This window comes from Arthrobacter sp. Soil_C_49, from assembly GCF_057656635.1.
This window is the reverse complement of sequence record NZ_JBDGJZ010000001.1, coordinates 498,888-554,467: the sequence shown is the minus strand read 5'-3', so window position 1 is coordinate 554,467 and position 55,580 is coordinate 498,888. Positions and strand designations below refer to the sequence as shown.

The 55,580-nt window shown below is 66.0% G+C and carries 54 protein-coding genes and 1 tRNA gene (1 of these 55 only partly in view); 20 read left to right on the top strand and 35 right to left on the bottom strand.

Annotation, left to right across the window (positions count from 1 at the left end; all coding sequences use genetic code 11):
• Positions 1-269: the end of an SPFH domain-containing protein gene (locus AC3A4Z_RS02570; protein ID WP_498709831.1), read on the top strand. It extends 676 nt beyond the left edge of the window; only the last 269 of its 945 coding nucleotides appear in the window; its start codon lies beyond the left edge, outside the window; the stop codon is at positions 267-269.
• A gap of 243 nt (positions 270-512) precedes the next feature.
• The gene (locus tag AC3A4Z_RS02565) at positions 513-860 is read left to right on the top strand and encodes an RNA polymerase-binding protein RbpA (RefSeq protein WP_013600997.1); all 348 of its coding nucleotides are present in this window, start codon (positions 513-515) and stop codon (positions 858-860) included.
• A gap of 73 nt (positions 861-933) precedes the next feature.
• Here the strand turns inward: AC3A4Z_RS02565 and AC3A4Z_RS02560 are convergent, their stop codons facing one another.
• The 18 genes from AC3A4Z_RS02560 to AC3A4Z_RS02475 all read right to left on the bottom strand — a co-directional run bounded on the left by AC3A4Z_RS02560 (position 934) and on the right by AC3A4Z_RS02475 (position 21,462).
• A complete protein-coding gene (locus tag AC3A4Z_RS02560; protein ID WP_498709828.1) occupies positions 934-1,674 on the bottom strand; it encodes a polyprenol monophosphomannose synthase in 741 nt (246 codons plus the stop codon).
• A 96-nt stretch (positions 1,675-1,770) separates the two neighbouring features.
• A complete protein-coding gene (locus AC3A4Z_RS02555; RefSeq protein ID WP_498709827.1) occupies positions 1,771-3,420 on the bottom strand; it encodes an amidohydrolase in 1,650 nt (549 codons plus the stop codon).
• A gap of 51 nt (positions 3,421-3,471) precedes the next feature.
• Entirely contained in the window at positions 3,472-6,411 is a 2,940-nt protein-coding gene (locus tag AC3A4Z_RS02550) for a DEAD/DEAH box helicase (RefSeq protein WP_498709826.1), read from the bottom strand.
• Positions 6,412-6,431: 20 nt separating this feature from the next.
• A complete protein-coding gene (gene tatC, locus AC3A4Z_RS02545; protein WP_493969039.1) occupies positions 6,432-7,226 on the bottom strand; it encodes a twin-arginine translocase subunit TatC in 795 nt (264 codons plus the stop codon).
• 47 nt (positions 7,227-7,273) lie between these two features.
• Positions 7,274-7,546 carry a Sec-independent protein translocase subunit TatA gene (tatA, locus tag AC3A4Z_RS02540; RefSeq protein WP_091420002.1) on the bottom strand — a complete coding sequence of 91 codons (273 nt, stop codon included), beginning with the start codon at positions 7,544-7,546 and terminating at the stop codon, positions 7,274-7,276.
• Between the two features lie 32 nt (positions 7,547-7,578).
• Positions 7,579-7,926, bottom strand: a complete 348-nt coding sequence (locus AC3A4Z_RS02535) for a hypothetical protein (RefSeq protein WP_498709824.1) — start codon at positions 7,924-7,926, stop codon at positions 7,579-7,581.
• A gap of 10 nt (positions 7,927-7,936) precedes the next feature.
• Entirely contained in the window at positions 7,937-9,961 is a 2,025-nt protein-coding gene (locus AC3A4Z_RS02530) for a helix-turn-helix transcriptional regulator (protein ID WP_498709823.1), read from the bottom strand.
• Between the two features lie 104 nt (positions 9,962-10,065).
• The gene (locus tag AC3A4Z_RS02525) at positions 10,066-10,461 is read right to left on the bottom strand and encodes an FKBP-type peptidyl-prolyl cis-trans isomerase (protein WP_493969042.1); all 396 of its coding nucleotides are present in this window, start codon (positions 10,459-10,461) and stop codon (positions 10,066-10,068) included.
• Positions 10,462-10,537: 76 nt separating this feature from the next.
• Positions 10,538-11,500, bottom strand: coding sequence for an FKBP-type peptidyl-prolyl cis-trans isomerase (locus tag AC3A4Z_RS02520; protein ID WP_498709821.1), 963 nt, complete (start codon positions 11,498-11,500; stop codon positions 10,538-10,540).
• Positions 11,501-11,613: 113 nt separating this feature from the next.
• Positions 11,614-12,978 (bottom strand): Pup--protein ligase, encoded by a 1,365-nt coding sequence (pafA, locus tag AC3A4Z_RS02515; protein WP_493969044.1) that lies wholly within the window; start codon positions 12,976-12,978, stop codon positions 11,614-11,616.
• An 8-nt stretch (positions 12,979-12,986) separates the two neighbouring features.
• Entirely contained in the window at positions 12,987-13,697 is a 711-nt protein-coding gene (gene prcA / locus AC3A4Z_RS02510; RefSeq protein WP_493969045.1) for a proteasome subunit alpha, read from the bottom strand.
• Between the two features lie 2 nt (positions 13,698-13,699).
• Positions 13,700-14,521 carry a proteasome subunit beta gene (gene prcB, locus AC3A4Z_RS02505; RefSeq protein WP_498709819.1) on the bottom strand — a complete coding sequence of 274 codons (822 nt, stop codon included), beginning with the start codon at positions 14,519-14,521 and terminating at the stop codon, positions 13,700-13,702.
• Between the two features lie 79 nt (positions 14,522-14,600).
• On the bottom strand, positions 14,601-14,804 hold the full coding sequence (locus AC3A4Z_RS02500; protein ID WP_050055252.1) for a ubiquitin-like protein Pup: 204 nt from the start codon (positions 14,802-14,804) through the stop codon (positions 14,601-14,603).
• 84 nt (positions 14,805-14,888) lie between these two features.
• Complete coding sequence (gene dop, locus AC3A4Z_RS02495) at positions 14,889-16,562, bottom strand: depupylase/deamidase Dop (RefSeq protein ID WP_498709816.1); 1,674 nt, start codon at positions 16,560-16,562, stop codon at positions 14,889-14,891.
• Complete coding sequence (gene arc, locus AC3A4Z_RS02490) at positions 16,559-18,310, bottom strand: proteasome ATPase (protein ID WP_050055254.1); 1,752 nt, start codon at positions 18,308-18,310, stop codon at positions 16,559-16,561. Before arc ends, dop begins: the two co-directional genes overlap by 4 nt.
• Before the next feature lie 94 nt (positions 18,311-18,404).
• Positions 18,405-19,457, bottom strand: coding sequence for a tRNA (adenine-N1)-methyltransferase (locus AC3A4Z_RS02485; protein WP_498709815.1), 1,053 nt, complete (start codon positions 19,455-19,457; stop codon positions 18,405-18,407).
• A 93-nt stretch (positions 19,458-19,550) separates the two neighbouring features.
• A complete protein-coding gene (locus AC3A4Z_RS02480; RefSeq protein ID WP_498709813.1) occupies positions 19,551-20,717 on the bottom strand; it encodes a site-2 protease family protein in 1,167 nt (388 codons plus the stop codon).
• Positions 20,710-21,462, bottom strand: coding sequence for an HAD family hydrolase (locus AC3A4Z_RS02475; protein WP_498709812.1), 753 nt, complete (start codon positions 21,460-21,462; stop codon positions 20,710-20,712). Before AC3A4Z_RS02475 ends, AC3A4Z_RS02480 begins: the two co-directional genes overlap by 8 nt.
• Before the next feature lie 150 nt (positions 21,463-21,612).
• Between AC3A4Z_RS02475 and AC3A4Z_RS02470 the strand changes: the two genes are divergently transcribed.
• A complete protein-coding gene (locus tag AC3A4Z_RS02470; RefSeq protein WP_142036748.1) occupies positions 21,613-22,518 on the top strand; it encodes a PAC2 family protein in 906 nt (301 codons plus the stop codon).
• A gap of 76 nt (positions 22,519-22,594) precedes the next feature.
• Here the strand turns inward: AC3A4Z_RS02470 and mshC are convergent, their stop codons facing one another.
• Together mshC and AC3A4Z_RS02460 are read right to left on the bottom strand one after the other, a co-directional pair.
• Positions 22,595-23,872 (bottom strand): cysteine--1-D-myo-inosityl 2-amino-2-deoxy-alpha-D-glucopyranoside ligase, encoded by a 1,278-nt coding sequence (gene mshC / locus AC3A4Z_RS02465; protein WP_498709810.1) that lies wholly within the window; start codon positions 23,870-23,872, stop codon positions 22,595-22,597.
• A gap of 15 nt (positions 23,873-23,887) precedes the next feature.
• A complete protein-coding gene (locus tag AC3A4Z_RS02460) occupies positions 23,888-24,721 on the bottom strand; it encodes an undecaprenyl-diphosphate phosphatase (protein ID WP_498709808.1) in 834 nt (277 codons plus the stop codon).
• Between the two features lie 51 nt (positions 24,722-24,772).
• On the opposite strand from AC3A4Z_RS02460, the gene AC3A4Z_RS02455 reads away from it, so the two are divergent.
• Positions 24,773-25,708 carry an aldo/keto reductase gene (locus tag AC3A4Z_RS02455; RefSeq protein ID WP_498709807.1) on the top strand — a complete coding sequence of 312 codons (936 nt, stop codon included), beginning with the start codon at positions 24,773-24,775 and terminating at the stop codon, positions 25,706-25,708.
• A gap of 31 nt (positions 25,709-25,739) precedes the next feature.
• On the opposite strand, the gene AC3A4Z_RS02450 is transcribed toward AC3A4Z_RS02455, so the two are convergent.
• A complete protein-coding gene (locus tag AC3A4Z_RS02450; protein ID WP_050055261.1) occupies positions 25,740-26,012 on the bottom strand; it encodes a hypothetical protein in 273 nt (90 codons plus the stop codon).
• A gap of 40 nt (positions 26,013-26,052) precedes the next feature.
• Between AC3A4Z_RS02450 and AC3A4Z_RS02445 the strand changes: the two genes are divergently transcribed.
• On the top strand, positions 26,053-26,286 hold the full coding sequence (locus AC3A4Z_RS02445; RefSeq protein ID WP_256247833.1) for a DUF5703 family protein: 234 nt from the start codon (positions 26,053-26,055) through the stop codon (positions 26,284-26,286).
• Positions 26,287-26,308: 22 nt separating this feature from the next.
• Here the strand turns inward: AC3A4Z_RS02445 and AC3A4Z_RS02440 are convergent, their stop codons facing one another.
• Both AC3A4Z_RS02440 and AC3A4Z_RS02435 read right to left on the bottom strand, forming a co-directional pair.
• Positions 26,309-27,469 (bottom strand): acyl-CoA dehydrogenase family protein, encoded by a 1,161-nt coding sequence (locus AC3A4Z_RS02440; RefSeq protein ID WP_498709805.1) that lies wholly within the window; start codon positions 27,467-27,469, stop codon positions 26,309-26,311.
• A 10-nt stretch (positions 27,470-27,479) separates the two neighbouring features.
• Positions 27,480-28,784 (bottom strand): M20/M25/M40 family metallo-hydrolase, encoded by a 1,305-nt coding sequence (locus AC3A4Z_RS02435; protein WP_498709804.1) that lies wholly within the window; start codon positions 28,782-28,784, stop codon positions 27,480-27,482.
• A 172-nt stretch (positions 28,785-28,956) separates the two neighbouring features.
• Between AC3A4Z_RS02435 and AC3A4Z_RS02430 the strand changes: the two genes are divergently transcribed.
• From AC3A4Z_RS02430 to AC3A4Z_RS02420, 3 genes are all read left to right on the top strand, one after another.
• Positions 28,957-29,039 (top strand) — tRNA-Leu (locus AC3A4Z_RS02430).
• Between the two features lie 138 nt (positions 29,040-29,177).
• Positions 29,178-29,627, top strand: coding sequence for a hypothetical protein (locus AC3A4Z_RS02425; RefSeq protein ID WP_498709803.1), 450 nt, complete (start codon positions 29,178-29,180; stop codon positions 29,625-29,627).
• Positions 29,624-29,794, top strand: coding sequence for a hypothetical protein (locus AC3A4Z_RS02420; RefSeq protein WP_161799570.1), 171 nt, complete (start codon positions 29,624-29,626; stop codon positions 29,792-29,794). The genes AC3A4Z_RS02425 and AC3A4Z_RS02420 overlap by 4 nt, the downstream gene beginning before the upstream one ends.
• Before the next feature lie 59 nt (positions 29,795-29,853).
• On the opposite strand, the gene AC3A4Z_RS02415 is transcribed toward AC3A4Z_RS02420, so the two are convergent.
• Positions 29,854-30,126, bottom strand: coding sequence for a hypothetical protein (locus tag AC3A4Z_RS02415; protein ID WP_498709802.1), 273 nt, complete (start codon positions 30,124-30,126; stop codon positions 29,854-29,856).
• A gap of 152 nt (positions 30,127-30,278) precedes the next feature.
• Positions 30,279-30,440 carry a hypothetical protein gene (locus AC3A4Z_RS02410; protein WP_493969058.1) on the bottom strand — a complete coding sequence of 54 codons (162 nt, stop codon included), beginning with the start codon at positions 30,438-30,440 and terminating at the stop codon, positions 30,279-30,281.
• A gap of 115 nt (positions 30,441-30,555) precedes the next feature.
• On the opposite strand from AC3A4Z_RS02410, the gene AC3A4Z_RS02405 reads away from it, so the two are divergent.
• A complete protein-coding gene (locus AC3A4Z_RS02405; RefSeq protein ID WP_498709801.1) occupies positions 30,556-32,358 on the top strand; it encodes an AfsR/SARP family transcriptional regulator in 1,803 nt (600 codons plus the stop codon).
• Positions 32,359-32,412: 54 nt separating this feature from the next.
• Positions 32,413-33,069, top strand: a complete 657-nt coding sequence (locus AC3A4Z_RS02400; protein WP_498709800.1) for an SGNH/GDSL hydrolase family protein — start codon at positions 32,413-32,415, stop codon at positions 33,067-33,069.
• A gap of 99 nt (positions 33,070-33,168) precedes the next feature.
• Here the strand turns inward: AC3A4Z_RS02400 and AC3A4Z_RS02395 are convergent, their stop codons facing one another.
• Entirely contained in the window at positions 33,169-34,140 is a 972-nt protein-coding gene (locus tag AC3A4Z_RS02395) for a glycosyltransferase family 9 protein (RefSeq protein WP_498709799.1), read from the bottom strand.
• Positions 34,137-35,279: a glycosyltransferase family 9 protein gene (locus tag AC3A4Z_RS02390; protein WP_498709798.1), complete on the bottom strand. Its 1,143-nt coding sequence runs from the start codon at positions 35,277-35,279 to the stop codon at positions 34,137-34,139. Before AC3A4Z_RS02390 ends, AC3A4Z_RS02395 begins: the two co-directional genes overlap by 4 nt.
• Before the next feature lie 210 nt (positions 35,280-35,489).
• Here AC3A4Z_RS02390 and AC3A4Z_RS02385 point away from each other — a divergent pair, with 210 nt between their 5' ends.
• The gene (locus AC3A4Z_RS02385; protein WP_066275770.1) at positions 35,490-35,792 is read left to right on the top strand and encodes a DUF4193 domain-containing protein; all 303 of its coding nucleotides are present in this window, start codon (positions 35,490-35,492) and stop codon (positions 35,790-35,792) included.
• 82 nt (positions 35,793-35,874) lie between these two features.
• Here AC3A4Z_RS02385 and AC3A4Z_RS02380 read toward each other — a convergent pair whose 3' ends face one another.
• Positions 35,875-36,339 (bottom strand): GatB/YqeY domain-containing protein, encoded by a 465-nt coding sequence (locus tag AC3A4Z_RS02380; protein ID WP_498709796.1) that lies wholly within the window; start codon positions 36,337-36,339, stop codon positions 35,875-35,877.
• Between the two features lie 133 nt (positions 36,340-36,472).
• Between AC3A4Z_RS02380 and AC3A4Z_RS02375 the strand changes: the two genes are divergently transcribed.
• The 4 genes from AC3A4Z_RS02375 (at position 36,473) to AC3A4Z_RS02360 (ending at position 40,668) form a co-directional block, all read left to right on the top strand.
• The gene (locus tag AC3A4Z_RS02375) at positions 36,473-37,213 is read left to right on the top strand and encodes a M50 family metallopeptidase (protein WP_498709795.1); all 741 of its coding nucleotides are present in this window, start codon (positions 36,473-36,475) and stop codon (positions 37,211-37,213) included.
• 9 nt (positions 37,214-37,222) lie between these two features.
• Positions 37,223-38,314, top strand: coding sequence for a glutathione S-transferase family protein (locus tag AC3A4Z_RS02370; protein WP_498709794.1), 1,092 nt, complete (start codon positions 37,223-37,225; stop codon positions 38,312-38,314).
• Positions 38,315-38,345: 31 nt separating this feature from the next.
• The gene (locus AC3A4Z_RS02365; protein WP_498709792.1) at positions 38,346-39,455 is read left to right on the top strand and encodes a serine hydrolase domain-containing protein; all 1,110 of its coding nucleotides are present in this window, start codon (positions 38,346-38,348) and stop codon (positions 39,453-39,455) included.
• Positions 39,456-39,534: 79 nt separating this feature from the next.
• On the top strand, positions 39,535-40,668 hold the full coding sequence (locus AC3A4Z_RS02360) for an FUSC family protein (protein WP_493969067.1): 1,134 nt from the start codon (positions 39,535-39,537) through the stop codon (positions 40,666-40,668).
• Here AC3A4Z_RS02360 and AC3A4Z_RS02355 read toward each other — a convergent pair.
• The 3 genes from AC3A4Z_RS02355 to AC3A4Z_RS02345 are packed head-to-tail and all read right to left on the bottom strand — an operon-like array spanning position 40,600 to position 44,294.
• Entirely contained in the window at positions 40,600-41,589 is a 990-nt protein-coding gene (locus AC3A4Z_RS02355) for a MaoC/PaaZ C-terminal domain-containing protein (RefSeq protein WP_493969068.1), read from the bottom strand. The two genes, AC3A4Z_RS02360 and AC3A4Z_RS02355, sit on opposite strands and share 69 nt — an antisense overlap.
• Positions 41,586-42,926: a 3-oxoacyl-ACP reductase gene (locus tag AC3A4Z_RS02350; protein WP_498709790.1), complete on the bottom strand. Its 1,341-nt coding sequence runs from the start codon at positions 42,924-42,926 to the stop codon at positions 41,586-41,588. Before AC3A4Z_RS02350 ends, AC3A4Z_RS02355 begins: the two co-directional genes overlap by 4 nt.
• A gap of 9 nt (positions 42,927-42,935) precedes the next feature.
• On the bottom strand, positions 42,936-44,294 hold the full coding sequence (locus AC3A4Z_RS02345) for an acetyl-CoA C-acetyltransferase (RefSeq protein WP_498709787.1): 1,359 nt from the start codon (positions 44,292-44,294) through the stop codon (positions 42,936-42,938).
• On the opposite strand from AC3A4Z_RS02345, the gene AC3A4Z_RS02340 reads away from it, so the two are divergent.
• Entirely contained in the window at positions 44,293-45,045 is a 753-nt protein-coding gene (locus tag AC3A4Z_RS02340) for a TetR/AcrR family transcriptional regulator (RefSeq protein ID WP_498709786.1), read from the top strand. The genes AC3A4Z_RS02345 and AC3A4Z_RS02340 overlap by 2 nt on opposite strands.
• Positions 45,046-45,146: 101 nt before the next feature.
• A complete protein-coding gene (locus AC3A4Z_RS02335) occupies positions 45,147-47,258 on the top strand; it encodes an acyl-CoA dehydrogenase family protein (protein ID WP_498709785.1) in 2,112 nt (703 codons plus the stop codon).
• 85 nt (positions 47,259-47,343) lie between these two features.
• Here the strand turns inward: AC3A4Z_RS02335 and glgA are convergent, their stop codons facing one another.
• A complete protein-coding gene (glgA, locus tag AC3A4Z_RS02330) occupies positions 47,344-48,549 on the bottom strand; it encodes a glycogen synthase (protein ID WP_498709783.1) in 1,206 nt (401 codons plus the stop codon).
• Between the two features lie 102 nt (positions 48,550-48,651).
• Between glgA and glgC the strand changes: the two genes are divergently transcribed.
• The 3 genes from glgC to AC3A4Z_RS02315 all read left to right on the top strand — a co-directional run bounded on the left by glgC (position 48,652) and on the right by AC3A4Z_RS02315 (position 52,076).
• Positions 48,652-50,061 carry a glucose-1-phosphate adenylyltransferase gene (gene glgC, locus AC3A4Z_RS02325; RefSeq protein WP_498709781.1) on the top strand — a complete coding sequence of 470 codons (1,410 nt, stop codon included), beginning with the start codon at positions 48,652-48,654 and terminating at the stop codon, positions 50,059-50,061.
• A 79-nt stretch (positions 50,062-50,140) separates the two neighbouring features.
• A complete protein-coding gene (locus AC3A4Z_RS02320) occupies positions 50,141-51,592 on the top strand; it encodes an SDR family NAD(P)-dependent oxidoreductase (RefSeq protein ID WP_498709779.1) in 1,452 nt (483 codons plus the stop codon).
• 16 nt (positions 51,593-51,608) lie between these two features.
• On the top strand, positions 51,609-52,076 hold the full coding sequence (locus AC3A4Z_RS02315) for a pyridoxamine 5'-phosphate oxidase family protein (RefSeq protein WP_498709778.1): 468 nt from the start codon (positions 51,609-51,611) through the stop codon (positions 52,074-52,076).
• A gap of 20 nt (positions 52,077-52,096) precedes the next feature.
• On the opposite strand, the gene AC3A4Z_RS02310 is transcribed toward AC3A4Z_RS02315, so the two are convergent.
• Genes AC3A4Z_RS02310 through AC3A4Z_RS02300 form a run of 3 tightly spaced genes read right to left on the bottom strand, consistent with a single transcriptional unit; the run spans position 52,097 to position 55,488 of the window.
• Complete coding sequence (locus tag AC3A4Z_RS02310; protein WP_498709777.1) at positions 52,097-52,948, bottom strand: transglutaminase family protein; 852 nt, start codon at positions 52,946-52,948, stop codon at positions 52,097-52,099.
• Entirely contained in the window at positions 52,945-53,871 is a 927-nt protein-coding gene (locus AC3A4Z_RS02305) for an alpha-E domain-containing protein (RefSeq protein WP_013600945.1), read from the bottom strand. Before AC3A4Z_RS02305 ends, AC3A4Z_RS02310 begins: the two co-directional genes overlap by 4 nt.
• 60 nt (positions 53,872-53,931) lie before the next feature.
• Positions 53,932-55,488 carry a circularly permuted type 2 ATP-grasp protein gene (locus AC3A4Z_RS02300; protein ID WP_498709775.1) on the bottom strand — a complete coding sequence of 519 codons (1,557 nt, stop codon included), beginning with the start codon at positions 55,486-55,488 and terminating at the stop codon, positions 53,932-53,934.
• Positions 55,489-55,580: the final 92 nt, after the last annotated feature.

The following is a 55,580-nucleotide window of genomic DNA, read 5'->3' as shown; positions in this document are numbered from 1 at the left end:
CCATCCTCCGTGCAGACGGTGAGGCGCAGGCCATCCAGAAGGTCTTTGACGCCATCCACAAAGGCAACCCTGACCAGAAGCTGCTGGCCTACCAATACCTGCAGACCCTGCCCAAGCTGGCGGAAGGCTCCTCCAACAAGCTCTGGATCATCCCCAGCGAGGTCGGCGAAGCGCTCAAGGGCATTGGCAATGCCCTGGGCGGAACCACTCCTGAAACCGGTGTTGCCGGGCTGTTCGATGAGGTGGGGGCCAAGCCTTCCGAGCCCTAAGCCGTGCTCTGCCAGGCCAGGGAAGGGATCCGCAGGTTGCTGCGGATCCTTTCATTTTGGCTGGCACGGCATGGCACGCGTATAATTGGGTATTTGTCTGGCAGGAGTAGATCCGCTGGAACAACCAAGCTTCGCAATGCGTTGAATCTAAGGATGCAGCACAATGCACAAAGTAGTCCGGAGGCGCTCGGCGCCGCCGGCTAGCGCGGGTTCTACACCGCGAACCGACCAGAGGGAGAAATCATGAGCGATCGCAGCCTGCGGGGCATGCGCCTAGGTGCGCAGAGCATGGAGACCGAGTCCGGAGTCGAGCCGGCTCCGCGCCAGCGCGTCGAATACCGGTGCGAAGACGGCGAGCAGGTCTTTGTCACCTTCTCCTCCGAAGCGGAGATTCCTCCGGTATGGGTTTCCAAGACCGGCAAGGAAGCGCTCCTGGTTGACGGAGAACGCCCGGACACCAGCAACGACAAGGCTGTCCGAACGCACTGGGACATGCTGTTGGAACGCCGCTCCCTGCCGGAACTGGAGCAGATCCTCGAGGACCGCCTCACCATCCTGCGCGAACGCCGCGGCGAACGCCGGTCCGCGTAAGACCACTGAATTCAACAAAATGGGCCGTCCCGCGCACTGTGCGGGACGGCCCATTTGTTGTAGTGCTGCAGTGTTACTGCCGTGCCTGCGTCTTGCGGGTGAGGGTGTTCCAGCGTGCCTGGAGTCCCCACTTGGTGACGTTGATCATTGCTTCCACCACGATGTTGCCGCTCATCTTGGAGGCGCCGAGTTCGCGCTCCACGAAGGTGATGGGACGTTCCTCGATCCGCAGCCCCATCCGGGCCACCCGCCAGGCGAGATCCACCTGGAAGCCGTAGCCCACGGAGTCCACCTGGTCCAGGTTCAGCTTTTCCAGTGTGGTCCTGCGGAAGGCGCGGTAGCCGCCGGTGACGTCCTTGATCTTCAGGCCCAGCATCAGCCGCGCATAGGTGCTGCCCACCCGGGAGATGGCCTGGCGGTAGAGCGGCCAGTTCACTACGCTGCCGCCGGGGACCCAGCGCGAGCCCATGGCAAGATCGGCGCCCTGGTCGATGGCCTCGAGGAGCTGGGGAAGCTGTTCGGGCTGGTGGGAACCGTCGGCGTCCATTTCCACCAGGACGTCGTATCCGGCGTCCAGGCCCCACTTGAAGCCGGCGATGTAGGCTGCGCCCAGGCCTTCCTTGCCCTTGCGGTGCAGGACGTGGACCTGGGAGTCCTCTGCGGCGATCCCGTCGGCGAGCTGGCCGGTGCCGTCCGGGCTGTTGTCATCCACTACCAGCACGTCCGAGGCCGGGACTGCTGCGCGGAGCCGCTGCAGCGTGATGGGCAGCGATTCCAGCTCGTTGTAGGTAGGGATGATCGTAAGGACGCGCACAGAGAGCCTTCCTGGTGGGAGCAGTCGGTGCACCCGCTGGCCAGGTGAAACCGCTGGCGGGCGCAGCTACCCATTATAGGGCGCCGGGCATTGGGGTCAGGAACGCAGCGCAGGGCTTGCGAACAACTCCAGGCCATCGCGCACCGTCTGCAGGCATACGGGGTCCGAGCCTGTGTCCAGCGCGGGCAGCAGGGGTGTGCGGGCTCTGGGGTCGGTGCTCCAGGACTGGACCCGGCCATCAGCCACCTGGACCATCAGTTCCTCAACCTCCCAGACGGCGAAGCTGGCAGGAGCCCCGGGAACCAGTTGCCCGGCCATGGGATTGGAATACTTTGCTGCCCGCCACCCGGCCCGGGTGTGGCCCAGGAACGCCGCCCGCGCCGAGATCCGTTGTTCCTCGTTGTGGTGTTCCAGGCAGGCCCGGACGCTGGACCATGGGCGCAACGGCGTCACCGGGCTGTCACTGCCGAAGCAGACAGGAACACCTGCGGAGTACAGGCTCGCAAAGGGGTTCATGGATGTACTCCGCTCCCCCAGCCGCTTTTCGTAGAGGCCGCCCCTGCCACCCCAGGCAGCATCAAAGGCGGGCTGGGCGCTGACGGTGACAGAGTAGCGGGCCAGGGCTTCCACCGCCGCCGCGTCCGCCATTTCCACATGTTCGAACCGGTGGCCCGCAGCCCTGATCCGCTGCTCCCCCACCTCGGCGGCCGCAAGCTCCAAAGCCTGCAGGGCGGCATCCAGCCCGGCATCACCAATGATGTGGAAGCCGCCCTGGATGCCCGCGAGGGAGCAGGCGGCCAGATGGGCTGCGGCTTCCTCCGCGCTGAGGTACAGGCTGCCGGTTTCACCGGCGGCATCGGCGTAGCCGGACCTGAGCGCCGCCGTCCGCGACCCGATGGAGCCGTCGATGTTCAGGTCCCCTGCCAGGCCGCGCACGCCGGGTCCCAGCTGGCCAAGAATGCTGCGGGCGTGTTCTTCCGAGGACGCCAGTTCGCCCCAGTACGGCAGTACTTCGGGCGTTGGCGTGCCTTCACCCGTGCCGTTGTTCCAGGTCAGGGCCAGACGCAGGTCCTCAGCGCCGCCAATGTGCGGAGCGCCCATCTCCACCAGCGCCACGTAGCCGTGGGACGCGGCCTCGGCCAGGGCACGCTGCTGGTGGCGGCGGAGCACGTCGTCGGGGAGCCGGCGCGTTGCCTGCCGGGCAGCTGCGTGGGCTGCGCGAGTGACCCTTGCGCCGCCGTCGTACCCGTCCAGGCCGCGGAGGGCGGCAGCGCCGGCCAGCGACGGCGAAACCAGCGCGGAGTGCACGTCAACGCGGGAGAGGTAGACAGGCCGGCCGCCCGATGCCCGTTCCAGTTCCTCCGCTGTGGGCAGGGCCGCGTCAGCCCAGGTGGCGTCGTCCCAGCCATGGCCGAGGACCGGGCCGGCGCCCGGGGCCGCGGCCACCGCATCCAGGAGCTCCCTGGCCGAGGAAACAGCCTGCAGCGCCAGGGAATCCAGGGCGATGCCGGTTTCCGTCAGATGGGCGTGCGAGTCGACGAAGCCCGGCGCAACGAGGGCGCCGCGGAGGTCAATGATTTCCATGGAGCTGTCCGCGATGGAGGATGCCGCCTGCTCCGACCCCACCCATGCCACCGTGTCACCGTCCACGAGCATGGCTGTTGCAAAGGGGTCGGCTGCCGTGTAGACGGACCCGTTGCGGTACAGCACGGGGCGGGACGTGGATGATGGTTCAGCGCTCGGCATGGGAAGGCAAACTCCTGGGGTTGGGCGGCCGGCCGCAGCCGGCAGGGAAGGTCAGAGGACGGAGGAATACGCCACGACGCCGCGGCGGATCAGGGCGATGGCGTCCGAGCACAGGCGTGCCAGGCGGGGATCGAGGCCGGGAATTTTCGCCAGCTGGTCCAACAGGTCAACCACCTGCTTCACCCACCGGACAAAGTCCCCTGCGGCGAGATCGGTCCCGCTCAGGACGTCCTGCAGGTGCCGGCCGCGGGCCCACTTGTAGATCGGCCACACGAGGCCCAGCTCGGGCTCGCCGGTCAGCGGCAGCTTGTTTTCCTCTTCAACGTCCTCCAGCGCGGACCATTCCCTGACCACGACGTCCACGGACGTCTCCAGCGAGATGCTGGGCATCCGCGGCCGGAGTCCCCGGTCCTCGCGCTTGGCCTGGTAGACCAGCACGCTGGCAAGTGCCGCCACTTCCGCGGCTTCGAGGTCATCAAAGGCGCCAAGCCGCAGGGACTGTGAGATCAGCAGGTCCTTTTCGCCGTAGATCCGGCGCAGCCGCTGCCCGTCGGGGCTGATCAGCAGCCTGCCGTCACCGGCCGGTTCAAGGTAACCGTAAGACGAGAGCACATCGCAGACGCGGTCAAACGTCTTGGCGATGGTGTTGGTGCGGCCCTGGATCTGCCGCACCAGCCCGTCGGTTTCGCGCCGGAGCTTCCACCAGCGTTCGGACCAGCGGGCGTGGTCCTCCCGTTCGCTGCAGCCGTGGCACGGGTGCGCCCGGAGGGCACGCCGGAGGTCTGCGATGCGCTTCTCCTGGTTGGGCAGCGACGTGGCGAGGCCAAAATCGTTGTTCCGGTTGTTCCCCGGGGCGGGCGGACGGTTCTCCCGCAGCGCGTTCCGGGCCGAGGACGCCAGGTCCCGCCGCGACTTGGGGACCTTGGCGTTGAACGATTTGGGAATGCGGATCCGCGTGACCGGGGAGATGGGTCCTTCCAGGTCGTCGTTGCCGATCCGGCGCAGCTGGTTGTCCAGCGTCAGCACGGCGGGCCGCGGCTCCCGGCTGCTGTGGTCCGAGCTGAGCACAACCGCCGGCCCGGGCGCCCTTCCGCCGGGGACATTAACGACGTCGCCCGGAAGCAAACGGGCCAGCGAATCATCGTTGAGCGACTTACGCGCCCGTGACTTGGTCCGTGAGGTTACATTTTCGGCGTCGGACAATTCCCGGCGCAACCGTGCGTACTCCGTGAAGTCGCCGAGGTGGCAGGTCATCGACTTGGCGTACCCGGCCAGCGATTCTTCACGGCTGCGGACCTGCTTTGCCAGGCCCACCACGGAACGGTCTGCCTGGAACTGGGCAAAGGAGGATTCCAGGATTTCGCGGGCCCTGGCCCGGCCGAACTGGGCCAGGAGATTGATGCTCATGTTGTAGGTGGGCCGGAAACTGGAGTTCAGCGGGTAGGTACGCCGGGACGCGAGGCCGGCTACCGCCGTCGGGTCCGTACCCGGCTGCCACAGCACCACGGCGTGGCCCTCGACGTCGATGCCGCGCCGGCCGGCGCGGCCGGTCAGCTGGGTGTACTCGCCCGCCGTGATGTCCACGTGGGCTTCGCCGTTGAACTTGTCCAGCTTTTCCAGCACCACCGACCGGGCCGGCATGTTTACGCCGAGGGCCAGGGTTTCGGTGGCGAAGACCGCCTTGACGAGCCCGTCCGCGAAAAGCTTCTCCACCACCTCCTTGAACGTGGGCAGCATGCCGGCGTGGTGCGCGGCGAAACCCCGGAGCAGACCGTCACGCCAGGTCCAGAACCCCAGCACGTCCAGGTCATCCGGCGGGATGTCATGGCCGGCCTCGTCAACCCGCTGGGCGATGATCCGCTGCTCCTTCTCGGTGGTCAGCCACAGGCCGGAGCCCACGCACTGCGCCACGGCGGCATCACATCCGGCCCGGGAAAAAATGAAGGTGATGGCGGGCAGAAGGTCCATCCTGTCCAGGCTTGCGATCACCTGGGGCCGGCTGGCAGGGCGAACGCCCCGCTCGTCGCCACCGCGTCCGGGCCGGTCATTGCCGCGCCTGCCACGCTGTCCCCGGCCGGCGGGGCCGGACCTGGCGCGGAAACTCTGCATGCTTTCGCTTCTGGCCACGGTCAGGAGGTCCGGGTTCACATCGAAGCCCCGGCCCCTGGGGTTGTCTTTCCGGCTGTCCCTGGATGGCTCTTCCCCGGGCTCGGCGTCCACGGGCGGGGCGATCTCGTCGAAAGTGGTTTCGCCGGCGAAGAGGTCCATGATCTGCCGGCCCACCATGACGTGCTGCCACAGCGGCACCGGGCGGTGTTCAGAAACAATGATGTCCGTGTCGCCACGGACGGTATCAAGCCAGGCACCGAACTCTTCGGCGTTGGAAACGGTGGCACTGAGCGAGGCCACCTGCACCTCGCTGGGAAGGTGGATGATGACTTCTTCCCAGACGGCGCCGCGGAACCGGTCTGCAAGGTAGTGCACCTCGTCCATCACCACGTAGCCGAGGTCATCCAGGGTGGCCGAATCGGCGTAGAGCATGTTGCGCAGGACCTCGGTGGTCATCACCACCACCGGAGCATCGCCGTTGATGCTGGTGTCCCCGGTCAGCAGGCCCACGTTTTGGGCGCCGTACTTTTCGGTGAGCTCCGTGAACTTCTGGTTGCTCAGAGCCTTGATGGGTGTGGTGTAGAAGGCTTTGAGGCCGCGCTGCAAGGCGAGGTAGATGGCGAACTCGCCCACGATAGTTTTGCCGGCACCGGTGGGCGCCGCCACCAGGACTCCCCTGCCCTCCTGCAGTGATTTGCACGCCTGGCGCTGGAAATCATCCAGTTCGAAGTCCAGGGTCCGAATGAAGGAGCCCAGATAGGTGGCTGCTTCTGCCCTTCGTTCAGCGCTGGCGCGGTATCTTTCGGCCGGAGAAAGCTCCTCTGGATCGCTGGGCCCGGCGGAGAGTGGGCCAGTGGAGAACGGCCCGGTATTGGAGGACATATACCAAGCCTAACGGGCGCCTAGAGGTTCTTCAGTTCACTGCCCGGGGTGGCGATGTCCGCTGTTGCCTCGGTTTCGGCCATGCGCTTCGCCTGGCGGCGTTCGCGGCGCTTGTCATTCATCAGGCAGATGCCGATGGCGGCAAAAAACAGCACCAGCAGGGGCCCGGCCAACATAAACATCGAAATGGCATCCGCACCCGGTGCTGCGATGGCAGCGAGGACAAACACCAGGAATACAGTGATGCGCCAGGCCTTAAGGATGGTGCTGCCGGAGATGATGCCGGCCATGTTGACGCCCACCAGCACCACGGGCACCAGGAAGGCGACACCCAGCACCAGCACCATCCGGGTCACGAACTCGATATACGTCCGGGCATCGATGACGCTGGAGGAGCCCTCCGGGGTGAACTGGGTCAAGGCGTGGACCACCTGGGGCACCACAAGCCAGCCGGCCCAGATGCCGGCCAGGAACAACGGGACCGCGGCTGCCATGTAGCCCAGCGTGTAGCGGCGCTCCTTGGATGTCAGGCCCGGCGTGATAAAAGCCCAGAGCTGGTAGATCCAGATCGGGCTGGAAATGACCACGCCGATGAGCAGCGACATTTGGAGCTTGAAATCAAACGGGGACGCAATGCTCCCGAAGTTGATGGCAGCAAGCCCGCCGGTCTGCTCCGAGATGCGGTTGACCGGCTCAGCCAGTGCCTTCAGCAGCGGATCGTAAAGTATCCAGCCTCCGATGCCGCCTATGACGACGCCGATAGCCGACTTGATCAGCCGGTTCTTCAGCTCTTTGAGGTGGTCCCAAAGAGCCATCCGCCCTTCGGGGTTGGCTTTACGGGACCGCGACAGTGCCACTGGGGTCAGGCGCGGTTCGACGGCGGAACGTCAGTGCCGTCTGTCGGCTCACCGGGCTTCGCCTTGGGGTGGTTGACGATGGTGCCTTCCACCGGTCCGGAAGCGTCGGTGGTGTCCGTCTTGCCGTCGTTCTTCATTTCCTTGACCTCGGATTTGATGATCCGCATGGACTGGCCGAGGCTGCGTGCCATCGCCGGAAGCTTGGGTGCGGCAAAGAGAAGCAAAGCGACGATGATGATAATAACGATGGGCCAGGGGCCATCAAAGAGTCTTCCCACGGGAAATCCTTTCCTCTAAATACATCCTACTTCTATGTGAAGTCGAGATCGCCGAGCGCCTGCGGCTGGCCCCGGTCCGCCTTGCGCTGTACCCGCCGGAGGCGGCGTTGTTCCCGGCGGGACGACTTGGATGCCTCGTAATCATGTCGCATGACGGCGGGCGAGGCAAAAACGGCGGACCCCGGCCGCGGCCCTGCCGCATCCGGACTGGCGGCAGCCTGTTCAGCGGGGGCGATGTGCCCTAATTTTTCGCCTGCCGCACTGAGGTCCTTGACCGTCGCCATGAACTGGCGGAACAGCCGGATGCCCAGCAGGACATAAAAAAGCAGCGACAGCGCAACGAGCGCCACCCATATCAGGATCCAGGACCACCAAGGCATGCTGAGAAGTCTAGCCGCCGTACCTTGCCAGGGATGCCGCGAGCCAGTTACGGGCGGCGTCAGCCAGCCCAGCCGGGGCCAGGATGCGGGCTGAACCGCCATGCTGGGCCACAAACATGGGCAGCCAGTCGGTGTTGCCGAAACGGATTTCGGCCACCAGCCCGCCGTCGTGGAGTTCCGCTGTGCGCTCGGCGTAGTAATCGTCCGCGAGCCCCCTCCCCTGCCGGGTGAGCTGGACGGTGACTACCGTATCGTCGTCCTTGGGTGTGAAGAGCTTCGCCGGGACGCCCTGTGCGGGTGTGGTTCCCGCCGCTGCCGGCAGGCCGTTGGGGTGGACATCCTGGGCCCGGTCCAGCCGGAAATTCCGCAAGCCTTCCACCGAGTGGCAGTAGGCCTCGAAGTACCAGATGTTGTCCAGTGAATAGAGGCGCAGCGGATCAACGTCACGCTCCGACACAGTGTCCCGCTGCGCTGACAGGTAGGTCAGGCGCAGCTGGGACCGGGACTCGATGGCCTGCCGGACGGTGGCGTGCGTCGCGGCGTCCCCGGGTGCCACTTCCGGTCCCGCGAGGGACGCGGCCCGGAGTCCTTCCTCGCCGGCGGCTGCCAGCAGCTTGAGGGTCACCGATTCCAGGGCGCCGCCTTCGGCCACGCCGGGCAGCCCGTTTAGGGATTCCAGCCCCGTCAGGAGGGCGCAGGCTTCCTCCACCGTGAACCTGACCGGCCTCTTCAGGTCCAGGTCCTGGGTGATGTAGACATGGTCGTTCTCCCATTGGATGTCCAGCAGATCGTCCGGGTATCCCTCCGGGAGCCCGGAACAGATGAGGATCTGCAGGTCGTCCTCCAGTTCCTTCCTGCTGATGCCGAAATGCTCAGCCACGTCCTGGATATGCAAACCCTGGTTATGCACCAGGAAGGGCACCAGTTCAAGCATGCGCCTGAGCTGGTCCTCCGAGGTGCGCGGGCGGACAGGCCGGGCAGGCGCGGCGGCAAATTCGAAGGCGGGAACAGGGCTGTTGCTGAAGTCTGCCGCGGCACGGAGCCTGCGCCGCACGGCGTCGGCGAGTTCGGCCGGCGCCACCGCCAGGGCGTCCGGGCCGTAGGAGGCAAGCTCTTCGGCCAGTACCTCCGGATCCCGGTACTGCAGGCTGAACCGCTCGTAGCCGGGCTCCGGCAGGGGCCTGGGGCCGCTTTCCTGCGCCGCGTCCTGGCCCGCCTCCTTCGGCGCCCGGTCGTCGTGTGGTGCGCCGCGGCGCCGCAAAGCCAGGAGCCGCCCAGCACGGACGTCCACGACGGCGGTGCGCAGCGGCAGTTCGGGCAGGCGTGCGAGTTCAGCACGGACGTTGAAGTCCTTCGGAGGAACAAACTGCTCGCGGTCCAGGGTTGCCACTGCGCCCGTAAAGCGGGAGAGGCGGAAATGGCGGGGTGCTTTCCGGGCACGGTCGTAGCCCACCAGGTACCAGTGGCCGAAGCGGCTGCCGAGGCCCCAGGGCTCCACGGTCCGGAGTTCCTCGGCACTTGTGCTGCCTGCCAGGTAGGTGAACGTGACCGGGTGCCTGGCATGCATCGCCGCAACGAGGTCGTCGAAGGCCTGGCCTGCGGGCTTGATCCGGGGCTGGACGCCAGGCGGCAGGTGGACGTCGGCGACCATGCCGGACGCCTGCAGTTTCCGCAGCGCGCTTTGGGCGGCGCTGCCGAGCGCTGCCCGCTCCCAGAGCTGGGAGGCCAAGAGCAGGACGGTCCATTCCTCCGGGTCCAGCTCCACATCCGGCAGGCGGTTGGATTCCTTGCCGATCCGGTACCTGGTGGTCGCGGGGTCATCCTCGCTCCAGCCGAGGTCCGTCAGGGTCTCCACGTCAAAGCCGAACTTGCGAAGGTCCGCCTTGTCCCGCTCAAACATCCGGCCGAAGGACGTCTCGTTGCCGGGAACACCCCGGTAGACCGTTTCCCGCAGTTCGCTGCGGCGCAGGCCGTACTTGGTGTTGAGCAGGGCGATCAGCAGGTTGAGGAGGCGTTCAGTACGGGATGCGGACACTCTGGTTACGTTACTAAACTCCGCGCCGGAACGCAGGAAGCGCGGCAGCAACAGGACTTTGGATCCTGTGCTGCCGCGCTTCCGGACGCTTGGGGAGCCGCGGGTCAGCGAACGCCCACGAGGTCGACCACGAAGATCAGGGCTTCATTGGGCTTGATGGCTCCACCTGCGCCCCGCGAGCCGTAGGCAAGCTCGGAGGGAATTTCCAGGCGGCGGCGGCCGCCTACCTTCATGCCCAGGAGGCCCTGGTCCCAGCCCTGGATAACCTGGCCAACGCCTACGCGGAAGTCCAGCGGTGCGCCGCGGCCCCAGGAGGCGTCGAACTCTTCGCCGGTGGACCAGGCGACGCCCACGTAGTGCGTGGATACGGTGTCGCCAGCTTTGGCTTCGCGGCCGTCGCCCTCAATGAGGTCGGTGATGACGAGTTCCGTGGGGACGTCGCCCTCGGGGAAATCGATCTCGGGCTTCTGGCGGTCAAATTCCCGCTGTCCAAAAGACATGGTTGCTCCTAAGTGTCTGGCAGATGGTGTGCTGCGTTGGATGCCGCGGCGAAGGCCGGGCCTGTTGCCATTGTTGCTACTTGGCTCCGAGGATGTCCACTACGAAGACAAGGTCGCCCTTGGCTTCGCCCTGGCCGGCGTCGCCGTACGCCAGGTCCTTGGGGATGACCAGCAGGACGCGGGAGCCGACGGTTTTGCCGGCCAGGCCCTGGGTCCAGCCCTTGATCACGCCGGTGAGCGGGAAGGTTGCCGGCTCACCACGGTCGAAGCTGGAGTCGAACTTGGTTCCGCCGGACAGGGTGACGCCTACGTAGTTTACGGTCAGCGTATCGGTTTCCTTAACCGTGGCTCCGGTGCCCTTGATCAGGTCCTGGGACACGAGTGCAGTGGCGGCGGCCACACCTTCGACGGAGATCTCGGGGATGCCGTCTTTCTCAGTGACGGTGGGCAGGCCGGCGGGCGGGGTCACCGTTTCACCTTCGGGCTTCTCCAGTGCGGGGGTCACATCGGAGGCGGAGAGGATTTTGATGATCAGCAGCTGGGTGGGCTGTGCCGGGGCGGACGGGGCGGGGCTGGCACCGTCCGAGGGGCTGGGTGCGGCTGCACCCGGCTGGCCGGGTACGGCGAGTGCAAGGCTGGAACCTACCTTGGCGCCCACGAACGCGTTGTAGATCACCTCGCTGCCGGTCTTCAGTTCCTCGTTGAGTTCGAGGGGTTCAGGCTCACTGGGGAATGTATCCTCCAGCGTGGACCCGTCGGTGCCGTTGAGGGCGAGGATGGAGATGTTGGCGATCTGGTTCGCCTTCACGGGATCGCCGCTGCCCTCGGTGACCACTTTGATGGTGGGGTCAGCCACTTCCAGCGGTTTGTCGAACTCCACGCCAGGGGCCTTTTTGTCCCCGTTGTCAGTCAGTTTGAGGGAGTCGAACTTCGCAGTCTCACCAGCAGATTTGCTGGTGGGTTCCGGCTCTGCCGAAGAACCGCCGCAGGCGGTCAACAGCAGCAGAGCGGGAAGAAGGATTGCTAGTAGTCGGCGCACGTAAGAGAACTTTCGTCGGGGCAGGATGGAGGCGGCGATCCGCACGTGGGCGGGCAGCGCCGCGGGAGGGCCCGATTAAAGGCCTCATCCAGAATAGCCCCTGAACCTGAGAGTCAGCCCATAGAGTCCAGAAGGGCGTCCACCCGGTCATCGACGCTGCGGAAGGGATCCTTGCACAGGATGGTCTGGTGGGCCCGGTCATTCAGTTTCAGGTGCACCCAGTCCACGGTGTAGTCCCGGCCCAGCTCCTGTGCCCGCCGGACGAAGTCGCCACGCAGTTTCGCCCGAGTTGTCTGGGGCGGTGCGTCCACGGCGTCCTTGATGACGGTGTCGTCCACGATCCGGCGCACAGCCCCGCGGGACTGCAGGAGGTAATACAGTCCGCGGCTGCGGGAAATATCGTGGTAGGTCAGGTCCAGCTGGGCTATCCGCGGGGCGTCTAGCCCCAGCCCGTGGCGTTCGCGGTAGTTGTCCATCAGCTTCTTCTTGATGGCCCAATCGATCTCCGTGTCGATGCTGCGGGTGTCGCCGCTTTCGATCGCCTTCAGGGTCCGCTCCCACAGATCGAGGATCACGGGAACGTGGGGGTTGTGGGCGCCGTGCTCCTTGACGAACGCGGTGACTTTGGTGAGGTACTCCTGCTGGATCTCCAGTGCTGTCAGCTGGCGCCCGTTGGCCAGCCGGACCAGTGCACGGCCGCTGAGGTCGTGGGAGATTTCACGGATGCTCCGGATGGGGTTTTCCATCCGCATGTCCCGCATAATCACCCCGGCCTCAATCATGCGCAGGACCAGGTCCACTGTGCCCACCTTCATCAGGGCCGTGGCTTCGGACATGTTCGAGTCGCCCACGATCACGTGCAGCCGGCGGTAGAACTCGGCATCGGCATGCGGCTCGTCCCGGGTGTTGATGATGGGCCTGGACCGGGTGGTGGCGGAGGAAACCCCTTCCCAGATGTGGTCTGCACGCTGGGAAAAGGCGAAGGTGGCCCCATGCGGGGTCTTGAGGATCTTCCCGGCGCCGGCGATCAGCTGCCGGGTGACCAGGAACGGAATCAGGATCTCGGCGAGCCGGGAGAATTCCCCGCGGCGCGGAATCAGGTAGTTCTCGTGGCTGCCGTAAGAGTTCCCGGCGGAGTCCGTGTTGTTCTTGAACAGGTATACCGTGCCGTTGAAGCCCTCCGCCGCGAGCCGGGCCTGGGCTTCGTCCACCAGGTCATCGAGAATCAGTTCACCGGCCCGGTCGTGGGCGATCAACTGGGCGAGGTCGTCGCACTCCGCCGTTGCATATTCGGGATGGGATCCTACATCCAGGTAGAGCCGCGAGCCGTTGGTCAGGAAGACGTTGGATGACCGGCCCCAGCTGACCACCTTGCGGAAGAGGTACCGGGCCACCTCCTCCGGGGCAAGAGGCCTCGAGTCGGGGCTGGAATAGGAAATCCCGAACTCCGTTTCGATACCGAAGATTCTCTTGTCCATGTGTCCTCCTAGGCCAGCAGTGCAGTGATATCCGCGTCGTCAAGCCGGCGGAAGGCGCGCCGTGAGCCCCGTGAGCTCTCGGACTGTCTGTCCAGGACGGCCACTTCCACCGCCGTGGCGGGCAAGGTCTTCGGCTGGGCGTCAGATTCCGTGGCAGGAACCAGGGCGGCCATGGCGAGCCGGAGGGCGTCGGCAAAGCTGAGTGAACTGCGCCAGCCCTCATCGATGGCTGACGAGACCTTGTCCGCCTGTCCGCCCATCACCACGAACTGGTGTTCGTCGGCGATGGACCCATCAAAGGTCAGCCGGTAGAGATGGTCCTCAGCCTGGGTGGGACCTACCTCCGCCACGGCCAGTTCCACCTCAAAGGGTTTCTGTTCTGCAGTGAAAACGGCGCCCAGGCTTTGGGCATAAACGCTGGCGAGGCCGCGGGCGGTGACGTCCTCACGGTCGTAGGAATAGCCGCGGACGTCGGCGTAGCGCACACCGGCCTGGCGGAGGCTTTCGAATTCGTTGTATTTCCCGACGGCGGCGAACGCGATCTTGTCGTAGATTTCGCCGATCTTATGCAAGGACGGGGATGGATTCTCGGCCACCAGCGCGATGCCGTCGGCGCAGCTGATCACGGCGACCGAGCGGCCACGGGCGATGCCCTTCCGTGCGAAATCCGCACGGTCCTTCATCAGCTGTTCAGGGGACACATAGAACTGTTGTGTCATTGTCAGGCCTCCCGTCCGGCGTTGGTGCGGGCTTCAATGACGTTTTCGGCCGCGGCGGCGAGTTCGTTCTCAGCCACCCGCCTGGCGCCTGTCCTGTCAACGGTGTAGATCACGGGCCACAATTTTCTGACGGTGTCCGGGCCGCCGGTGGCGGAATCGTCGTCGGCCGCATCGTAGAGGGCCTCGACGGCGACGGCGACGGCCTCGGCCGCGCTCAGGTTGGGCCGCCACAGTTTTTTCAGCGCACCCCGGGCGAAGACTGAACCGGAGCCCACTGTGTGGTGCTCGTGTTCCTCGTACCTGCCGCCGGTGACGTCGTAGGAGAAAAGCCTCCCGACGCCGGCGCTGGTGTCGAAGCCTGCGAAGAGCGGTACGACGGCGAGTCCCTGCAGGGCGAGGGGAAGGTTGCCGCGGATCATTGCCCCCAGCCGGTTGGCCTTGCCTTCGAGGCTGAGGAGGGTGCCTTCAATTTTCTCGTAGTGTTCGAGTTCAACCTGGAACAGGCGGGTGAGGTCGATGGCGATGCCGGCGGTGCCGGCGATGCCCAGGACGGAGTAACGGTCCGCCGGGAAGACTTTTTCAATGTGCCGGCTGGCAATCACGTTGCCCATGGTGGCCCGCCGGTCCCCTGCCATCAGCACACCGCCGGCGTAGCTCAACGCAACGATGGTTGTAGCATGCGGCACCTGCAGCGGAGCGGCGCCGGGCGCACCGGCCTGAACGCCCCTGTTATAAGGCAGGAGTTCGGGCCGGTCCCGCTGCAGATGTTCGGTGAAGGACGAGGTGGCGTTGGCGGCTACCTGGTTGGCGGTTGATTCCTGCACTCATGCACTCCTTGAACGTAGTTCTTCAACGTCTGTACAGATCCGGCCGGCCGCGGCTTCCGCCACCCTCCGGTCCGGGTTACTGGCCGCCTTTTTGGACGAAGGCGCGCACGAACTCCTCGGCGTTGGATTCGAGCACTCCGTCGATTTCATCGAGGAGGTCATCAACGCCTTCGGTGGCTGCTGATGCCTGTGCTTCGGGCGGCGCCGGGGGTGCCTCGGGAATGTCCTCGTCGACCTGGGTGTCGCGCGATTGCGGCTGCTGCTGCTCCTGGCCTGCCATTGTTACCTCTCCCTTTCCTGTCGTCGGATCCGGCGGATCCTCCGATATGCCCATCCTGCCACGAAGCGGGTCTTCCGGCGCGGTTTACGCCGCAGGCGGAGCGGTGCTGTGTCCCAGCAATTCTCCGAGGAATGGGCCTGCTTCCCGGTAGCGTTCGAACAACGCTCCTGTCAACGCTTTGGTTCCCCGCAACGGTTCCCTGGTTGGTACACGCTGGAGCCTGCCGTACCCGGGAACGTCGAAGATGACCGAGTCCCAGCTGGCGCCCACCACGTCCTTGCCGAAGCTGCTGATGCATCTGCCGCGGAAGAACGCGCGGGTGTCCGACGGCGGCTCTGCCACCGCCGCCGCTATGGCGGCGTCCTCGACGATCCTGTCCATGCGGTTCCTCGCCAGGAGGCGGTAGTACAGGCCTTTCTCAGGCCTGATGTCCGCCCACTGGAGGTCGATCAGCCCCAGCCGGGCGTCGTTCCACTCCAGTCCGTCGCGGTCGCGGTAACCCTCCAGGAGCGAAAGCTTGGCCACCCATTCCACGGAGCTGGCTGCTGCCGCCCTGTTGTTGTCCAGCTGGGTGAGGACGGTGGCCCAGCGGTCCAGGACATCGTGGGTGTGGCCGTCGCCGTCCACGGCATCACCCACTCCGGTGTCCTGTGCCAGCTTGGCCGCTGCCTCGTGGTACATCCACTGCAGGTCCAGGGCTGTTACCCGCCGGCCGTCCAGGAGCCGGACGGTGGCGGTAAGGGATGTGTCGTGGCTGACCGTCTGCAGGGCGGGAACCGGCTCATGGACCTCGATCTTGGGTGCGAGCCCGGCCTCGATAAGGCTGAGGACCATGGCGGTGGTTCCGAATTTCAGGTAGTTGGAAACCTGGCTCAGGTTCGCGTCGCCAATGATGACGTGCAGGCGCCGGTACTTGTCCGCCGTCGCGTGGGGTTCGTCCCTGGTGTTGATGATGGGGCGGCGGATGGTGGTTTCCAGGCCCACTTCGGCTTCGAAGAAGTCGGCGCGCTGGCTGATCTGGTAGCCCGGGGTGGACGCATCCTGGCCGATCCCCACGCGTCCGGACCCGCAAAGAATCTGGCGGCTGACGAAAAAGGGCGTCAGGCCCCGCACAATATCCCCGAACGGTACGGACCGCGGCATCAGGTAGTTCTCGTGGGAGCCGTAGGACACGGACTTGTTGTCAGTGTTGTTCTTGTACAGGTTCACCGGCGGCAGATCGGGGTCCGCCGCCAGCCGCCGCACTGTGGCAAGCGCAACGAGGTCTCCCGCGGCGTCCCAGGTGACGGCGTCCCGGGGGTTGGTGACCTCAGGGCTCGAGTACTCGGGGTGTGCGTGGTCCACGTACAGCCGGGCCCCGTTCCCGAGGACCATGTTCATCAGCAGGGTGCCGGATTCGTCCTGGCCGTCGAGCTCCAGTTCTTCCCGGCCGTAGGCGAGGGCCACCGCTTCCGCATCGAGCACGGGCGGCTGGTCAGTCAGCTGGCTGGGATGCGCCGAGCCCCGGTCAACGGTCCAGCCGCGGGCGTCGTGCAGGGGCTCCTCGTCTGTATAGTCCCAGCGGGTTTCCGCCCCGCCGGCTGCGCGCTGGCGGGTTACCTGGGCATAGGCCTGCACCACACGGGCGCTCATCATGGTGGCGTTCGCGGACGGGGCGGACGGGGCATGGATGCCGTATTCGGTTTCTGCTCCCATGACACGCATGGCCCCGCCCACGGGGAGGGCGCCCCCGGCGGCGGGTACCTGCGCTGCCGTCATAGATACTGCCCTGTGGTCGGCATTGTTTCGATCGATTTTCCTGGCTCCTGGCCGGCCTTGCCCTGGACGATAGTACGGATGTACGTGATCCGTTCGCCCTTCTTGCCGGAGATGCGTGCCCAGTCGTCCGGATTGGTGGTGTTCGGCATGTCCTCGTGCTCGCGGAATTCGTCCACGACAGCCCTGAGCAGGTGCTCGATCCGGAGCCCCTTCTGGTGGGTGATGAGGAGATCCTTGATGGCGTACTTCTTGGCCCGGTCCACCACGTTCTGGACGACGGCGCCGGAGTTGAAATCCTTGAAGTACAGCATTTCGGTATCACCGTTGGCGTAGGTGACTTCCAGGAACTCGTTGGACTTGTCCGTGGAGTACATGGCTTCCACGGTCCGCTGGATCATGGCGTCCACCGTGGCCTGGACGTCGCCGTTGTGCTCCGCGAGGTCGGACTCGTGGAACGGCAGGTCCGTGGTGATGTACTTGTTGAAGATGTCCGCCGCAGCCTCGGCGTCCGGGCGGTGGATCTTGACCTTCACGTCCAGGCGGCCGGGCCGCAGGATGGCGGGGTCGATCATATCCTCGCGGTTGGATGCACCAATGACGATGACGTTGTCCAGCCGCTCGACGCCGTCGATCTCGCTCAGCAGCTGGGGCACGATGGTGGTTTCGACGTCGGAGGAAATCCCGGTGCCGCGCGTGCGGAACAGTGAATCCATTTCGTCGAAGAACACCACCACGGGGCTGCCGTCTGACGCCTTCTCCCGCGCACGGGAGAAGATGAGGCGGATGTGCCGCTCAGTCTCGCCCACATACTTGTCCAGGAGCTCCGGGCCCTTGATGTTCAGGAAGTAGCTCTTCAGGTCCACGTTTCCGGAACGCTCTGCGGCGCGGGCAGCCAGCGAATTGGCCACAGCCTTGGCGATCAGGGTCTTGCCGCAGCCCGGAGGACCGTAAAGCAGGATGCCCTTGGGCGCCTTGAGGCCGTGTTCCCGGTAAAGGTCGGGGTGCAGGAACGGCAGCTCCACGGCGTCGCGGATCTGTTCGATCTGCGGCCCCAGCCCGCCGATATCCTCGTAAGTGATATCCGGGACCTCTTCGAGGACCAGGTTCTCCACCTCGGACCGGGGTACTTTCTCGAGTGCGTAGCCGGTCCGCGAATCAATCGAGAGGGCGTCGCCCACGCGGAGCTTTTCAGCCAGGAGCGCCCCGGACAGCCGGACCACCCGCTCTTCATCGGCCCGTCCCACCACCAGGACGCGGTCCGCGCCGAGCATCTCCTTGAGGGTGGCCAGCTCACCGGCCCGCTCGTAGCCCAGGCCGGCAACAACGAGGAGTGCCTCGTTGAGGAGGACCTCCTGGCCCACCGCCAGCTGGTTGATGTTGACGAGGGGGCTGATGCCCACCCGCATCTTCCGGCCAGCGTTAAAGATGTCCACGGATTCTTCCGTGGCCGCCTGCCCGCTGTTGCCTGGCGACGGCTGCCGCCGCGGATTCAGTTGAAGAATCGTGCCGAAGCTGTAGGGAGGTTGCCCCTCCTGGTCCAATGCGTTCTTCAGCCGGAGGATCTCGGCCTTCGCGGCTTCAAGCATGGTGACCAGCTTGGTGTTGTTCTGCGTTGCCGCAGCCAACTGGCGGTCGATGTGCCTGAGCTTGTCCCGGAGGATGTTGACCTGGCGGTCGGCAACCGAGAGGTCGTTGGCGGCAGACTGCTCTGCCGGTGTACGTCCGGAGTCCTGGTTTGGCGTCTCCATGATGTATCAGCCCCTTCCTGCGCTTCTATTAAGACCTTAGCCCCAAGATGGCAGGTAGGGATGGCGACTCCCGAAATATGGACTAGATCTTGATCTAAGGCGTGTCCTTGACGTTTGTGCCCGCGATCGCGTCCCTGGCGGCGCGCCGGAGCTTCTTGTCCGAGACCAGCCGCTCCCCCACGGCGCCGGGTGTCCAGGCGTTGACGTCCTCTTCGTTGAAGTCCGTCTTGGAGGGGCGTCGCTTCACCGAAATGCCCGTAACGCCGTCCGCCAGCCGGCGCGTGACCAGCAGGAAGCCGGTGTGGGCCACCATCCGGTGATCCGGGCGGACGGCGAGGCCCTCGAGGTGCCAGCCGCGCACCATGGACTCCCAGGCGTCAGGTTCCGTGAACCGGCCGTCTGCGCGGATGGCCTCCGCTGTGCGGGACAGCTGGGTAACGGTGGCGACGTAGTTGATCCACACGCCGCCCGGCGCGAGGACAGTCGCCACGGCGTCCAGGCATTCCCAGGGGGCCAGCATGTCCAGGACCACGCGGTCAACCGAGCCGGGCTCCTCGGTCCGGACAACTTCCTCCTGGAAGTCGCCCAGGGTGATCTGCCATGCAGGGTGGGGGCCGCCGAAGATGGTCTCGACGTTTCCACGGGCGATGTCGGCGAATTCTTCACGCCGTTCGAAGGAGTGCAAGTAACCGCTGTCCCCGACCGCGCGAAGCAGGGAGATGGACAGGGCGCCGGAGCCAACTCCTGCCTCCACCACCCGGGCGCCGGGGAAGATGTCCGCCATGGTGACGATCTGGCCGGCGTCCTTGGGATAAACAACGGCAGCGCCGCGGGGCATGGAGAGGACAAAGTCCGAGAGCAGCGGGCGCAGCGTCTGGTACTGCTGGCCAACATTGTTGACCACTACCGAGCCGTCCATCTTGCCGATGATGTCATCGTGGTTCAGGAAACCGCGGTGGGTGTGGAACGCGCCGCCCCGCTCGAGGGTGACGGTGTTCATCCGTCCGCGCTCGTCAGTCAGCTGGACGCGTTCGCCTTCACGGAAGGGTCCGCGCCGACGGGCAGCTCCCACCGGCTGCGAGGCGCCGGGGCCAACACCGGGCTGGGCTGCCGCGGCGGCTTCGTTGACGGCAGTTTCGCTGCTCATGATATTCCTCGCTCCTGTAAAACTGTTGTGCCTCACGTGTTCGTTAGTGAAGGCGTCAAGCTGTGGCGGCGGCAATGCTGCCGGCTGGTAACTCTACCGGTTCCTGCCCTGCCGGCGCCCATCCGGCCGCGGGCGCCTGCCGGTAATGGCGGACAGCACCGCGTCCTGCGAGAGCAGCCCCGTCACCTTGCCGTTGTGGTCCACAACGGCGTAGTCCCGGCCTTCAAGCTGTGACAGGAAGTGCAGGAGCTCCTGCCCTTTTGACCACTCAGGCACATAGGCGCCGGGGGCAAGGGCGTAGGACACCGCACTCAGCGGAGTGGTTGCGGCGGCCGCCGCCGGGACAGACTGCAGGGCGGCCGGGTCCACTACGCCCGTTGGGCGTCCGTCTGCTGCACACACCACCACCGAGGCCGACGTCGGCGCTCCCGTCCTGAGGGCGTCCTGGACTGACGCCGTGGCCGGCAGCCCGATGGCCGGCGTCGACAGCCCTGCCGCGCTGACCAGGTGCAGCCGTCCCCGGAGGGTTCCCTGTTGAATGGCGGCGGAGGCGCCCATCCAGAGGAAGCCGCCCACCAGGACCGTAATCATCAGCAGGCTGAACTCGGGCGAAACGCCGGCGAGCAGCGGCCGGAGGATGAACCAGTAGCCGAGGGCGATCACGATCAGGCGGCCGCCCCATCCTGCTGCCACGGTTCCCTTGGCCTGGCTGCCGGTAGCTTTCCAGACGACGGATTCCACCAGGCGGCCGCCATCCAGCGGCAGCCCGGGGAGGACGTTAAAGACGCCAATGAGGAAATTGGCCCACATAAAGATGTTGGTGAGGATTTCGGCAACACTGCCCAGGGCGGCACCGTTGAGCACCAGCCAGGCGCCAGCGGCGAGGACAAAGTTGGCGGCGGGGCCGGCCAGGGCCACCAGGACTGACCGGCCCGGAGTGGCCGTGAAGCTGTCGAACTGGGTGTGCCCGCCCCACAGGTTGAGCACAATCTTCTGGGTTGGCCAGCCGTAGATTCTGGCCGTCAGGGCATGGGCCAGTTCGTGGACGAGGACCGAGATGAGCAACAGCACGGCATAGGCGAACGCCACAACGTACGCGCTGGCACCGAGCGCCGGGTTGCTCCGGTCAAGGACCGGCCCGTAAACAATCACCGTGAAGGCGGCGATGATGAACCAGGAGTAGGCCAGGACAACCGGGACTCCTGCGATCCGTCCCAGCGGTATGCCCTCACGGCGGACCGGAGCAGCTGTCTCAGTCATGGGCGGTCCCCGGTGCCCCGGCCCCTTCCAACGTCGCGGCTTCGTGCCGGGCGGACCCGGTACGGGCCCACAGGAGGTCCTCCAGGTCCGCCCGCGACCGGCCCGCCAGGGAATCCCACAGGACGTAGCGTTCGTCCTCGGGCAGCGGAACGATATGAGGAATGGCAACGGTGGCCACGCCCGAAGCGACTGCCGCCGCCACTCCCGGCGTTGAGTCTTCCAGTGCCACACAGTGCTCCAGGGAAAGATCCGGATCGGTTTCCCGAAGCAGTTCCACTGCCTTCAAGTACGCCTCCGGGTGCGGCTTGCCCTGCGCCACGGTATCCCCGGTGACTACCACTTCGAAGTACGGCCGGGGAAGGCTGGCCACCACTTCCCGGGCGAGGGGCCCCTCGGACATCGTCACAAGCGCGCACCTCACCCCCGCCTGGTGCAGGTCTTCGAGCAGTTCCCGCGCGCCCGGGCGCCACGGCACCTGCTGCCGGACGCTGGCCACCACTTCGGCGGTCAGGGTATCGATAATCTGCCGGATGCCCAGATCGACGCCGGCCTGCTGGAGCAGCCCGGCGGAGAACGTGAGCGACTGGCCCACCAGCTGCATGGCTTGTTCGTGGGACCAGGTTCCGCCGTGGGCCTCAACCAGCGCGTGTTCCGCAGCGATCCAGTAGGGCTCGGTATCCACTATGGTGCCGTCCATGTCCCAGAGGGCGGCTTTGAGCGGGGAAGGTGTGGCTGGGAGTCGCATCCACCCAGTCTACGGGGACAGCCTGAAGGCAGGCTGGGGCTACGCCTTGGGCGAATACGGGGCTCCTCACGCCCCTTTCCCCCGTGAACGGCGCATTTTTCGGCGCTTCATTCAATGCAACACCCTCCTCCTTGGACGTAGGGTGAAGAAATGAATAGCTTCGAGGGAGACACCACCGAACCGGGGGCAGGACCCGCCCGCGAACGGTTCCTGCAGCCTGTGCCTGATGGGCAGCGCGTGACAGTGATGCTTGCCGCCTTTGAAGGCTGGAATGACGCCGGCGAGGCCGCAAGCGACTCGCTGCGGTATCTCAACAAGCTCTGGGGCGGCAAGAAGGTGGCGTCCATCGACGCCGACGAGTACTACGATTTCCAGTTCACGCGCCCCACGATCCGCAGGAACGCCGCCGGCGAACGCAAGATCAAGTGGCCTTCCACGCGCATCTACAAGGCCAGCGCGCCCAATTCCAACGTGGACGTCATCTTTGTCCAAGGCACCGAGCCGTCCTATAAATGGCGCGCGTACACGGCCGAACTCCTGGTCCATGCCGAAGCGCTGAACGTTGACTACGTGATCCTGGTGGGCGCGCTGCTGGCGGACGTTCCCCACAGCCGGCCCATTCCGGTGAGTACTTCCTCGGACGACGGGCCGCTGCGGGAACGCATGAACCTGGAAGCGTCGCAGTATGAAGGTCCGGTGGGCATCGTGGGAGTCCTCTCTGAGGTTTCGCTGCTGGCCGGCATCCCCACCGTCTCGCTGTGGGCCGCGGTTCCGCACTACGTTGCACAGGCCCCTTCGCCGAAGGCGCAGCTGGCTCTCCTCCACCGCATCGAGGAGCTGCTCCAGGTACCGCTGGACACACACGAGCTGGCGGAGGAAGCGGACGCCTGGGAGCGCGGCGTGGACGAGCTGGCCACCGAGGACCCGGAAATCGCGGCCTACGTCCGGCAGCTTGAGGAGGCGAAGGACACGGCCGATCTTCCGGAAGCAACCGGTGAATCCATCGCGCGCGAGTTCGAACGCTACCTCAAACGCCGGGGCCAGGACCGGCCCTAGCCGGTACAGTCCCCCGGGACGTGCTCAAAGAGCTGCCTCCGGACCTGCCCTCGGGCGGGTGCGGAGGCAGCCCTTATTAAAGGCGGATGCCGAGAAGGGCGTCGACGGCGTCCCGCACCAATGCCTGGTCCTCGCCGCTGGCGGGGCCTGCGGCGGCGTTGGCCTGTCCTGCCCAGCGGGTGACGGCCGCCACGGCGGCGGGAGCGTTGAGGTCTGCAGCCAGGGCTGCGCGCATTTCAGCGATCAGGGGGGAAGCCGAGCCGCCGGGAGCGGAGGCCAGCGCCTGGCGCCACGCCGCGAGATCCGCCTTCGCGGCCTCGAACCCTTCATCGGTCCAGGACCAGTCCGAACGGTAGTGGTGGGCGAGGATGGCCAGGCGGATGGCGGCCGGGTCCTCCCCTGCCGCCCGCAGCTTCGAGACCAGCACCAGGTTGCCCTTGGACTTGCTCATCTTCTCGCCGTCCAGGCCCACCATTCCAGCGTGGGCATAGTGCTTTGCGAGCGGGACGCCGGCCAGGGAATAGGCGTGGCCCGCTCCCATCTCGTGGTGCGGGAAAATCAGGTCGGACCCGCCGCCCTGGACCGTGAAGGGCGAGGGCAGGTACTTCTGCGCGATCACCGTGCATTCAATGTGCCAGCCGGGCCGCCCTGCTCCGAGGCTCCCCCCGGGCCAGCTCGGCTCGCCTTCGCGCGCCACGCGCCACAGCAGAGGGTCCAGTGCCTGCCGCTTGCCGGACCGGCCGGGATCGCCACCGCGTTCGGCGAAAAGCTCCAGCATTTCGCTTTCAGCCAGCCCGGAGATGGAACCCAGGGTCCAGGCATCCGGGGACACTGACTGCTTGCCGGCCGCTTCGACGTCGTAATAAACATCGCCGTCAGGCTCGCCGTTGGTGCCCTGCACCTTGTAAGCCAGCCCGAGGCTGACGAGGCGCTCCACCTCCGGAACGATCAGGGAGATGGATTCGACGGCGCCGACGTACTGGTCCGGAGCGAGGACGTTCAGCGCCTCCATGTCCGTCTGGAAGAGTTCGATCTGGCTGGCCGCCAGGTTCCGCCAGTCCACCCCTGTTGCGGTGGCACGTTCCAGCAGCGGATCATCTACATCCGTGACGTTCTGGACGTAGGAGACGCGGTGGCCGGCGTCCCGCCAGGCCCGGTTCAGGAGGTCGAAGGCCACATAACTGGCGGCATGGCCCATGTGCGTGGCGTCGTACGGTGTGATCCCGCAGACGTACATGGACGGCTGCCCGTCCGGTTCCAGGGCCACCTCGCGCCCTACAGCGGTGTCGAACAACCGGATGGCAGGCATGCTGCCGGGCACGTCAGGAACAGGGCGGGAAGTCCAGGATTTCACAGACCAAGCCTAGTGCTAGGCGCCGATGACACCGAAACCGAGAAGCAGGTACAGGGCGAGGCCCAGGAGAATCCGGTACCAGACAAACAGGCGGTAGCTGCGGGTGGAGACGAATTTCAGGAACCAGCCGATGATGACGTAGCCCACCACCAGGGCGATAACGGTGGCGAGGGCCGTTTCCGCCAGACCGTAGGGGCCGGTGATGCCTTCCTTGGACACCGTTTTGTATAACTGGAAGAGCCCGCTGCCAAAAACGGCCGGAATGGCCAGCAGGAACGAGTAGCGTGCGGCAGCTTCGCGGGTATAGCCCATAAGGAGGCCGGCCGTAATGGTGCCGCCGGACCGGGACACGCCGGGGATCAGCGCCATCGCCTGTGCGAAGCCAAAGAGGATGCCGTGTTTGTAGGTGAGATGGTTCAGGTCGCGCTTCTGCTTGCCAACCGCGTCCGCGACGGCCAGGATCAGGCCGAACACAATCAGCATGGTGGCCACGATCCACATGCTGCGAAGCACGGATTCGATCTGGTCCTGGAACAGCAGGCCCAGGACGATGATGGGAAGGCTGCCCAGGATGACAAGCCAGCCCATCCGGGCGTCAGGGTCCTGCCGGGACACTTTTCCGGTGAGTGACCCGGCCCAGGCCTTGACGATCCGGACGATGTCCCGCCAGAAGTAGATCAGCACCGCAGTCTCGGTTCCCAGTTGGGTGATGGCCGTGAAAGCCGCGCCCGGATCCTCGGCGTTCGGCAGGAATTGCCCCACTATCCTCAGGTGCGCGCTCGATGAAATAGGTAGAAATTCGGTCAGTCCCTGCACAAGGCCCAGCAGGGCCGCCTCAAACCAGTTCACGATAAGACCCTACGGCATGCCGGTGCTGGTTCTGCCCGTAAGCTTGCTGCTATGCAGCAGCGTTACGTCGGCAACAGTGGATTGCGAGTTTCCGCCCTTTCCCTCGGCACCATGTCCTGGGCCGGCGAGACGGACGAACAGGACGCTTCGGAATTGCTGCGCACCTTCCTCAATGCCGGCGGCCGGCACGTTGACACAGCGGCGTCCTACGCTGACGGCCGGTCCGAGGCGATGATCGGTTCCCTGCTGGGCGACGTCGTGGCCCGCACCGAGATTTCCATCTCCACCAAGGCCGGAATGACGGCGCCGGATGGCCGGCGGGGTGTGGACACGTCCCGGAACGCAATGCTCAGCGGCCTTGAGGCCAGCCTGGCCAGGCTCGGCACCGACTATGTGGACGTCTGGTTCGCGCAGGCCTGGGACGGCAACGTGCCGTTGGACGAGACACTGTCCGCTCTGGAGTTCGCGGTACGGACCGGCCGTGCCCGGTACGCCGGAGTCTCGAACTTCAACGGCTGGCAGACGGCCAAGGCTGCGGCGGTCGCCGGGTTTCCGCTGGTGGCTGCGCAGGCCGAGTATTCGTTCCTGGAACGGAAGCCGGAGGCGGAGCTCATCCCCGCCGTCGAGGATGCCGGCCTGGGCCTCATGGCGTGGGCACCGCTGGGCCGAGGTGTGCTGACCGGCAAGTACCGCGGCAGCATCCCGTCCGGTTCCCGCGGAGCGTCGGCGGCGGCAGCCGGCTACGTGGAGCCGTACCTTGACGGCAAAGCATCCCGGACGGTGGAAGCAGTGTGCATGGCGGCGAAAGGGCTGGGCCGGACACCGCAGGATGTGTCCTTGAGCTGGCTGTTGTCACAGCACGGTGTATCCACGGCAATTGTGGGGCCCCGCACGCCTGCGCAGCTGAAGGAAATTCTGGATGCGCAGCTGACACCGCTGCCGCCCGAAATTGCCTGCGCCCTGGAGGACGCTTCAGCGCTCAATTAGGGCTTAGGCCGTCCATGGTGCGGCCTTTGGGTCAGAGGTTCCGGTCCTCGACGATTTCCAGGTCCTCGTCATCGACGTCGCTCTCTTCATCCTCTTCGTCCTCGTCATCAAAGACCTGGAGCGGGGTGACCTCGTTGTAGGCCTCGTAGAGGGCGTCCTCGTAGACTTCAAAGGCATCGGCAACAGCAAAAAACGCCGCCTCGACGGAGGGATCTCCATCTCCGCGGCGGTTCGATGCTGCTATAAGGTGTTCTTCCAAAGCGGTGGTCAAGGACTGAAGCGCGACACGCGGATCGATGCTCATGACTTCACGTTAGCCGGAAAAGGACGAAAATGGAGAGCAAATGAAGGAACAATTTCTCACCAGCTCGGTCCAGCGGGAACGGGACTATGCGAAGCAGTACGAGTACCTCGTACTGACGGTCAGTCCTGTGGATTCATTGCACGAAGCACGGCGCCGCCTGGTGGAACACTCCGAATACGGCAAGTGGGAGCTGGAGCGCAGCAAGCTGTATGTGGGCGGAGGCAGGCGGTTCTGGCTGCGCCGCCGGGTCATGCAGGTCCAGCGGACCGTCTAGGAAACACCTGTCGGCGGACCGTCTAATCCTCCAGCGGCCCAAGCCAGGCGGTGGCTACCGTGTTATGGGCCGACTCGTCGTCGGACGGGTGGAACATGCCTGCCAGGACGTCCCGATACAGCCGCTCGAGCTCGGAGCCCCGGAAGTAGCTTGATCCCCCGCTCACCCGGATGGCCAGGTCCACCACGCGCCGCGCGGTTTCGGTGGCATTCACTTTCAGGCCCACGAGCTTGGGGAACCACTGCGGGCCGTGGTCTGCGAGGCGGTCGACGTCGGCCGTGACCGATGCCAGCTGCGGGTACAGGTTGTCCATGGCCATCGCCGCTTCCGCGACCTTCCAGCGGATGTCCGGGTCCTGTGCGTAGCTGCGTCCGGCGTTCTTGAACGAGGTACGCCGTTTGACGGCCTCCACCCCCACTGCCAGCGCACGCTCCCCCACGCCGGTGTAGACGGCGGCCAGAAGCGTCTCGAAGCACGCGAAGATGGCGAAGATCAGGGGATCCCGGTTGGGACCCACGGGGAGCTTGCGGAAGATCCGGTCTGCCGGGACTTCAACGCCTTCCAGGACCGTGGTGTTGGACTGGCTGGCGCGCATCCCGAGTGTGTCCCAGTCGTCAAGGATCCGGTAGCCCGGCGTCTGCCGGGTGATAAAACCGTGGACGAGTTCGCCGTCGCCGTCCCTTCCGGACGGATCCTTACCGAAGATCCCCAGCCTGGTCCAGGCCGGGGACAGGCTGGTGAAGATCTTGGTTCCGGTGAAGGCGTAGCCGCCGCCGGGCAGTGGCTGCGCCGCGGTGCGGGAGTCGAAGAGGACGGAGTCGTTGCCTGCTTCGGAGTTGCCGAAGGCGAAGATTTCGCCGGCGGCCGCCTCCTGCAGGACGAAGTCCAGCGACGCGTCCCCGCGCGCGCCGAGGACCTGTGCGACGCCGGTCCATACCAGGTGCATGTTCACCGCCAGGGCGGTGGCGGGGGCAGCCGTTGCCAGCCTCCGCTGGCACTGCGCCGCCACCGCGAGCCCAAGTCCCTTGCCGCCGTCGTCCGTGGGGACAAAAAGCTTCAGGTAACCGGCCTCCACCAGTTCCTGCAGGTCCTCGTGGAAGAAGTTGTTGTCCTGGTCGTAGCCGGCGGCGCGGGTGCGGATCCGTTCCAGCAGTTCGTCCGGCAGGACGTCTTCCGGGGTCATGGCCGCCTTCTCAGTAGTTGGTGAGCAGGGTGTTGAGCACCCGGGCGCCGAACTTGAGCGAGTCCGCGGGGACGCGCTCGTCGACCCCGTGGAACATGCCGGTGAAGTCCAGCTCGTCCGGGAGCATCAGCGGTGCGAAGCCGTAGCCGGTGATACCGAGCCGGCTGAGGGACTTGTTGTCCGTGCCCCCGGAGAGCGTGTACGGCAGGACCTTTGCGCCGGGATCTTCCGAGTGCAGGGCGTCGATCATGGAGTCCACGAGGTTGCCGGCGAAGGGAACTTCGAGGGAGACGTCGTTATGGACGTAGCTGACGTCCACGCCGGTTCCCGCCAGTTCCCGCACGATTTCCAGGACGTGCTCCTGCTGGCCCGGCAGGGTGCGGCAGTCGATGAGGGCCTCCGCGGATTCCGGGATGACGTTGTGCTTGTAGCCGCCCTTGAGCAGCGTGGGGTTGGTGGTGTTCTGCAGGGTGGCTCCGACGAAACGGGACACGGTTCCCAGCTGGTCCAGCAGGAGGTCCGGATTGTCGGCGTCGAACTCCACTCCCGTGATTTCGGTCACGCCGTCCAGGAACTGCCGGGTGGTGGGGGTCAGCTCGATGGGCCACTTGTATTCGCCGATGCGGGTGACTGCGGCAGCCAGTCGGGTGACAGCGTTGTCCGTGCTGATCTGGGAACCGTGGCCGGCCCTGCCGTGGGCTACCAGACGGAGCCAGGAGATACCTTTCTCGGCGGTCTGCAGGAGGTAAGTGCGCTGACCCCCGATGGTTGCCGAGAATCCGCCCACCTCGGAGATGGCCTCCGTGGCGCCCTCGAAGAGTTCCGGCCGCTTGTCCACCGCATACCGGGCACCCAGGGCGCCGCCGGCCTCCTCGTCAGCGAAGAAGGCGAAGATGATGTCGCGCTTGGGCTTTTTGCCGGTCCGGGCAAAGCTCCGCAGGACCGAAAGGATCATGGCGTCCATGTCCTTCATGTCCACGGCGCCCCGGCCCCAGATGAGCCCGTCCTTCAGTTCGGCTCCGAACGGGTCCACGGACCACTGGTCCCGGAGCGCGGGAACCACATCGAGGTGGCCGTGCACTACCAGGGCGCTGGCGGAAGGATCCTGGCCCGCCATCCTGGTCACCACATTCGCCCGCCCGGGAGCAGACTCGAAGATCTCGGCGTCCATGCCGACTTCTTCAATGAGCCCGGCTGCGTACTCCGCGGCTGCGCGCTCGCCCGGTCCCGACCCGTCACCGTAGTTTGAGGTGTCTATCCGGATGAGCTCTTGGCAGATACGGACAACTTCATCCTCGGGCAGGACATCAGGCATGTGAAAGCTCCTCACTTTGAAATGACAGGTGGAACACAGCGCCGGTTCGCTGCCCTCAGCCTACCCATTTGGCCCGATTCGTTGTTCCCGGAAAGTCGTGTTAGAGTTTTTCTCGCTGCTTCGGAGAGATGCGAAACGCTGAAAGGCGGAAACGGTTCCCGAAATACCACCTGCGCGGGTGGCGGAATGGCAGACGCGCTAGCTTGAGGTGCTAGTCCTCGAAAGGGGGTGGGGGTTCAAGTCCCCCTCCGCGCACAAACGGAAGCCCCGGAAAATCATTGATTTTCCGGGGCTTCTTTGTGTTTGGACACTCCTCCCCCACTGCTTGCCATGCGTAGCCCGTGTGAGATGTCCCACTCTTTCAGCCGGCAGGTGCCGAACTAAGCTGGATCGGTGAACACCACCACACCACCGCCAGGCCCCGTCCATGTCACGTTGGACAGCGGGCCAGCCGAGTGGTGGCAGATCGTTGCCGCCCTGGGTCCGCTGGCCGTGGTGCTCGGCGCCCTGCTGGCCGCTTTTATAGGGTGGAATACCCTTCGGCAGCGGACCGTAGCTGATGACCGGGCCCTACGGCAGAAAGCCGAAGCGGACAGCCGTGCTGAATGGTGGCGCAGGGCCCAGTGGGCCCTGGAGGCCTCGGTGGACAGCAAACCCGAGAAACAGGACATCGGCCTCGCGGTGCTGGAGCTGCTCAGCACCAGCAACCTCGCCGGGCCGGAAGAGGCTCAAATCATTGCGGAAGCCTGGACCCGCCCCTTGGCCAACGGAGAGGCCACGCTGGACCTGTTGCCTCCCTTGCCGGACAATGAAGTGGACGAGGACCCGGAGGAGGATCGATGAGTGCAGTAGCGGAAAAGAAAACGTCAGACGGCGAGCAGAAGCCTTACGTCTCGCCCGCACAGGAACGCGTCATCGTCCGGGCCGCCCGCCTTCGCCTCTCAACTGATAAGAAGCAGGGCCTTGAGTCCCCCGCGTGGGTCAAGAAAATTGCCAAGCGCCCGTTATAACTGCCTCCCGGCGTAGCTCTCCCGGGCGGCCTGCGTTCCCCGCTGTTTTTGAACGTCAGCTAGTCCTGCCGGCCCATTCCGGGATAGACGCGCACAAAATCGATCTTGTTGCCTGAGCCCGTTTTCTTCCTCGGCCCCCGCTGGAAGCCTTTGGCATCCAGGTGGTTCTGGGCGCGGTATTCAGCCAAAGCGTCATCGTAGGCACGGTTGAGCCGGCGGCCTGGGAACTCCTCCGTGGCGCCATCTGCGAAGACGACGGTGACAGTGAGGTTCTCGGGAAAGTGCCGGTTCATCCGGATAAAACCGTCGGCGTCCTGCTGGAGCTTGATCAAGGTGGTCCGCTTTCGTCGTGGGGGCTTCCAGTGTCCCGCGTTTTCCCGTTCCGGCAAGCACCGGGGCCCTCACCTGCACATGGTGCGACGGCGGGAGCCGGCACCATAGCGGGCTCCCGCCGTCGTACTTCCTGCTGATTGGACCGAAGGACCTACATGCGAAGCGCCGCGTAAGGCTCGCTGGGAAGGTTGCCCGCGGACCAGGGTGCGGTGGAGCGGACGTCGGGCGTGCGGCCCCGGCCGTCCGCCAGGACAGCGCAAACGGTGGCGATGAGGACCCAGAGTCCCAAGAGCAGTAGGCCAAGCAGTTCCATGGTGCACCTCGTGTGAGTGTGGGTTGATGTGGTGAAGCCAGTGTGTGGGGCGGGCGTGTGAGCAAGCGTGTGAGCGCGGCAGACGCCCGGGACGGGTGGCAGTAGCATGGGCCGTATGGCCGAGAAATGGATTCGGCTCCTCGGTCCTCCTGTGATCGAGTCCCTTGGCGCATCTCCCCTGCAGCCCAGAGGCCGCAAGGCCTGGGCCGTGCTTGCCTACCTTGCCCTGCAGGGCGAGGGCATCAGCAGGGCCCGCCTGGCGTCGCTGCTCTTTCCGGATGCTGCCGACGCCCTCGGTGCCCTGCGCTGGAATCTGTCCGAGCTGCGGCGCGCACTGGACGGCATAACAGTGGCCGGTGATCCCCTGCGGCTGGAGCTCCAGCCGCCGTGGCGCTGCGACGCCCTGGAAGTGGTGGACTCGGCCGCCAATCCTGGCATGGACCCGCGCGGCTTCACCGGACAATTGCTGGAGGGTTTGTCCTTCGTCGACTGCCCCGTCTTCGATTCCTGGCTGGCGGACCAGCGCTTCCGCTTCGACAACATCGTCCAGTCCCTGCTCTACGAGGCAGCACTGGCCGCCCTGGCCGCGGGAACTCCCGGGAAGGCGGCGGAGCTGGCAACCCTGGCCCTGGACCGGGATCCCTTCCATGCAGACAGCAACGCCGTCCTGGTCAAGGCCCTGGTGGCAATGGGCGAGCACCGCCGGGCCCGCCAGCATGTCACCAAGTGCGGGGACCTCTACCGGCAGGAGCTGGGCCTGCCGCTGCCCGCGGAGATCCGGCAGGCATTGTCCGACGCCGCCCCGGAGAAGGACCCCTTGGTGCCGGCCACCCCGGCAACGGTGCGTTCTTACCTGGATGCCGGCGGCGCATCGCTGTGGGCCGGTGCCGTGGACCGGGGGCTGGAGCAGCTGCGGCTCGCCGTGGTGCTGGCACGCGGCACAGGTAACCATCATCTGCTCGCCGAGTCCTTGGTGGCATTGGCCGGGGCGCTGATCCACCAGGCGGGCGGCCGCGGTGCCGAAGTGGCAGACTTCCTGCACCGGGCCCTCCAGGCTGAAGGGCCCGTGGGCTCCTCACGCACCGCCGCTGCCGCCTATCGCGAGCTGGGCTACCTGTCCGTGCAGCGGGGTGTGCCGGACCGTGCTGCCGGCTGGCTGGACCGGGCGATGCTCGCAGCTCAGGGTTTCCCGGACGAACAGGCGCGGGTCCTGGCCATCCAGGGAATGCTGGCCTCGGACACGGCGCGGTACGACGCCGCCGTGACCGCACTGGTGGAGTCCGGGCGGCTGGCTGAGGCCGTGGGGAACCGGCGGCAGCAGGCATTCAGTGCGGCGCTGCTGGGACGGGTCCGCCTGCTTCGTGGAGAGCTGGAGCAGGCGGCCGTGTCCCTGGACCGTGCGCAGGCCTGGATCACGGAAGAGCACTGGACCTCGTTCGAGCCGTTTGTGGCCGGGCTCCGGGGAGAGACGCACTTGGCAGCCGGGGAGCTGGAGGAGGCTGCAGCCCTGATCGACCGGTCATGGGTGATGGCCGAACTGGCCGGTGACCACTGCTTTATGGCCTTGGCGGCCGGTGCCGAAGCCCGGCTGTTCATGGAGCACGGCGATCTCACAGCTGCTGCACACTGGATTGACCGGGGCCTCGGACCCAAGCCGTGGTACCTCTGGTATTCCGCCCGGCTCCTGGATACGGCAGCGGAAGTTTCCCTTGCCAGCCGCTCACCGCGTGCCTCGGCCTTCGTGGACCAGCTGGCTGAGCTGGCGAGCCGGAGCGGAATGCGGGAATTCGTGGTGCGGGGACAGTCCCACAGGGCTGTGCTCGGCGATGAAGCGGCGGCGCAGGCCGTTCCCTGGCTGGCCCGCGGGATTGACAACCCGGCGTTGGCGGCGTTCCTGGCTGCCCGGCATGGCAGCTAGGCCGGCCGCCCCCCCCGGGTGCCCTTGTGCGGGCAAGGGTGGAACATTGCAGCCATGAATAACGCAGCGGGTCAGGGCCGGGAGCCGGGCCACGTGGTGCTCCTGGGCGATTCCATCTTCGACAACGGCGCCCACGTTAGCGGCGGCCCGGACGTCGTCACCCAGCTGCGGCAGGAACTGCCGGGCTGGAAGTGCTCCCTCTTGGCGATCGACGGCGACGTCATCACCGGCGTCGCCCGCCAGCTCAGCGGCCTGCCTGCGGACGCCAGCCACCTCGTGGTGAGCGTCGGTGGAAACGACGCGTTGGGCTATGCCCCGCTGTTGCAGGAGCAACCCGCCTCCGTTGCCGGGGCGCTGCTGCTGCTGGCAGCGGCGAGTGACAGGTTCGACGCCGACTACCGGGCCATGCTGGCTGCGGTCCTGGCGCAGGGGTTGCCGGCAGCGGTATGCACCATCTACGACACGCCGTCCTCCGAGCCGAACCAGAAGGTCATCAAGGCGGCGCTGGCCCTTTTCAATGACTCCATTACCAGGGCCGCCTTTTCGCAGGGGACAGCACTGATAGACCTGCGGCTCATCTGCCGCCAGGACGCGGACTACGCGAACCCCATCGAGCCCTCGGTCCAGGGCGGACGGAAAATAGCCCAGGCCATCGCCGCACTGGTCCGGCTTGCCCATCCCGGCCCGCACCCGGTTGTTTTAGCTCAATGACGGCTGCCGGCATCAATGCGCGTGCAGGATGCGTGGATGCTTCCCCGGGGCGCAGCCCGGGACCCGCGCGGTACCTGATCTGGCTTTGCCCTGCCCGACCTACAGCACGCCCAACTCCCGCACCGCCGCCAGGACGTCCGGGACCGTAACTGCCAGCAACGCCGGATCGGGTTGATCTGCAAAGGTGTCGCCGCGCCGAAGTTCGGCACGCGTCAGGACCACGTGCGGACCAGGGGGCGGACCCCAGATCTCGGGCGGAGCGGGGCCAAACAGCACCACTGACGGCGTCCCGTAGGCAGATGCCAGGTGGGCTGCTCCCGTATCAGCGGAGACCACAAGCCGTGCTGCTGCGATGGTTGCTGCGAATTCGGCCAGCCCCAGCCGCCCCGCAAGCACCTTGTCCTCCGAAAAGCCGGACCGGCGGCAGACATCCAGGGCCCGGTCCCGTTCGCCGCTGCCACCGGTGAACACAACGTTGTGCCCCGCCGAGGCAAGCGTGGAGGCGACTGCCGCGAAGCGCTCAGCAGGCCAGAGGCGGCTGCCGTACGCGGCCCCCACGTGCAAAACCGTGGCGTCGGGAACAGGGCTCGGCACGTGGGGTGTATTCAGGTGGATGTCCAAAGGGTCGGCTTCGATGCCGTGCCATTCCAGCAGCTTCACCCAGCGTTCGCGTTCATGCAGTTCGGCACGCCAGGGCGGACCATCCCGGTACTGGCTGCGGTGCCCTATGGTCTGCCGGGCCTGCAACGCCTCGATCCGGTCCTGGCTTTCCGGCCCGCTGCCGTGCAGGTTCACGGCAACGTCCACAATGCCGGGCTCCATGGCCAATGGCTCATCCAGGCCGTGGGTGGGAAAAAGCTCATAACCGCCCACGAGTCCCAGTGCCTCGGACAACCATCCCTGGGCCGCGTACCGGAGCCTGTGCTCCGGGAAGGTTCGGCGGAGGGCCTTTAGTGCCGGCACTGCCACGAGCAGGTCCCCAAGTTTGAGCGCCCGAAGGACCAGGAGTTCGGGTTTCCCATCATGCAATCCGTTGGCCGCCGCGGCGGGGGCAGTCTCCGGGAGGCTCATACGCCCTGCCCGCTCACATCAGTCGCCGCCAGGCTGCGGACGTCCTCATGCACGTCACGCACCGAAACGTCCGCCACCATGGAATCGTCATGGGCGCAGCGTGGCGCCGTCCAACCTACCTGCGTGACGTCAATCCCGCACGTGGGGCAGGCCGTCACCCAGGAGGCGTGGAGGCGGTGAAGACTCCTGCCCAGCGCCCCGGCATTGATGACGTTTCCGGCCCAGAAAATTCCCACGGTGGGCACGCCCAGGGCTTGTGCAAGGTGCCGCGGGCCGCTGTCATTTCCAACCACCACTGCCGCTCCGGCCAGGAGCGCCACCAGACCTGCCATATCCAGTTCTCCCGCCATGGAACGGACCGGTCCCGCGGCGGCCAGCTCGACGATGCGCGCGGCGAGTTCCTGCTCACTCTTGTCCCCCACAACAATGACCTCGAAGCCGTCGGCGGCGCAGGCCGCAGCCAGTTCGGCGAACCGCTCAACGGGCCAACGACGGCGGGGATCGGTGGCGCCGGGATGGATGACCACCATAGGCCGGGTACCGTCGTCGGACGTTCCGGAAAAGGGGCGCAGCCCTTCCGCCGGAGCGAGCCGGGCCTCAAGGTCAACCGGGAACGCGCCGGCGAAACCCGCCACTTCCAGGGCCCGCAGCGGTTCGTGCTGGTAATAGAGGTAAGGGACTGTACGCTCCAGGCTCGCCGCATCCGGTGTGCGGGTCCCCACCGTATGCCGGGCGCCCAGCCGGAGCAGGAACGGGTTCGAGTACCGTCCCCCGCCGTGGAGCTGGACTGCCAGGTCAAAGCGGCGTTCACGCATCTCCTGGAAGAACCGGTCCAGTTCTTCCTCGTTTTCCTCGCCTGGCCGGACGCCTTCGGAAAGGGGCAGGACGCAGACGTCGTCCACCGGGCTTTTCGTCGCGGCTATCAGTGCCTTGTGCGCCGGAGTGCCAAGAAGCGTTATGGAAGCCCCCGGATATGCTGCTTTCAGCGCGGCCATGGCAGGGATGGCAAAAATCAGGTCACCCAGGCCGCCGCCGCGCAGGACGGCAATCCTGTCTACTGCATCGAACTTTTCGAGGACGGGACCAACACCCATGCCGGCCTGTCCGGCACCACCGAATTCTGCAGTCAGCTGCTCCACATATACCCCTTCGACTCAATCCGGGGCCGCTTCTTTTCCGGCGGCCTTCCCTGCCCCTGCGGCCGCCGCAGCAGAACGAATACTGCGCCGGCCTTCCTTTGAACCTGTACCCAGGCGGCGGTCAATATACTCCGGCTATTGGGGAATACCCGGATGATGCTGTACGTTTCATACGCGACAGACGAACCAAAGAAAAGAGAAGCACCTAAATTGGCAACCGATTACGATGAACTGCGTTCCGACGTCAAGGAATCGCAGGACAACTCACTCGAGCAGCTTCAGTCAGCAAATGCTCCCGACGCGCGCAGCGTTGTGCTTGAGCTGGACGAAGCTGACGGCCTGGACGGCGCGGGCGTACCCGGCGGCGAATTCGTCGCCGAGGAGCTCGTGGTGCAGGTCATTCCGCAGGCGGAGGACGAATTCACCTGCTACTCATGCTTCCTGGTCCGCCACCGCTCGCAGATTGCGCGCCAGAAAGACGGCCACAGCTACTGCACCGAGTGCGAGGGCTGATCAGGCGGTCATGTGGAGCGGCGGATTCAGCCATTCCAACTGAGCAAGAGGCACGTCCCATCGGGAGACGTGCCTCTCGCCTTTAAGCGAGCTTCCGCCGGACGATCTGGCTGACTTCCTTGCCGTCGAAGCGCCCTGCCACCTCCGCCGTCACCGGCTTCATGACTTCGCCCATCTGCCGGGGTGTCAGTTCACGGCCTGCGGCGCGCAGGCCGTCAATGACCTCATCCACGATCGCCTCGACTTCCTCCTGCGACAGCGGTTTGGGCAGGTAGGACTCTATGACTTCCGCCTCAGCGATTTCCGCCGCCGCACGGTCCGGCTGCCCCGCTTCTGCGTAGATTCCCGCCGTTTCGCGGCGCTTCGCGGCTTCCTTCTGCAGCAGGGACGTCACCTGCAGGTCATCAAGCTGGACCGGAGTCTTACCCGATTTCTCACGGGTCTCGATTTCGCCCAGGACGTTCCGGACGGTGGTGAGCGCGGTTCTGTTGCGCTCCTTCATGTGGATGACCACGTCGGCCTGCAGCCGTTCTTTCAGTGATGACACGTTGTTCCCCTGTTCCTGGTTTCCAGTTGGCCCTTGTTCTGCGGGCGGCACGGTACTCCGGCCGCACCCAGCCATCCCTAGTACCGTAGGGGCTTATGCCCGAAAATGCCCACCCCTCCCCGGACCGCACCCCGTGATCCTCCCCACCGACCCCTGGACGACGTTCCTGGATGCATTCGGCCGAAGGGATATCCCCACCATCACCGCCACTGAGCTGCTGCTGGTGGTGTGCATCGCCACTGCCTTGGCCATCCCCCGCAGGTCCTGGCGGTATGTGGGCCTGCTCGCCACCGCCACCCACGAACTCGGGCACGCCGTCGCGGCTGTCACCAGCGGACAGCGGCTCTCCGGCATCCGGCTCAGGTTTGACCATTCCGGTACCACCACCACCTACAGCCGGAGCAAGCTTGCCACCGCCTGGTCCTGCTTCTGGGGCTATCCTGTGCCCGCCCTGGTTGGCGCAGCATTTGTATGGTGCGGATTTAATGGATGGGGGCCGGCCGTCATTGCTGCAAGTGCCGTTGCCCTGGCCGCCACCCTGGTGTTCCTCCGCAACGCCGCGGGCTTCCTGATCACCATCGGAGCGATTCTTGGCTGCATTGCGCTGATTTTCCTGGTTCCTGCAGCGTTTGCCGGCCACGTCACCGTCATCCTGGGCCTGGTACTCCTGATCGGTGCGGTACGGGACCTTGGCAAGCTCACCCATGTGCACCTGCGCCGGAGGGACAGGCTTGCCACGTCCGACGCCTACTTGCTGTACCGTGCCACGGCGGTCCCCTCCGGCATCTGGATTCTCCTGTTTGCTGCCCTGGTGGCCGCATCCTGGCTGGCGGCCTGGCAGCCGATCTCAACAATCCTGCGGCCGGGCGCATAGGGTGGTTCTATGAGCCAGGACACGGACAGGACCCAGCAGACGGCAAGTGGCAAACCCGGCGGGCACAGCACCCGCGGCGCCTATGTAACGGGCGGCGCGGAGTTCAACCGCGACACCAACTACATCGAAGACCGGATCACCGCGGACGGCAGGCCAGGCCCCAACGGGGAACCCGGTTGGCCGGTTGAGGCCGGACGCTACCGCCTCATTGCGGCGCGGGCCTGTCCCTGGGCCAACCGGACGGTGATTGTCCGCCGCCTACTGGGGCTTGAGGATGCGATTTCCCTTGGCCAGCCCGGCCCCACCCACGACGCCCGGTCCTGGACCTTTGACCTGGACCCCGGCGGCGTTGATCCGGTCCTGGGCATTGAACGCCTTCAGCAGGCCTTTTTCAAACGGTTCCCGGACTACCCGCGGGGCATCACTGTCCCTGCGATCGTGGACGTTGCCACCGGCGAGGTGGTGACCAACAACTTTCCCCAGATCACGCTGGACTTTTCCACCGAGTGGACCCGGTTCCACCGGCCCGGCGCACCCCTGCTGTACCCCGGTCACCTTCGGGACGAGATCGACCAGGTCAACAAGCGGGTGTTCACCGAGGTCAACAATGGCGTCTACCGCTGCGGCTTCGCCGGTTCGCAGGAAGCCTATGACTCTGCCTACGAACGGCTCTGGACGGCCATGGACTGGCTGGAAGACCGCCTGTCCCGGCAGCGGTACCTGGTGGGAGACACCATCACCGAAGCCGACGTGCGGCTGTTCACCACCCTGGCCCGGTTCGACGCCGTCTACCACGGGCACTTCAAATGCAACCGGCAGAAACTCAGCGAGATGCCGGCACTGTGGGCATATGCCCGCGACCTCTTCCAGACCCCCGGATTCGGGGACACCATCGACTTCGTGCAGATCAAGCAGCATTACTACATCGTGCACGAAGACATCAACCCCACCGGGATCGTTCCCGCCGGCCCTGCCCTTGGCGGGTGGCTTGAACCTCACGGGCGGGAGTCACTGGGGGGAAGGCCGTTCGGAGACGGAACACCGCCCGGGCCGGTGAAGCCGGGTGAGGAAGTTGCTCCGGGGCACGGTGCTGATTCCTGAAGGAAGCGGTTTCTCGCTTTAGACTGACGGGATGCAGATTTCTCACGGCTTTGTAGCGCCCGGTTTCGAAAATGTACTGGAGTTGTTCGAATCCCTCCTGGCCGGGGACCCGCAGTACAGTGCGCAACTGGCCGCGTACCGGAACGGGACACCAGTGGTGCAGCTTGCCGGCGGCCCGGACATGGACCAGGAAACCATCACGGGCGCGTACTCCTGCTCCAAGGGAGTGGCCGCCATGGTCATCGCACTCCTGGTCCAGGACGGTTTGCTTGACCTTGACGCACCCGTGGCCAAGTACTGGCCGGAGTTCGCTGTCCACGGCAAGGACCGGCTCCTGGTGCGGCAGGCGCTGTCCCACCAGGCCGGTCTCATGGGCGTGGAGGGCGGGTTCGCCCTGGACGAGTTCACCACTGCTGACGCTGCTGCCCGGCTGGCCGCGGCACGGCCCTCCTGGCAGCCCGGCCGGCAATTCGGCTATCACGCACTGACCATCGGCATCATCATGGAGGAACTGTGCCGCCGCACGGCGGGAGAATCCCTGCAAAGCATCTATGACCGGCGGATCCGGACAGCGCTGGGCATCGACTTCTTCCTCGGCCTCCCCGCAGAACTGGAGCCCCGCTACCGGGATGTCCTCTACACGGCCGATTCGGATGAGGTATGGGTTGATCCCCTCAGCCTGGAAGGATTGAACAGCAACGCCCCCGTCAGCACCATCATGGAACTGCCCAATATCCGCAGCGTCCGGAGCGCAGGCATGTCCGCTGCCGGCGGGGTGGGCTCCGCGGAAGGCCTGGCCCGGCTTTATGCAGCGGCCACCACGGGCGTTGACGGCAAGGAGGGTTTCCTCACTCCGCAGACGCTGGAGTTGATGTCCCAAGAACAGGTGTGGGGCCTGGACCGGTCATCCGGGCTGGACAACGCCTTCGCCGTAGTGTTTATGAAGCCGCATCCTTCCCGGAATTTCGGAAGCCACCGCGCGTTCGGCCATGAAGGCGCGAACGCCGCCCTCGGATTTGCCGACCCCGCCCATGGCCTCGGTTTCGGTTATATTCCCCGGCGTGCGGAGGAGGGGCGGACCCCGGGAAAGGCGCACCGGCTGGCTGCTGCCGTTCGCCGTTCAGCGGCTGTTTCGTCCTGAACGGCTGCCCGGCCGGGTTCCTGCGGGGACCTGACCAGCGCCTTTGTGGTTGCGGACCAGGCACCCTAGTGTTGGCCGGATGGGCAAATCTCAAGCACGACCGGCAATCCGGTGGGCCGGGGGAACCCGATTCCTGAAGCAGGCAGTGGAAGGACTGTCCGCGGCCTTCGCCGCGCAGCGCCTGCAGTTGGCAGCGAAAGCTGCCCTGGCCGCGGGCCTGGCGTTTTTCATCGCACCGCTGATGCCCGGCAGCGCATCCCACTACGCCTACTACGCGCCCTTGGGGGCCCTGGTGGCGATGTACCACAACGTGGCCGGCTCCGTCCGGCAGGGCGTGCAGGCCCTCATCGGGCTGGCCGTGGGCATCGGGCTCGCGGCGGTCCTGGTGAACATTTCGGATCCTTCGCCACTGACGGTGGCGCTTTTTATGGGCATTGGCGTGCTGCTGGGCGGCTTGCCGGGCCTTGGCTCAGGGAGCGATTGGATTCCGACGGCGGCCCTGCTGGTCCTGCTGGTGGGCGGCAGCAATGCCGATGACTTTTCCTTCGGCTACCTGGTGCAGATGGGCGCCGGCGTCGCAGTGGGCATTGCCGTCAACTTCCTGGTCTTTCCGCCGCTCCACCTTAAAGCAGCAGCGGCGAGCCTGGACGACCTCCGCCTGGCCCTGGGGCGGCAGATGACCGACATGGGTACCGCACTGAAGGAAAAGTGGCCGCCCGAGCATGAGGACTGGTCCCGCCGTTCCGACGAGCTGGCATCCGCCGCCCGCTCCGTCCGGCACCTCGTTAAGGAAGCCGACGCCAGCCGGCGGGCGAACCCGCGGCGTAAGCTGCACCCCCGCGACATGGAACTCGACTACCGCAACCTGCGCCAGCTTGAGCGGGTTACGTTCCACGTCCAGGACATGACTGACGTGCTCTCCGACGTGATCTGGGAAAGCGCTGTGCCGTACACCGTCCCCTTGCAGGACAACGTCCCCCTCGCCGACGCCATCACGGCCACCGGGGAACTGCTGTGCTCGTACAGCGATGAAGATCCCGAACAGCAGGCCCTGCGTTTTGAGGCCGCCCGGACAGCGGTGGAAGCCTGCATGGCTGCCACCGCCGGACGGGAATTGGACCGGGGCGCCGTGCCGGCGTCAGAGTCAATCCTGCTCAGCCTGCACCGGATCCTGCGTTCCGTCCGGCCCGGAGCTGACGCCGAGTCGTCGTAAATCAAAGGGCTGGAGCACAGCCACGGAGCCGCTGAAATGCCGGCGGCCCGACCGGGGGTTCCACGCTGTGAAGTCGGATCGCTCCCATGTTCCTGAACTTCCCTGGACGGTGCTGATGTCCAGGGCCACCCGACAGGGAAGGAACACTGGCGCCTCAAAGTCGACCTCCCAGGTGAAGGAATCACCGCGGGCAGCACCGACGTCGGCGAGCGCGCGTGATGCCAGGTACATTCCATGGGCGATGGAGCGGCGCATTCCCAAAGCCTTTGCCGAGAGCACGCTGAGGTGGATGGGGTTGAAATCGCCGGACACGGCGGCGTAGGCCCTGCCGGTATCAACCCCCAGCTGCCACAGGGCTGTGGGGTCTGGGGCCTTGAAATCGGCCCGGACCGGCGCAGGCGAGGGTTTGTCGATCCCGGGCAGGAAGACCCCCTTCGCGAGGTAAGTGGAGACACCGCGCCAGCAGGTCTCTGCCGACCCCGCCCGGCGCACTTCGCTGACCAGGTCCACTTGGGTGCCGGCCCGGTGACCGCGCAGGTTCTCCACCCGGGCCGTGATGTCCAGGGCGTCGGTGAAAAGCACCGGGGACCGTTGTTCCACCTGGTTCCGGAGATGGATCATGCCGAGCAGCGGAAGTGGAAAGTCATCCCGGTTCATCACGCTCATGGCGACGGGAAACGCGAGTGCGTGGATGAAGCCGGCCGGCAGGACGTCGCTGGCGGTTTCACCAATGAGGTGCTGGTAGGCAGTCAGGTTCCCGACGTCCACCGCCACCCCGCGGACCTCATGGCTTTCTGCCGGGAGGACGGAACCGTCCTGGGCCCCCAGGAGCCGCCGGCGGGCCGCCTGTGCCGCGGCATTGACGTACAGCTTGGAAAGCGACGGCATCTCCCCCAGGATCACCGGCTGCGCGGGCGTCATGCCCCCACCAGGTTCTGTCCGCAGACCCGAAGGACCTCGCCGTTGATCCCGCCGGCGGAGTTACTGGCGAGGAAGGCGATGGTTTCCGCGACGTCCGCTGGCTGCCCGCCCTGCTGCAGCGAATTCAGGCGGCGGCCCAGCTCGCGCAAGGCAAAGGGTATCCGGGCGGTCATCTCGGTTTCGATGAAGCCCGGCGCAACGGCGTTGATGGTTCCCCCGTGGGACGTAATCAGCGGGGCGGTGGCCCGGACCATCCCCATCACGCCTCCCTTTGATGCTGCATAGTTCGTCTGTCCCCGGTTGCCGGCGATACCGCTGGTGGACGCCACCGAGACTATGCGGGGAGACCTGCGGAAGTGTTCCGAAGCGAGCAGGGCCTCGTTGATCCGCAGCTGCGCGGCAATGTTGATGTCGATCACGGAACTCCAGCGGGACTCATCCATGTTGGCGAGGAGTTTGTCCCGGGTGATGCCGGCGTTGTGGACCATGATGTCGAGGCGCCCATGCCGCTGCACAGCGTGCTCCAGGATCCGTTGCCCGGCATCCTCCCTGCTGATGTCCAGCTGGAGGGCGGTGGCCTTGACCTCGTTGGCCACCGCAGCCAGATGGTCGCCGGCCGCCGGGATATCCACCAGGACCAGTGTGGCTCCGTCGCGGTGCAGGGTCCTGGCGATGGCAGCACCGATACCCCTCGCCGCCCCGGTGACGACGGCGACCCGTCCGGCCAGCGGTTTCGCGGCGTCTTCCGGAAGTTCCCCCGCCGTCGTCGATACGGTCACGAACTGTCCGTCCACAAAGGCGGACCGGCCGGAGAGGAAGAACCGGACGGCCCCCAGCGAGCTGGGACTTGTTGTCGCCACATCCGGGCCCAGGAGCACGCCGTTGCCCGTGGCACCGGCGCGCAGTTCCTTGGCCAGGGAGCGCAGGAGCCCGTCCACTCCCTGCCGGGCGGCTGCCTGGGCGGGCGAGGCAGCATCGTACGCCGGCCGGGATACGGTGATGATCCGGCCACCCGGGCTGAGGTCCCGCAGGGAAGCGGCGGCGGCGAGAACCGGTTTTCCGAGGTCTTCAGGGCGTGCCACTTCATCCAGGACCAGGATGATGGCCCCGAGCTTCTCCCGCGGAACAGCGTGCCTCCTGACGTCGAGGTCCCAGGAGAGCAGTTCCGCAGCGAGGCTGTCGGCGCCGGCCGTGTCTCCCTGGACCACGATGGGCCCGGTGACCAGCGGCTGGCCGGGCTGGTAGCGGCGAAGGACTGCGGGCTGGGGCAGCCCGAGCTTCCTGGCCACATTCCTGCCCAGGCCGTGGTTGACGAGTTGTGCGTACGTGTCAGTCATCCGGTGCCCCTACAGTGATTCCAGAACCGCGGCAACGCCCAGGCCGCCGGCCGCACAGACGGACACCAGGCCCCTCGCGGGCCGGCCCTCCTGGCTGGCCTTGGCGTGCAGTGTCTTGGCCAGCGAGGCGACGATGCGGCCGCCGGTCGCGGCGAAGGGATGGCCGGCAGCAAGGGAGGATCCGTGGACGTTCAGCCGCGACCGGTCAATGCTGCCGAACGCGCCGTCCAGGCCGAGCCTGGTCCGGCCGAAGTCCTCGTCCTCCCATGCGGCGAGCATGCTGAGGACAGTGGATGCAAAGGCTTCATGGATCTCGAAGAAGTCAATGTCCGCCAAGGTGAGTCCTTGCCGGGCCAGCAGCCTGGGCACCGCGAAGACCGGTGCCATCAGCAGGCCATCCTTGCCGTGCACAAAGTCCACTGCCGCAGCTTCGGCATCCACCACCGCAGCAAGTTTGGGCAGGTCGCGGGCGTCGGCCCACTCCTCCGAGGCCAGCAGCACGGTGGAGGCGCCGTCGGTCAGCGGAGTGGAGTTGCCGGCCGTCATGGTGGCGTCGGCGCCAAGGTTCTTCCCAAAGACCGGCTTGAGTCCCGCGAGCTTATCCAATGAGGTGTCAGGCCGCAGGTTCCCGTCGCGGGTCAGGCCGCGGTACGGGGTGATGAGGTCGTCAAAGAATCCGTTGTCGTAGGCCGCTGCCAGGTTGCGGTGGCTGTTGAGTGCCAGTTCGTCCTGCGCCTCACGGGAGACCTTCCACTGCGAGGTGGTGAGCGCCTGGTGTTCACCCATGGAGAGACCGGTCCGGGGTTCAGACGTTCCGGGGGCCAGCGGGGCGAGGTCCTTGGGCCGCAAGCGGCTGAGGATCTGCAGCCGCTGCGGAAGGCTCCGGGCCCGGTTGAGGTCGAGGATGACTTCGCGGAGGCCTTCGCTGACCACCACGGGTGCATCGGAGGCGGAGTCCACGCCGCCGGCGATACCCGAGTCGATTTGGCCCAGCTTGATCTTGTTGGCCAGGCCGACCACCGTCTCGAGCCCTGTGGCGCAGGCCTGTTGGAGGTCGTAAGCGGGGGTTTCGGGTGACAAAGCGGAACCGAGGACGGCTTCGCGGGTGAGGTTGAAGTCCCGGGAGTGCTTCAGGACGGCCCCGGCGGCCACTTCCCCGATCCGCTCGTCCTGCAGGCCAAAGCGTGCAATCAGCCCGTCCAGGGCCGCCGTCAGCATGTCCTGGTTCGAAGATTTGGCATAGGCCCCGCCGGCCCGGGCGAACGGGATCCTGTTGCCGCCAACGACGACGGCCCGGCGGAGGTGTGGGGCGGCTGCGGCGGCAGCGCCGGATTCGGGTCCGGTGGTGGTCTGTCCGTCAATGGACATGGATATCTCCTCGGGTCACGTGCGGTTACCGATACCCAGCGTACCTGATACGCTGGGTATCGTGAACATCCAGCAAACCGGTTCCTCACCCGCGTCCGCCGCCGTCGGTGGCGACGGCCGCTCGTCCCGTTGGCAGAGCCACCGGGAGGAAAGGCGCCGCGAGCTGATCAAGGCGGCCCGCCGGGCCGTGCACGCACTGGGCAGCGACGCCTCGATGGAAGACATTGCGGCTGCCGCCGGTACCTCCAAGTCCGTCTTCTACCGCTATTTCGGCGACAAGGCAGGACTCCAGCAGGCGGTGGGCGAGGTTGTCCTCAGCCAGATGCAGCACCGGATCCGGGAGGCGGCGCAGAGTGCCGATACTCCGCGCGAAGGTCTGCTGGCCATGGTCACCGCCTACCTGCAGATGGCCAGCACAAGTCCCAACGTCTACACCTTTGTGACCAGCCCTGCCGCTGATGCGGACACTGCCCGGGACCCCGGGGCAGGATCCGCCGCTTTGGGGCACTTCTTTGACGCCGTGGCGGAAATGATCGCCACGCCCATGCGCTCGCACCTGGGTGATGGCAAGGAAGCAGTCATCGGCTACTGGCCCAAAGCGGCCATCGGCATGGTGCGGAACGCGGGCGAACAGTGGCTCAGCACCACCGATTCCCCTGCCAAGCCCGGCCAGGAAGCGATGGCGCGGCAGATCACCGACTGGCTGTGCGTCGGCATCGCCCCCGAACTGTCCCCGTCCGCCCGGTCGTAACGCCTCACCGCAACTCCGCAATTGCCCAAACAACCGAAGCGGCAGTACCAGTAGGCCGCAGCACCACCACACATCTGTCAGCACCAACGAAGGACTACGAGATGACTGAACTAGTGGACCGTCCCGCCGGAAGAAGGCAGCGCCCCGCAACAGTGGCCGCTGCTGCCCCAAGGACAGCTGAAGCCAAGCCGGCCGTCGATGTCGACGTGCTCGGTGAACAGCTCCTGGGGAAGTGGGCCGAGGTCCGGCGCCAGGCCAGGACCCTTGCAGCGCGGCCTGAGCTGCACAAGATCGAGGGGCTCACGCACACCGAACACCGCGCCAGGGTGTTCGGCCAACTGAAGTACCTCGTTGAGAACGAGGCCGTGCACCGCGCCTTCCCGGAATCGCTGGGCGGCTCCGATGACCACGGCGGAAACATCGCCGGCTTCGAGGAATTGGTGGTGGCGGATCCATCACTGCAGATCAAGGCCGGCGTCCAGTGGGGGCTCTTCGGTTCCGCAGTGATGCACCTCGGGACCGAAGAGCACCACGCCAAATGGCTTCCGGGCATCATGAGCCTGGCGATCCCCGGCTGCTTTGCCATGACCGAAACCGGGCACGGCTCGGACGTAGCCAGCATCGCCACCACCGCCACGTACGACCCCGCCACCGAGGAATTCGTGGTGCACACGCCGTTCCGCGCGGCGTGGAAGGACTACATCGGCAACGCGGCCATAGACGGCCTGGGCTCCGTGGTGTTCGCCCAGCTGGTCACCCGCGGCGTCAACCACGGTGTCCATGCCTTCTATGTGGACCTTCGGGACCCGGAAACCCGGGAGTTCCTGCCCGGCATCGGCGGCGAGGACGACGGCATCAAGGGCGGGCTCAACGGAATCGACAACGGCCGCCTGCACTTCACCAATGTCCGTATCCCCCGGACCAACCTGCTCAACCGCTACGGCAACGTGGACGCGGACGGGACCTACAGCTCCCCCATCGCCAGCCCCGGCCGCCGCTTCTTCACCATGCTGGGAACCCTGGTGCAGGGCCGCGTGTCACTCGACGGTGCCGCCGTGGCAGCCTCCAAGGTGGCCCTGAAGGCAGCCGTCCAGTACGCCACTGAACGCCGCCAGTTCAACGCTTCCTCCCACACCGAAGAGGAGGTCCTGCTGGACTACCAGCGCCACCAGAAGCGCTTGCTCACCCGGCTCGCCACCACCTACGCGGCGGGGTTCGCCCACGAGCAGTTGCTGCAGAAGTTCGACGACGTCTTTTCCGGCGCGCACGACACGGACGAAGACCGCCAGGACCTCGAAACCCTGGCCGCGGCGCTCAAGCCGCTCAGCACCTGGCATGCACTGGACACCCTGCAGGAATGCCGGGAAGCCTGCGGCGGCGCCGGCTTCCTGATCGAGAACCGCTTCGCCTCGCTGCGGGCGGACCTGGATGTCTACGCCACATTCGAAGGCGACAACACCGTCCTGCTGCAGCTCGTGGCCAAACGGTTGCTGGCGGACTACGCCAAGGAATTCCGCAGCGTGGACTTCGGCGTGCTGGCCCGGTACGTGGTGGGCCAGGCTACCGGCGCGGCCATCCACCGCACCGGCCTGCGCCAGGTGGCCCAGTTCGTCGCCGACACCGGCTCGGTGCAGAAGGCCGCCATCGCCCTTCGCGACGAGGAAGGCCAGCGTGCGCTGCTCACCGACCGGGTGCAGGCCATGGTGGCGGAGGCCGCGGCGGCGCTTAAGGGCTCGGGCCGGTTGTCGCACGAGCAGGGCGCAGCCCTGTTCAACCGGCACCAGAACGAACTGATCGACGCTGCGCAGGCCCATGCAGAGCTGCTCCAGTGGGAGGCCTTCACGGACGCGCTGCGCGATGTTGCCGATCCCGGCACCAAAACGGTCCTGACCTGGCTGCGGGACCTGTTCGGACTGTCCCTGATCGAGAAGAACCTGTCCTGGTACCTCATGAACGGCCGCCTCTCCATGCAGCGCGGCCGGACGGTGGGCGAGTACATCAACAGGCTGCTGGTGAAGATCCGGCCGCACGCCCTGGACCTCGTGGATGCCTTCGGCTACGGGGAAGACCACGTGCGCGCCGCCATCGCCACCGGCGCCGAGAAGAAACGGCAGGACGAGGCGCGCGCCTACTTCCGCGGCCAGCGCGCCAGCGGCAAGGCGCCGGTGGACGAGAAGGTCCTGCTGGCGCGAACGGCCGGGAACCGGAAGTAACCGTCCCAAACGGCAGCAATAACGACGGCGCCGCCCGCCTTGCGAGGCGGGCGGCGCCGTCGTCGCTATTGACCTTCGGGAAACGTCAGCCCTGTGCGGGCAGCACGGAGCGATATACCTCAAGGGTGGTTTCGGTGATGGATTCCCAGGAGAAATGTTCCTCGGCACGCTTCCGGCCGGCCTGGCCCATGGCACGGGCGCGGGCAGGATCGGAAACCACTTCCGTGAGGGCGGCAGCGAACTCGGTGACGAACTTTTCCGGGTCAAGCGGTGTGCCGGTGCCGTCGGTGACCTGCTCCAGGTCCACCAGCAGGCCGGTCCGGCCGTGGTCCACCACCTCAGGGATGCCGCCGGTGGCGCTGGCCACCACGGCGGCGCCGCACGCCATGGCCTCCAGGTTGACGATGCCCAGCGGCTCGTAGATGGACGGGCAGGCGAAGGCGGTGGCGTGGCTGAGCACCTGGATCAGCTCATGGCGGGGCAGCATGCGCTCGATGAGCACCACGCCGGTGCGTTCGCGCTGCAGGTCCTCAATCAGGCGCGCGGTCTCGGCAGCGAGCTCCGGGGTGTCGGCCGCGCCCAGGCACAGGACCAGCTGGACGTCGGCGGGGAGCTTTGCGGCCGCGCGCAGGAGATAGGGGACGCCCTTCTGGCGGGTGTTCCTGCCCACAAAGACCACGCTGGGCTTGTCCGGATCGATGCCCAGGGCGCGGACGGCGTCGTCGTTCACGTCACGTTGCCACATCTCGACGTCGATGCCGTTGTGGACCACGCGCACCTTGGCGGGATCCACGTTGGGGTAGCTGCGCAGGATGTCCTGCCGCATGCCCTCCGAGACGGCAATGATGGCCGCCGCGGCCTCGTAGGCAGTCTTTTCCACCCAGGAGGACAAGGCGTACCCGCCGCCGAGCTGCTCCGCTTTCCAGGGGCGCAGCGGTTCCAGGCTGTGGGCACTGAGCACGTGCGGAATGCCGTGGAGCAGGGACGCGAGATGCCCGGCCATGTTGGCGTACCAGGTGTGCGAATGGACAAGGTCCGCGCCTTCGATGTCCGGAACGATCCGCAGATCCACCCCCAGCGTCTGCACAGCGGCGTTGGCTGAGCCGAGGTCCTCGGGCACTGCGTAGGAGGTCACCGCCGCGCCATGATAGTCGGCGTCGCGGGGAGCTCCAAAAGCACGAACCTGCAGGTCAACGTGCTTACTAAGCACCCTGCTCAATTCGGCCACGTGGACACCCGCGCCACCGTAGATCTCCGGCGGAAACTCTTTAGTCACAATGTCTATTCGCACAAGACCCAAGGTAGTCCTTCACGCATAACTGTTCTAGTGTGAAGGAGTCCGGGCATGCCGGACTGTCTTGGGGAGATACGAAGGCGTACAGGAGCGACCATTATGCCGTTGAACAAAAGAGTCCTGGCCATTGTCCTCGCAGGCGGCGAGGGAAACAGGCTGATGCCACTGACGGCAGACCGCGCGAAGCCCGCGGTGCCCTTTGCGGGAAGCTACCGCCTGATCGATTTCGCCCTGTCCAACCTGGTGAATTCCCGCTACCTGCAGATCGTCGTCCTCACCCAGTACAAGTCGCACAGCCTGGACCGGCACATCTCCGAGACCTGGCGTATGTCCACCCAGCTGGGCAACTACGTTGCCTCCGTCCCGGCGCAACAGCGTGTGGGCAAGAGCTGGTTCCTGGGCAGCGCCAACGCCATCTACCAGTCACTGAACCTCATCCACGACGCCAACCCCGACATCGTCGTTGTGGTCGGCGCGGACCACGTCTACCGCATGGACTTCGCCCAGATGGTGGCCCAGCACGTCAACAGCGGTGCCAAGGCAACAGTCGCCGCCGTGCGCCAGCCCCTGCACATGGCCGATCAGTTCGGCGTCATCGAAGTGGACCAGAACGATCCCCAGAAGATCGCGGCCTTCGTCGAAAAGCCCGCCAGCACACCCGGCCTGGCAGCGGACCCGTCCCAGTTCCTCGCCTCCATGGGCAACTACGTCTTCGACGCGGACGCGCTGGTCGCTGCGCTGCACGTGGACGCCGAGCGTCTGGACACCAAGCACGACATGGGCGGGGACATCATTCCCTACTTCGTGAACCAAGGCGAAGCCGGCGTCTACGACTTCACCCTCAACGACATCCCCGGCTCCACGGAGCGGGACCGCACCTACTGGCGCGATGTCGGCACCATCGACTCCTTCTACGACGCCCACATGGACCTCATCTCCCCGCTGCCGGTCTTCAATCTCTACAACTCCGAGTGGCCCATTTACACCCGGCAGAGCATCTCGCCGCCAGCTAAGTTCGTCAGGGGCAAGAACGACACCGTGGGCACGGCCCTGGACTCGATCGTTTCCAGCGGCGTAGTAATTTCGGGCGGAGTCGTGGAAGGGTCAGTCCTTTCCAACGATGTCTTCGTGGGTACCAGCAGCCGGGTCATCGATTCTGTCCTGATGGACAAGGTCCACATCGGCGAAGGTGCGGTCATCAACCGTGCCATCATCGACAAGAACGTCAAGGTACCGGCCGGTGCAGCCATCGGACTAAACCCGGAGCTTGACCGTGCCCGTGGTTTCAAGGTCACGGATTCCGGGATAACGGTCCTGGCCAAGGGCCAGGAGGTTCCGGAGCCCGGTGACGATGAACGTAAGCTCGCGGCGGACAACCTGCACCTCGTGCCGAACGCCATCAAGGCCGCTGTCGAGAAGTATCCGAGTGTGCGCGAATCTGTGGACAAGGTGGCCGAGAGGCACGCAGCGGCCTCAGCCGAGGCTGCACCGGGCGCGCGTATTTCCTGAACCGTTCCGCGCGGGCACTCCCCCGGCGGCCCCTGCACGGTGGGGGCCGCCGGGAGTTCCAGGCTGTAAAATCAGTACAATGAGCTCCCCCGATCTGACGCCTGAGGAAATCCAGGCATGCCTCAAGGTCCTCAACACGATCCACGCCTATGACGAGGAGCACCCGGACTACATCTCGGTGCGCCGCGCCACCGGCAAGATGTTCAAGGCCGTCAAGAGGCACCGCCGGGTCACTAAACGGGACATCATCTCCGAGGCGGACCGGGCAGTCATTGCCCTGACGGCCACCGCCGCGCCGGACCGGATCGACGACGAGACCCGCGGGAACAAGCTGGCGCCCTCCACAACCGGCAAGGTGGCCGGCCACCTGATCAGGTCCCGCCCCTGCTACATCTGCAAGCAGCACTACACCCAGGTGGACGCTTTCTACCACCAGCTGTGCCCGGAATGCGCCACCTTTAACCACGCCAAGCGCGACGCCCGCACCGACCTGACCGGCCGCCGCGCGCTGCTCACCGGCGGGCGTGCCAAGATCGGGATGTACATCGCGCTCCGGCTGCTCAGGGACGGCGCCCACACCACCATCACCACCCGGTTCCCGAAGGACGCCGCCCGCCGGTTCGCTGCCATGGAGGACAGCGGTGAGTGGCTGCACCGGCTCCGGATCGTGGGCATCGATTTGCGGGACCCCGCCCAGGTGATGGCCCTGACCGACTCACTCAACGAGGCCGGCCCGCTGGACATCATCATCAACAACGCGGCCCAGACCGTCCGCCGGTCCGGCAATGCCTACAAGCCTTTGGTCGATGCGGAGGATGAGCCGCTGCCCGCCGCCCTCGAACAGGCCAACGGCGGCCCCGAGCTGGTGACCTTCGGCCACGCGCACGACAAGCACCCCCTGGCACTGGCCAGCAGCGTCACCGAGCACCCGGTGCTCGCCGGAGATGCCATCACCTCGCTGGCGCTTTCCACCGGTTCGGCCTCGCTGGAGCGGATCGCCTCCGGAACAGCGATCGACGCCGGCGGGCTGGTTCCCGACCTGGCCACCATCAACAGCTGGACCCAGGTGGTGGACGAGGTGGATCCGCTGGAGATGCTCGAAGTCCAGCTCTGCAACGTCACGGCCCCGTTCCTGCTGGTCAGCAGGCTGCGGCCGGCCATGAAACTGTCCACGGCGCGGCGGAAGTACATTGTCAATGTCTCGGCCATGGAGGGCCAGTTCTCGCGTGCGTACAAGGGCCCCGGCCACCCGCACACGAACATGGCCAAAGCTGCGCTGAACATGATGACCCGGACCAGCGCCCAGGAGATGCTGGAAACCGACGGCATCCTCATGACCGCCGTGGACACTGGCTGGATCACGGACGAACGCCCCCACTTCACCAAGGTCCGGCTCATGGAAGAGGGCTTCCACGCGCCCCTGGACCTGGTGGACGGAGCCGCGCGCGTCTACGACCCCATCGTGATGGGCGAGAACGGCGAGGACCAGTACGGCGTGTTCCTCAAGGACTACAAGCCCAGCCCCTGGTAGGCGTATGCTCAGCGGCATGAGCCGCGAGTCTTCCCCTGACGTACAGAATCTGGAACACCACGAGTGCTGGGCCATGCTGCGGACGGTCTCCGTGGGCAGGCTCGCAGTCCTTGCGGACGGGCGCCCGGACATCTTCCCAGTCAACTACGCCGTGGACGGGGGAACGCTCGTCTTCCGGACCGGCGAGGGCACCAAGCTGGCCGGCTCCTCGAAGGGTGCCGCCGTGGCGCTGGAAGCAGACGGCGTGGATCCGGACACCGGGCTGGCCTGGAGCGTGGTGGCCAAGGGCACGGCCGACGTCGTTACCGGCACCGAACAGATCATGGAAACCACCCAGCTGTACCTGTTCCCCTGGCAGGCGGGGAAAAAGGACGCGTTCGTCCGGATCACGCCGGACAGCATCACCGGCCGGCGGTTCAAAGTCACCGAACCGCTCACCTGGTGGACCCAGCTCAGCGGCGCGGCCAAAGCCTCCCCGGAGTAACCCGCCAAAAAGCGTGCCGGTCAGGCGAGCTGGGTGATCTCCACGCTGACGCTCAACGCCGATCCGCCCCCGCCGGACAGGATGCCCTTCAACGGCGGCACGTCACGGTAGTCCCTGCCCCGGGCCACGGTGACATGGAAATCCCCGGCGGGCTTGTGGTTGGTGGGATCCCAGCTGCGCCAGTCCCCGTCCCACCACTCCAGCCAGGCGTGCGACTGCCCGGCCACGGTTTCGCCAATGCCCGCGCTGGAGCGCGGGTGAAGGTACCCGGACACGTACCGGGCCGGAATGCCGCAGCTGCGCAGCGCGCCGATGGCGAGGTGGGCCAGGTCCTGGCACACGCCTTTGCGCTGGCCCCAGGCCTCTTCAGCGTTGGTGGTGACAGCGGTGGAGCCGGACATGTAGGTCATCTCGCCGCGCATCCATTCAAAGACCGCCATCGCGGCCTCGTGCGGGTTCTTGCCTTCGACGACGCCGGGAATGATGCCCAGGACTTCGTCGCCGGGTCCGCTCAGCCGGGACTGCGGAAGCCAGTCGCTGAAGGTGTTGAGCGTTTCGGGTGCGGCCAGGACGTCCCAGCCCGCAATATCGGACTCGGACGGGATTTTCTCGGCGCGGTGCACCTCCACGGTGATGTTGGAGACCACTTCAAGGTGCTCATGCGGCATCTGCATGTCGAATGCGGTGACCCTGGTCCCCCAGTAGTCCCGGTAGGTGCTGACGGCCGCCTGCGGCGGCGACACCTTGACCACGGATTCCAGCACGACCTGCTGGGAGTCGGTGAGCGGCGTCATCCGGGCCTCGTTGTAGGACAGGGTGACGCGCTTGTTGTACTTGTAGGCCGTCTTGTGAACGATGCTCAGCCGGGTCATGAAACTTCTCCCACCCAGGCCAGTTCGTCCGCCTGATTGAAGTACTTACGGGAAATGGCGTCCGAGGCCTGGGACACTGCCTTCTGCACCCGTTCCATGTGTTCGGGTAGCTCGGACATCAGGTCGTCGGTGCGGTGGAACTCGAGGAAGGTGCGGGCCTGCCCCACGATGCGGCGGGCGTCGTTGATGAAGCCGACGCGCTGGGCAGAGGGATCAAGCTTGGCCAGGCACTCGTCGGCGTCGCGCAGGGCGTACACGATGGAGCGCGGGAACAGCCGGTCCAGCAGCAGGAATTCTGCCGCGTGCTGGTCCCCGAAGGCGGCCCGCCGGGTACGCAGGAAGGACTCGTAAGCACCCGCGCAGCGGAGCATGTTCACCCACGACATGCCCGCGGACAGGACGTCGCGGGTGGAAAGCATGCGTGCGGTCATGTCGGCCCGCTCCAGGGAGCGTCCCAGAACAAGGAACAGCCAGCTCTCGTCATGGCTCACCGTGGTGTCGGCGAGGCCGCTGACCATCGCGGTGCGTTCCAGGGTCCAGTTGCAGAACCGGTAGGTGCCCACCACGTCCTTGCGGTGCTGGCTCAGCCCGTAGTAGGTGGTGTTCAGGCTCTCCCACAGGCCGGACGAAACAGTTTCCCTGGCGCGGCGGGCGTTCTCCCGGGCTGCGCCGAGGGAGCCGGCAATGGAGGTGGCACTGGTCTTGTCGTAGGCCAGGGCGTGCAGCAGCTCCGGCAGGCCGAAGTCCTCGCTTTGCGGGCGCGCGCCCATCACCGCCAGGAGTTCCTGGGCCACGCTCTTGCGTTCCTCCATGGGGAGGTGGTTCAGGCGTTCCAGGTGGACGTCGAGGATACGGGCGGTGCCATCGGCCCGCTCCACATACCGGCCGATCCAGAAAAGGGACTCGGCAATTCGGCTAAGCATTCGCGGTTACCTCCTGCGGGCCCGAAACTGTCAAAAAGATTGGCCCGGCGGCGGACGGGCTCACTGCTGCTGCTCCGACTGGCGGTCCCGCCAGTTGCTTTCCACAGGCCACACGGACACGCGTTCGCGGACGGAGATGGAGGGCCGCGGCACGGTTTCCACCGGCACCTGCGGCGAATCCGCCAGGACCCAGGTGTCCTTGGAACCACCGCCCTGGCTGGAGTTGACGATCAACGATCCTTCCTTCAGCGCCACGCGGGTGAGGCCGCCGGGCAGCACCCAGACGTTCTCGCCGTCGTTTACTGCGAAAGGACGCAGGTCCACGTGGCGCGGCCCGAACTTGTCCCCGCTCAGTGTGGGCACCGTGGAGAGCTGCAGCACCGGCTGTGCGATCCATCCGCGGGGGTCTGCGATGACCCGCTGGCGGAGGGCGTCGAGTTCGTCCCTGGAGGCGTCCGGCCCGATCACCAGGCCCTTGCCCCCTGACCCGTCCACCGGCTTGACCACCAGTTCGGAGAGGTTGTCCAGGGTGTACTCCCGCGCTTCCTTTTCCTCCAGGCGGTAGGTGTCCACGTTGGCGATGATGGGCTCCTCGCTCAGGTAGTAGCGGATCAGGTCAGGGACGTAACTGTAGACGAGTTTGTCGTCGGCAACGCCATTGCCCACGGCGTTGGCGATGGTCACGCCGCCGGCCCGGGCGGCGTTGACCAGGCCGGGGCAGCCCAGCATGGAATCGGCCCGGAACTGCAGCGGATCCAGGAAGTCGTCGTCGATCCGCTTGTAAATCACGTCCACGCGCTGCTCACCGGCGGTAGTGCGCATGTAGACGCGGTTGCCGCGGCAGATCAGGTCGCGGCCCTCCACCAGTTCCACACCCATCAGGCCGGCCAGAAGGGTGTGCTCGAAGTAGGCGCTGTTGAATACGCCGGGAGTGAGGACGACGACGGTGGGGTCGTCCACGCCCGCGGGTGCAGTTTTGCGCAGTGCTGAGAGGAGCCGGCGGGGGTACTCCTCCACCGGCCGGATGAGCTGCTGGCCGAAGGCTTCGGGCAGGCCCTTGGCCATGGCGCGCCTGTTCTCCAGGACGTAGCTCACGCCGGAAGGAACACGCACGTTGTCCTCCAGCACGCGGAACGTGCCGGCGGCATCGCGGACCACATCGATACCTGAGATATGCACCCGGACGCCGCCGGCCGGCTCAAAGCCGTGCACCTGGCGGTGGAAGTGCGCACTGGTGGTCACCAGCTGCCGGGGGATCACGCCGTCGGACACCACGGTCATTTTGTCGTACACATCGTTGAGGAAGGCTTCGAGCGCGCGCACGCGCTGTGCAACCCCGCGTTCCAGTACGTCCCATTCGGCCGCGGGGATGACCCGGGGGACGATATCCAGCGGGAACGGGCGCTCCTCGCCGGCGAAATCGAAGGTGACACCACGGTCCAGGAAGGTGCGGGCCATCGAGTCGGCGCGTGCGCTGACATCGGCGAGGGAGAGCTTGCGAAGGGCGTCCGCCACCTGCTCATAGGAGCCCCGGGCCTGCTGCCCGGGGGCGAACATCTCATCGTAGGCTCCGGTCCGGCCGGCGGCCACGGAGTAATCCTGGAATAGGTCTGACATGTCCACAAGCCAACCATCTTTTTGTTTCGAATTCATTACTGCCATCCATTCTGGCGTGTTGGCGCAAGCCGTCTGGTTCGTGGATTCCTGAA

Excerpts from the sequence above, each read along its gene's own strand:
- AC3A4Z_RS02565 (WP_013600997.1), top strand. The coding sequence starts at position 513 with ATGAGCGATCGCAGCCTGCGGGGCATGCGCCTAGGTGCGCAGAGCATG.
- AC3A4Z_RS02555 (WP_498709827.1), bottom strand. The coding sequence starts at position 3,420 with ATGCCGAGCGCTGAACCATCATCCACGTCCCGCCCCGTGCTGTACCGC.
- AC3A4Z_RS02550 (WP_498709826.1), bottom strand. The coding sequence starts at position 6,411 with ATGTCCTCCAATACCGGGCCGTTCTCCACTGGCCCACTCTCCGCCGGG.
- tatC (WP_493969039.1), bottom strand. The coding sequence starts at position 7,226 with ATGGCTCTTTGGGACCACCTCAAAGAGCTGAAGAACCGGCTGATCAAG.
- AC3A4Z_RS02535 (WP_498709824.1), bottom strand. The coding sequence starts at position 7,926 with ATGCCTTGGTGGTCCTGGATCCTGATATGGGTGGCGCTCGTTGCGCTG.
- AC3A4Z_RS02525 (WP_493969042.1), bottom strand. The coding sequence starts at position 10,461 with ATGTCTTTTGGACAGCGGGAATTTGACCGCCAGAAGCCCGAGATCGAT.
- pafA (WP_493969044.1), bottom strand. The coding sequence starts at position 12,978 with ATGGACAAGAGAATCTTCGGTATCGAAACGGAGTTCGGGATTTCCTAT.
- prcA (WP_493969045.1), bottom strand. The coding sequence starts at position 13,697 with ATGACACAACAGTTCTATGTGTCCCCTGAACAGCTGATGAAGGACCGT.
- AC3A4Z_RS02500 (WP_050055252.1), bottom strand. The coding sequence starts at position 14,804 with ATGGCAGGCCAGGAGCAGCAGCAGCCGCAATCGCGCGACACCCAGGTC.
- dop (WP_498709816.1), bottom strand. The coding sequence starts at position 16,562 with ATGACGGCAGCGCAGGTACCCGCCGCCGGGGGCGCCCTCCCCGTGGGC.
- arc (WP_050055254.1), bottom strand. The coding sequence starts at position 18,310 with ATGGAGACGCCAAACCAGGACTCCGGACGTACACCGGCAGAGCAGTCT.
- AC3A4Z_RS02485 (WP_498709815.1), bottom strand. The coding sequence starts at position 19,457 with ATGAGCAGCGAAACTGCCGTCAACGAAGCCGCCGCGGCAGCCCAGCCC.
- AC3A4Z_RS02480 (WP_498709813.1), bottom strand. The coding sequence starts at position 20,717 with ATGACTGAGACAGCTGCTCCGGTCCGCCGTGAGGGCATACCGCTGGGA.
- AC3A4Z_RS02475 (WP_498709812.1), bottom strand. The coding sequence starts at position 21,462 with ATGCGACTCCCAGCCACACCTTCCCCGCTCAAAGCCGCCCTCTGGGAC.
- AC3A4Z_RS02470 (WP_142036748.1), top strand. The coding sequence starts at position 21,613 with ATGAATAGCTTCGAGGGAGACACCACCGAACCGGGGGCAGGACCCGCC.
- AC3A4Z_RS02455 (WP_498709807.1), top strand. The coding sequence starts at position 24,773 with ATGCAGCAGCGTTACGTCGGCAACAGTGGATTGCGAGTTTCCGCCCTT.
- AC3A4Z_RS02450 (WP_050055261.1), bottom strand. The coding sequence starts at position 26,012 with ATGAGCATCGATCCGCGTGTCGCGCTTCAGTCCTTGACCACCGCTTTG.
- AC3A4Z_RS02445 (WP_256247833.1), top strand. The coding sequence starts at position 26,053 with ATGAAGGAACAATTTCTCACCAGCTCGGTCCAGCGGGAACGGGACTAT.
- AC3A4Z_RS02440 (WP_498709805.1), bottom strand. The coding sequence starts at position 27,469 with ATGACCCCGGAAGACGTCCTGCCGGACGAACTGCTGGAACGGATCCGC.
- AC3A4Z_RS02435 (WP_498709804.1), bottom strand. The coding sequence starts at position 28,784 with ATGCCTGATGTCCTGCCCGAGGATGAAGTTGTCCGTATCTGCCAAGAG.
- AC3A4Z_RS02420 (WP_161799570.1), top strand. The coding sequence starts at position 29,624 with ATGAGTGCAGTAGCGGAAAAGAAAACGTCAGACGGCGAGCAGAAGCCT.
- AC3A4Z_RS02410 (WP_493969058.1), bottom strand. The coding sequence starts at position 30,440 with ATGGAACTGCTTGGCCTACTGCTCTTGGGACTCTGGGTCCTCATCGCC.
- AC3A4Z_RS02405 (WP_498709801.1), top strand. The coding sequence starts at position 30,556 with ATGGCCGAGAAATGGATTCGGCTCCTCGGTCCTCCTGTGATCGAGTCC.
- AC3A4Z_RS02400 (WP_498709800.1), top strand. The coding sequence starts at position 32,413 with ATGAATAACGCAGCGGGTCAGGGCCGGGAGCCGGGCCACGTGGTGCTC.
- AC3A4Z_RS02395 (WP_498709799.1), bottom strand. The coding sequence starts at position 34,140 with ATGAGCCTCCCGGAGACTGCCCCCGCCGCGGCGGCCAACGGATTGCAT.
- AC3A4Z_RS02370 (WP_498709794.1), top strand. The coding sequence starts at position 37,223 with ATGAGCCAGGACACGGACAGGACCCAGCAGACGGCAAGTGGCAAACCC.
- AC3A4Z_RS02365 (WP_498709792.1), top strand. The coding sequence starts at position 38,346 with ATGCAGATTTCTCACGGCTTTGTAGCGCCCGGTTTCGAAAATGTACTG.
- AC3A4Z_RS02360 (WP_493969067.1), top strand. The coding sequence starts at position 39,535 with ATGGGCAAATCTCAAGCACGACCGGCAATCCGGTGGGCCGGGGGAACC.
- AC3A4Z_RS02355 (WP_493969068.1), bottom strand. The coding sequence starts at position 41,589 with ATGACGCCCGCGCAGCCGGTGATCCTGGGGGAGATGCCGTCGCTTTCC.
- AC3A4Z_RS02350 (WP_498709790.1), bottom strand. The coding sequence starts at position 42,926 with ATGACTGACACGTACGCACAACTCGTCAACCACGGCCTGGGCAGGAAT.
- AC3A4Z_RS02340 (WP_498709786.1), top strand. The coding sequence starts at position 44,293 with ATGGATATCTCCTCGGGTCACGTGCGGTTACCGATACCCAGCGTACCT.
- AC3A4Z_RS02345 (WP_498709787.1), bottom strand. The coding sequence starts at position 44,294 with ATGTCCATTGACGGACAGACCACCACCGGACCCGAATCCGGCGCTGCC.
- AC3A4Z_RS02335 (WP_498709785.1), top strand. The coding sequence starts at position 45,147 with ATGACTGAACTAGTGGACCGTCCCGCCGGAAGAAGGCAGCGCCCCGCA.
- glgC (WP_498709781.1), top strand. The coding sequence starts at position 48,652 with ATGCCGTTGAACAAAAGAGTCCTGGCCATTGTCCTCGCAGGCGGCGAG.
- AC3A4Z_RS02320 (WP_498709779.1), top strand. The coding sequence starts at position 50,141 with ATGAGCTCCCCCGATCTGACGCCTGAGGAAATCCAGGCATGCCTCAAG.
- AC3A4Z_RS02315 (WP_498709778.1), top strand. The coding sequence starts at position 51,609 with ATGAGCCGCGAGTCTTCCCCTGACGTACAGAATCTGGAACACCACGAG.
- AC3A4Z_RS02310 (WP_498709777.1), bottom strand. The coding sequence starts at position 52,948 with ATGACCCGGCTGAGCATCGTTCACAAGACGGCCTACAAGTACAACAAG.
- AC3A4Z_RS02305 (WP_013600945.1), bottom strand. The coding sequence starts at position 53,871 with ATGCTTAGCCGAATTGCCGAGTCCCTTTTCTGGATCGGCCGGTATGTG.
- AC3A4Z_RS02300 (WP_498709775.1), bottom strand. The coding sequence starts at position 55,488 with ATGTCAGACCTATTCCAGGATTACTCCGTGGCCGCCGGCCGGACCGGA.